Annotated in this window: 57 protein-coding genes and 3 pseudogenes; 41 read left to right on the top strand and 19 right to left on the bottom strand. The window is 54.3% G+C overall.

What is annotated here, in order from left to right:
- The first annotated feature begins 177 nt into the window (after positions 1-177).
- From H4Q31_RS12240 to H4Q31_RS12225, 4 genes are all read left to right on the top strand, one after another.
- On the top strand, positions 178-519 hold the full coding sequence (locus tag H4Q31_RS12240; RefSeq protein ID WP_185179353.1) for a DUF2512 family protein: 342 nt from the start codon (positions 178-180) through the stop codon (positions 517-519).
- 43 nt (positions 520-562) lie between these two features.
- Positions 563-1,351, top strand: coding sequence for a hypothetical protein (locus H4Q31_RS12235; RefSeq protein WP_185179352.1), 789 nt, complete (start codon positions 563-565; stop codon positions 1,349-1,351).
- A complete protein-coding gene (locus H4Q31_RS12230) occupies positions 1,348-1,809 on the top strand; it encodes a hypothetical protein (RefSeq protein WP_185179351.1) in 462 nt (153 codons plus the stop codon). The genes H4Q31_RS12235 and H4Q31_RS12230 overlap by 4 nt, the downstream gene beginning before the upstream one ends.
- Positions 1,810-1,903: 94 nt before the next feature.
- Complete coding sequence (locus H4Q31_RS12225; protein WP_185179350.1) at positions 1,904-2,401, top strand: CBO0543 family protein; 498 nt, start codon at positions 1,904-1,906, stop codon at positions 2,399-2,401.
- A 5-nt stretch (positions 2,402-2,406) separates the two neighbouring features.
- Here H4Q31_RS12225 and H4Q31_RS12220 read toward each other — a convergent pair whose 3' ends face one another.
- From H4Q31_RS12220 to H4Q31_RS12200, 5 genes are all read right to left on the bottom strand, one after another.
- Positions 2,407-3,513, bottom strand: coding sequence for a Ger(x)C family spore germination protein (locus H4Q31_RS12220; RefSeq protein WP_185179349.1), 1,107 nt, complete (start codon positions 3,511-3,513; stop codon positions 2,407-2,409).
- Positions 3,510-4,595: a GerAB/ArcD/ProY family transporter gene (locus H4Q31_RS12215; RefSeq protein WP_185179348.1), complete on the bottom strand. Its 1,086-nt coding sequence runs from the start codon at positions 4,593-4,595 to the stop codon at positions 3,510-3,512. Before H4Q31_RS12215 ends, H4Q31_RS12220 begins: the two co-directional genes overlap by 4 nt.
- Positions 4,596-4,624: 29 nt before the next feature.
- Complete coding sequence (locus tag H4Q31_RS12210; RefSeq protein WP_185179347.1) at positions 4,625-5,965, bottom strand: spore germination protein; 1,341 nt, start codon at positions 5,963-5,965, stop codon at positions 4,625-4,627.
- A gap of 4 nt (positions 5,966-5,969) precedes the next feature.
- The gene (locus H4Q31_RS12205) at positions 5,970-6,149 is read right to left on the bottom strand and encodes an H-type small acid-soluble spore protein (protein ID WP_185179346.1); all 180 of its coding nucleotides are present in this window, start codon (positions 6,147-6,149) and stop codon (positions 5,970-5,972) included.
- 307 nt (positions 6,150-6,456) lie between these two features.
- Positions 6,457-7,461 (bottom strand): permease, encoded by a 1,005-nt coding sequence (locus H4Q31_RS12200; protein WP_245347484.1) that lies wholly within the window; start codon positions 7,459-7,461, stop codon positions 6,457-6,459.
- Between the two features lie 304 nt (positions 7,462-7,765).
- On the opposite strand from H4Q31_RS12200, the gene nirB reads away from it, so the two are divergent.
- The 5 genes from nirB to H4Q31_RS12175 all read left to right on the top strand — a co-directional run bounded on the left by nirB (position 7,766) and on the right by H4Q31_RS12175 (position 14,162).
- Positions 7,766-10,222, top strand: coding sequence for a nitrite reductase large subunit NirB (nirB, locus tag H4Q31_RS12195; protein WP_185179344.1), 2,457 nt, complete (start codon positions 7,766-7,768; stop codon positions 10,220-10,222).
- Positions 10,223-10,244: 22 nt separating this feature from the next.
- Positions 10,245-10,586 (top strand): nitrite reductase (NAD(P)H) small subunit, encoded by a 342-nt coding sequence (locus tag H4Q31_RS12190; protein ID WP_245347483.1) that lies wholly within the window; start codon positions 10,245-10,247, stop codon positions 10,584-10,586.
- A gap of 32 nt (positions 10,587-10,618) precedes the next feature.
- Positions 10,619-11,434, top strand: a complete 816-nt coding sequence (locus H4Q31_RS12185) for a formate/nitrite transporter family protein (protein WP_185179343.1) — start codon at positions 10,619-10,621, stop codon at positions 11,432-11,434.
- A 295-nt stretch (positions 11,435-11,729) separates the two neighbouring features.
- Positions 11,730-13,211 carry an Lsa family ABC-F type ribosomal protection protein gene (locus tag H4Q31_RS12180; RefSeq protein ID WP_185179342.1) on the top strand — a complete coding sequence of 494 codons (1,482 nt, stop codon included), beginning with the start codon at positions 11,730-11,732 and terminating at the stop codon, positions 13,209-13,211.
- 54 nt (positions 13,212-13,265) lie between these two features.
- Positions 13,266-14,162 (top strand): chemotaxis protein, encoded by an 897-nt coding sequence (locus tag H4Q31_RS12175; RefSeq protein WP_185179341.1) that lies wholly within the window; start codon positions 13,266-13,268, stop codon positions 14,160-14,162.
- A 15-nt stretch (positions 14,163-14,177) separates the two neighbouring features.
- Here the strand turns inward: H4Q31_RS12175 and H4Q31_RS12170 are convergent, their stop codons facing one another.
- The gene (locus H4Q31_RS12170; RefSeq protein ID WP_185179340.1) at positions 14,178-15,971 is read right to left on the bottom strand and encodes an ABC transporter substrate-binding protein; all 1,794 of its coding nucleotides are present in this window, start codon (positions 15,969-15,971) and stop codon (positions 14,178-14,180) included.
- Positions 15,972-16,089: 118 nt separating this feature from the next.
- On the opposite strand from H4Q31_RS12170, the gene H4Q31_RS12165 reads away from it, so the two are divergent.
- The 8 genes from H4Q31_RS12165 (at position 16,090) to H4Q31_RS12130 (ending at position 22,742) form a co-directional block, all read left to right on the top strand.
- Entirely contained in the window at positions 16,090-17,325 is a 1,236-nt protein-coding gene (locus H4Q31_RS12165) for an MFS transporter (protein WP_185179339.1), read from the top strand.
- A gap of 80 nt (positions 17,326-17,405) precedes the next feature.
- The gene (locus H4Q31_RS12160) at positions 17,406-18,695 is read left to right on the top strand and encodes an MFS transporter (RefSeq protein ID WP_185179338.1); all 1,290 of its coding nucleotides are present in this window, start codon (positions 17,406-17,408) and stop codon (positions 18,693-18,695) included.
- A 130-nt stretch (positions 18,696-18,825) separates the two neighbouring features.
- Entirely contained in the window at positions 18,826-19,398 is a 573-nt protein-coding gene (locus H4Q31_RS12155; RefSeq protein WP_185179337.1) for a sulfurtransferase TusA family protein, read from the top strand.
- 26 nt (positions 19,399-19,424) lie between these two features.
- On the top strand, positions 19,425-20,573 hold the full coding sequence (locus tag H4Q31_RS12150) for an MBL fold metallo-hydrolase (RefSeq protein WP_185179336.1): 1,149 nt from the start codon (positions 19,425-19,427) through the stop codon (positions 20,571-20,573).
- A 16-nt stretch (positions 20,574-20,589) separates the two neighbouring features.
- Positions 20,590-20,817, top strand: a complete 228-nt coding sequence (locus tag H4Q31_RS12145; protein WP_185179335.1) for a sulfurtransferase TusA family protein — start codon at positions 20,590-20,592, stop codon at positions 20,815-20,817.
- A gap of 326 nt (positions 20,818-21,143) precedes the next feature.
- Positions 21,144-21,941 carry a sulfite exporter TauE/SafE family protein gene (locus H4Q31_RS12140; RefSeq protein ID WP_185179334.1) on the top strand — a complete coding sequence of 266 codons (798 nt, stop codon included), beginning with the start codon at positions 21,144-21,146 and terminating at the stop codon, positions 21,939-21,941.
- 32 nt (positions 21,942-21,973) lie between these two features.
- Entirely contained in the window at positions 21,974-22,447 is a 474-nt protein-coding gene (locus H4Q31_RS12135; protein ID WP_185179333.1) for a DsrE/DsrF/DrsH-like family protein, read from the top strand.
- A 19-nt stretch (positions 22,448-22,466) separates the two neighbouring features.
- Positions 22,467-22,742, top strand: coding sequence for a metal-sensitive transcriptional regulator (locus H4Q31_RS12130; protein ID WP_185179332.1), 276 nt, complete (start codon positions 22,467-22,469; stop codon positions 22,740-22,742).
- Between the two features lie 7 nt (positions 22,743-22,749).
- Here the strand turns inward: H4Q31_RS12130 and H4Q31_RS12125 are convergent, their stop codons facing one another.
- On the bottom strand, positions 22,750-24,027 hold the full coding sequence (locus H4Q31_RS12125; RefSeq protein WP_185179331.1) for an MFS transporter: 1,278 nt from the start codon (positions 24,025-24,027) through the stop codon (positions 22,750-22,752).
- A gap of 274 nt (positions 24,028-24,301) precedes the next feature.
- Between H4Q31_RS12125 and H4Q31_RS12120 the strand changes: the two genes are divergently transcribed.
- Both H4Q31_RS12120 and H4Q31_RS12115 read left to right on the top strand, forming a co-directional pair.
- Positions 24,302-24,904, top strand: coding sequence for a LysE/ArgO family amino acid transporter (locus tag H4Q31_RS12120; protein WP_185179330.1), 603 nt, complete (start codon positions 24,302-24,304; stop codon positions 24,902-24,904).
- A gap of 16 nt (positions 24,905-24,920) precedes the next feature.
- Positions 24,921-25,961, top strand: coding sequence for an SGNH/GDSL hydrolase family protein (locus H4Q31_RS12115; RefSeq protein ID WP_245347482.1), 1,041 nt, complete (start codon positions 24,921-24,923; stop codon positions 25,959-25,961).
- Between the two features lie 2 nt (positions 25,962-25,963).
- Here the strand turns inward: H4Q31_RS12115 and H4Q31_RS12110 are convergent, their stop codons facing one another.
- The gene (locus H4Q31_RS12110) at positions 25,964-27,157 is read right to left on the bottom strand and encodes a NupC/NupG family nucleoside CNT transporter (RefSeq protein WP_185179329.1); all 1,194 of its coding nucleotides are present in this window, start codon (positions 27,155-27,157) and stop codon (positions 25,964-25,966) included.
- Positions 27,158-27,626: 469 nt separating this feature from the next.
- On the opposite strand from H4Q31_RS12110, the gene rsgA reads away from it, so the two are divergent.
- The 3 genes from rsgA (at position 27,627) to H4Q31_RS12095 (ending at position 31,488) form a co-directional block, all read left to right on the top strand.
- Positions 27,627-28,757, top strand: coding sequence for a ribosome small subunit-dependent GTPase A (gene rsgA / locus H4Q31_RS12105; protein WP_245347481.1), 1,131 nt, complete (start codon positions 27,627-27,629; stop codon positions 28,755-28,757).
- Positions 28,758-29,347: 590 nt separating this feature from the next.
- Positions 29,348-30,868 carry a malate:quinone oxidoreductase gene (locus tag H4Q31_RS12100; protein ID WP_185179327.1) on the top strand — a complete coding sequence of 507 codons (1,521 nt, stop codon included), beginning with the start codon at positions 29,348-29,350 and terminating at the stop codon, positions 30,866-30,868.
- A 128-nt stretch (positions 30,869-30,996) separates the two neighbouring features.
- The gene (locus H4Q31_RS12095; protein WP_185179326.1) at positions 30,997-31,488 is read left to right on the top strand and encodes a hypothetical protein; all 492 of its coding nucleotides are present in this window, start codon (positions 30,997-30,999) and stop codon (positions 31,486-31,488) included.
- A 38-nt stretch (positions 31,489-31,526) separates the two neighbouring features.
- On the opposite strand, the gene H4Q31_RS12090 is transcribed toward H4Q31_RS12095, so the two are convergent.
- A complete protein-coding gene (locus H4Q31_RS12090) occupies positions 31,527-32,573 on the bottom strand; it encodes an MFS transporter (RefSeq protein ID WP_185179325.1) in 1,047 nt (348 codons plus the stop codon).
- Positions 32,574-32,899: 326 nt separating this feature from the next.
- On the opposite strand from H4Q31_RS12090, the gene H4Q31_RS12085 reads away from it, so the two are divergent.
- From H4Q31_RS12085 to H4Q31_RS12060, 6 genes and pseudogenes are all read left to right on the top strand, one after another.
- A complete protein-coding gene (locus H4Q31_RS12085; RefSeq protein WP_185179324.1) occupies positions 32,900-33,223 on the top strand; it encodes an SCP2 sterol-binding domain-containing protein in 324 nt (107 codons plus the stop codon).
- A 111-nt stretch (positions 33,224-33,334) separates the two neighbouring features.
- Positions 33,335-34,126 carry a delta-lactam-biosynthetic de-N-acetylase gene (pdaA, locus tag H4Q31_RS12080; RefSeq protein ID WP_185179323.1) on the top strand — a complete coding sequence of 264 codons (792 nt, stop codon included), beginning with the start codon at positions 33,335-33,337 and terminating at the stop codon, positions 34,124-34,126.
- A gap of 288 nt (positions 34,127-34,414) precedes the next feature.
- A complete protein-coding gene (gene katG, locus H4Q31_RS12075) occupies positions 34,415-36,598 on the top strand; it encodes a catalase/peroxidase HPI (protein WP_185179322.1) in 2,184 nt (727 codons plus the stop codon).
- Between the two features lie 151 nt (positions 36,599-36,749).
- Complete coding sequence (locus H4Q31_RS12070) at positions 36,750-37,214, top strand: MarR family winged helix-turn-helix transcriptional regulator (RefSeq protein ID WP_311771727.1); 465 nt, start codon at positions 36,750-36,752, stop codon at positions 37,212-37,214.
- A pseudogene (locus tag H4Q31_RS12065) lies at positions 37,205-37,634 on the top strand (methyltransferase domain-containing protein); the annotation flags it as partial. The gene H4Q31_RS12070 and the pseudogene H4Q31_RS12065, both read left to right, overlap by 10 nt.
- Positions 37,635-37,812: 178 nt before the next feature.
- On the top strand, positions 37,813-38,013 hold the full coding sequence (locus H4Q31_RS12060) for a hypothetical protein (RefSeq protein ID WP_185179320.1): 201 nt from the start codon (positions 37,813-37,815) through the stop codon (positions 38,011-38,013).
- A gap of 119 nt (positions 38,014-38,132) precedes the next feature.
- Here H4Q31_RS12060 and H4Q31_RS12055 read toward each other — a convergent pair.
- Positions 38,133-38,293 (bottom strand): annotated as a pseudogene (locus tag H4Q31_RS12055) (GntR family transcriptional regulator); the annotation flags it as partial.
- A gap of 192 nt (positions 38,294-38,485) precedes the next feature.
- Between H4Q31_RS12055 and H4Q31_RS12050 the strand changes: the two are divergent.
- The 5 genes from H4Q31_RS12050 to cyoD are packed head-to-tail and all read left to right on the top strand — an operon-like array spanning position 38,486 to position 42,701.
- Positions 38,486-38,734 (top strand): hypothetical protein, encoded by a 249-nt coding sequence (locus H4Q31_RS12050; protein WP_185179319.1) that lies wholly within the window; start codon positions 38,486-38,488, stop codon positions 38,732-38,734.
- A 3-nt stretch (positions 38,735-38,737) separates the two neighbouring features.
- Positions 38,738-39,778, top strand: a complete 1,041-nt coding sequence (gene cyoA / locus H4Q31_RS12045) for a ubiquinol oxidase subunit II (RefSeq protein WP_185179318.1) — start codon at positions 38,738-38,740, stop codon at positions 39,776-39,778.
- 10 nt (positions 39,779-39,788) lie between these two features.
- The gene (locus H4Q31_RS12040; RefSeq protein WP_185179317.1) at positions 39,789-41,759 is read left to right on the top strand and encodes a cbb3-type cytochrome c oxidase subunit I; all 1,971 of its coding nucleotides are present in this window, start codon (positions 39,789-39,791) and stop codon (positions 41,757-41,759) included.
- Positions 41,759-42,370: a cytochrome o ubiquinol oxidase subunit III gene (gene cyoC / locus H4Q31_RS12035; RefSeq protein ID WP_185179316.1), complete on the top strand. Its 612-nt coding sequence runs from the start codon at positions 41,759-41,761 to the stop codon at positions 42,368-42,370. Before H4Q31_RS12040 ends, cyoC begins: the two co-directional genes overlap by 1 nt.
- Before the next feature lies 1 nt (position 42,371).
- Complete coding sequence (gene cyoD / locus H4Q31_RS12030) at positions 42,372-42,701, top strand: cytochrome o ubiquinol oxidase subunit IV (RefSeq protein WP_185179315.1); 330 nt, start codon at positions 42,372-42,374, stop codon at positions 42,699-42,701.
- Between the two features lie 91 nt (positions 42,702-42,792).
- Here cyoD and H4Q31_RS12025 read toward each other — a convergent pair whose 3' ends face one another.
- Positions 42,793-44,079: an MFS transporter gene (locus H4Q31_RS12025; RefSeq protein ID WP_185179314.1), complete on the bottom strand. Its 1,287-nt coding sequence runs from the start codon at positions 44,077-44,079 to the stop codon at positions 42,793-42,795.
- Positions 44,080-44,081: 2 nt separating this feature from the next.
- Complete coding sequence (locus H4Q31_RS12020; RefSeq protein WP_185179313.1) at positions 44,082-44,567, bottom strand: ArsR/SmtB family transcription factor; 486 nt, start codon at positions 44,565-44,567, stop codon at positions 44,082-44,084.
- 213 nt (positions 44,568-44,780) lie between these two features.
- Here H4Q31_RS12020 and H4Q31_RS12015 point away from each other — a divergent pair, with 213 nt between their 5' ends.
- Genes H4Q31_RS12015 through H4Q31_RS12005 form a run of 3 tightly spaced genes read left to right on the top strand, consistent with a single transcriptional unit; the run spans position 44,781 to position 46,150 of the window.
- The gene (locus tag H4Q31_RS12015) at positions 44,781-45,110 is read left to right on the top strand and encodes an ArsR/SmtB family transcription factor (protein ID WP_185179312.1); all 330 of its coding nucleotides are present in this window, start codon (positions 44,781-44,783) and stop codon (positions 45,108-45,110) included.
- A complete protein-coding gene (locus H4Q31_RS12010; RefSeq protein ID WP_185179311.1) occupies positions 45,107-45,526 on the top strand; it encodes an SRPBCC family protein in 420 nt (139 codons plus the stop codon). The genes H4Q31_RS12015 and H4Q31_RS12010 overlap by 4 nt, the downstream gene beginning before the upstream one ends.
- A gap of 27 nt (positions 45,527-45,553) precedes the next feature.
- A complete protein-coding gene (locus tag H4Q31_RS12005) occupies positions 45,554-46,150 on the top strand; it encodes a YdeI/OmpD-associated family protein (RefSeq protein WP_185179310.1) in 597 nt (198 codons plus the stop codon).
- Positions 46,151-46,510: 360 nt separating this feature from the next.
- Here the strand turns inward: H4Q31_RS12005 and H4Q31_RS12000 are convergent, their stop codons facing one another.
- Positions 46,511-46,717: a cold-shock protein gene (locus H4Q31_RS12000; protein WP_185179309.1), complete on the bottom strand. Its 207-nt coding sequence runs from the start codon at positions 46,715-46,717 to the stop codon at positions 46,511-46,513.
- A gap of 66 nt (positions 46,718-46,783) precedes the next feature.
- A complete protein-coding gene (locus H4Q31_RS11995; protein WP_162357776.1) occupies positions 46,784-46,984 on the bottom strand; it encodes a cold-shock protein in 201 nt (66 codons plus the stop codon).
- Positions 46,985-47,206: 222 nt separating this feature from the next.
- Here H4Q31_RS11995 and H4Q31_RS11990 point away from each other — a divergent pair, with 222 nt between their 5' ends.
- The 4 genes from H4Q31_RS11990 to H4Q31_RS11980 all read left to right on the top strand — a co-directional run bounded on the left by H4Q31_RS11990 (position 47,207) and on the right by H4Q31_RS11980 (position 50,455).
- The gene (locus H4Q31_RS11990) at positions 47,207-47,650 is read left to right on the top strand and encodes a cell wall hydrolase (protein ID WP_185179308.1); all 444 of its coding nucleotides are present in this window, start codon (positions 47,207-47,209) and stop codon (positions 47,648-47,650) included.
- A gap of 52 nt (positions 47,651-47,702) precedes the next feature.
- Positions 47,703-47,831, top strand: coding sequence for a hypothetical protein (locus H4Q31_RS21645; RefSeq protein ID WP_260440151.1), 129 nt, complete (start codon positions 47,703-47,705; stop codon positions 47,829-47,831).
- Between the two features lie 306 nt (positions 47,832-48,137).
- Positions 48,138-49,586, top strand: coding sequence for an RICIN domain-containing protein (locus H4Q31_RS11985; RefSeq protein WP_245347479.1), 1,449 nt, complete (start codon positions 48,138-48,140; stop codon positions 49,584-49,586).
- A 317-nt stretch (positions 49,587-49,903) separates the two neighbouring features.
- Positions 49,904-50,455, top strand: a complete 552-nt coding sequence (locus H4Q31_RS11980) for an NAD(P)-dependent oxidoreductase (RefSeq protein ID WP_185179307.1) — start codon at positions 49,904-49,906, stop codon at positions 50,453-50,455.
- A 188-nt stretch (positions 50,456-50,643) separates the two neighbouring features.
- On the opposite strand, the gene H4Q31_RS11975 is transcribed toward H4Q31_RS11980, so the two are convergent.
- The 4 genes from H4Q31_RS11975 to H4Q31_RS21365 are packed head-to-tail and all read right to left on the bottom strand — an operon-like array spanning position 50,644 to position 52,681.
- The gene (locus H4Q31_RS11975) at positions 50,644-50,796 is read right to left on the bottom strand and encodes a hypothetical protein (protein ID WP_185179306.1); all 153 of its coding nucleotides are present in this window, start codon (positions 50,794-50,796) and stop codon (positions 50,644-50,646) included.
- A 12-nt stretch (positions 50,797-50,808) separates the two neighbouring features.
- Positions 50,809-51,561: an IS21-like element helper ATPase IstB gene (istB, locus tag H4Q31_RS11970; RefSeq protein ID WP_185179305.1), complete on the bottom strand. Its 753-nt coding sequence runs from the start codon at positions 51,559-51,561 to the stop codon at positions 50,809-50,811.
- On the bottom strand, positions 51,558-52,172 hold the full coding sequence (locus tag H4Q31_RS21370) for a hypothetical protein (RefSeq protein ID WP_209703640.1): 615 nt from the start codon (positions 52,170-52,172) through the stop codon (positions 51,558-51,560). Before H4Q31_RS21370 ends, istB begins: the two co-directional genes overlap by 4 nt.
- A complete protein-coding gene (locus H4Q31_RS21365; protein WP_209703638.1) occupies positions 52,082-52,681 on the bottom strand; it encodes a hypothetical protein in 600 nt (199 codons plus the stop codon). Before H4Q31_RS21365 ends, H4Q31_RS21370 begins: the two co-directional genes overlap by 91 nt.
- Before the next feature lie 328 nt (positions 52,682-53,009).
- Here H4Q31_RS21365 and H4Q31_RS11960 point away from each other — a divergent pair.
- Positions 53,010-53,135, top strand: a pseudogene (locus tag H4Q31_RS11960) (DNA-binding response regulator); the annotation flags it as partial.
- A gap of 335 nt (positions 53,136-53,470) precedes the next feature.
- Here H4Q31_RS11960 and H4Q31_RS11955 read toward each other — a convergent pair.
- Positions 53,471-54,070 (bottom strand): hypothetical protein, encoded by a 600-nt coding sequence (locus H4Q31_RS11955; RefSeq protein WP_185179304.1) that lies wholly within the window; start codon positions 54,068-54,070, stop codon positions 53,471-53,473.
- Positions 54,071-54,366 lie beyond the last annotated feature (296 nt).

Genomic DNA, 54,366 nt, shown 5'->3' with positions numbered 1-54,366 from the left:
GTCCTGGGAGAGTAGGACGTTGCCGGGCCGGCAATATACATAGCAGCACCATGAACCGCGCATTGCGCGGTTTTTTCTTTTTCTACAGAAACAGAATGAGATTTGGAAGCAACGGGGAACTTATGACTGCATGATGAATGTACGAAGTAACCATTCTGACGAAGCAGGTGATTCCCTTTGAAATTCATCTTGAAATGGATTGTCAACGGTGCGGTTGTCGTCTCTCTGCTTATTTATTACGCAAGTGTGTCCTTCACGATGGCCGCGATAACGGCGACTGCGCTAACATTGATCGCTTATGTCATCGGAGATCAGCTTATCCTTCGCAGAACCAATGTGGGGATCGCAACAATAGCTGACGCGGTGCTGGCTTATGTCGTGCTGTGGGCGGCAGGCTCCATGATGAACTGGGATTTAAGCGCTGGCGAGATCCTAGTCATGTCGCTCATACTCGGAGTTGCGGAATGGTTCTTCCACCGTTACGTATTCCAAGTGAAGCTCTCCGTTCAAGGCGGCTGAACCCTTAGATCAATCGATATTATGTGTCAAGGTGGAGAAGCGGTTGGACAACTTTCGTAACCGATATCGCAACAGGCGATACTTAGCCAATGTCAGCGTACTGGGAACAACTCAGATTCACAAGCGCAATCCGTATACGATCGGAGCGTGGTCAATGGCCTTCCCGGGCTTTGGCCACTTGCTCTTGAATAAATATTTGCGCGGATATGCGCTCATCTTGTGGGAGATCTTCATCAATCAGAAGATTCACTTGAATATGGCGATGGTCTATTCGTTTAACGGCCAGTTCGAAGCAGCGAAGGAAGCGCTGGATCCCCGATTCACAGCGCTCTACATCCCCGTCTACCTGTTCGCCATATGGGACAGCTATCGGACTGCAGTAGACATGAACAAGGTGTATCTCCTCGCGCATCGGGAGAACGGCCGCTTCAATCAATTCAGCATAGGAGCGCTTGAGGTCAATTATTTGGACAAACGGAAGCCTTGGATTGCCGTCATATGGTCGATATGCATTCCAAGCTTGGGCCAATTATATTTGCATCGCATCATATTGGCGGTATTTACGCTGGCCAGTACGATCATTCTCGTCTGGCAGTCGAATCTTATTCTGGCCATTCATTATATCTTAATAGGCGAGATCTCATTGTCTACCGCGGTATTGGATCCCCAATGGGTTCTCTACTTCCCGTCTTTCTATTTCTTTAACATCTATGAATCCTATACGAGTACTGTCGAGAATAACAAGCTGTTCGCGAAGGCGTTGAAGCAATATCTAACCCGGCGGTACCAGCTGCCGGGCACGCTTGAGGTTATTGGAGACGAAGCGCAATGACTCAGATCTTCGCCACTTTCGAATACACGACCTTGCTCGAGATTGCGATTACCGAGCTGGAGGTACATGGCATCCGCCGTATCTATGCAGTGCCATTGGATCTAAGGAAGAAGTCCCCGAGGCTGCTGGACAGCATTCATCGAGCGGACGGGCTTTCCTTCATCGATAAGAGCTTTGTATTAGCCTTCATGTTCGCTACCGTCGGGGCGTCCAAGGGATTTGTGTGGGAATGGGGACCGATCCTCTGGGGGCTGATCGGCGCAGGAACGGGATTCGCTGTCGGATTGCTGTGGAGTTGGATCCTATACCTCATTGAACGCCATCGTCTTCAGACCGAGATTAAGAAGGGGAAGAAGGGTGAGGTCATCCTGATCGTGACTTGCGAGGAGGAGCAATCGAGCCTCGTTGAAGATATACTCTGGGATCATCAAGCGCTTGGCTTAGCCAAGTCGCCTTAAAGACAAACGATGAGTCGTAGAAAGGTTAGGAATTATGGCGGGTGATTATCCATCCTTCGGGGAGATAAGGCGAGCCGAACAAGAGCTTGACCGGATGAGCGGCGAGTACTATCTGCATCACGATTTGTTCTCATGGCAATGGTGGCTGCTGCTGATTCTTCTATTCGTCTCCTGGATCGTCTGGTTGAGGCTTGCCGATCGATCCAGGATGAAGGACATCTTGCTGTTCGGATCCATGATAACCTTGGTTATCATCGTATTGGACTATACGGGCAGCGAATTGCAATTATGGTCGTACGCCTACCAGCTGTTACCGTTCACGACGCATCTAAGCTCGGTTGACTTTAGTGTGCTGCCGGTGTGCCATATGCTGGTTTATCAATTTTGCCGAAGCTGGAAAGCCTTCCTCGCTGCGAATACGGTAATGGCGCTGTTATTCGCCTTCGTAGCGGAGCCGTTATTCGTGTATTGGGACATTTACCTTATGGATCATTGGGAGTTTGTTTATTCCTTTCCGATCTATATAGCCAAAGCAGCCTTCCTCAAGTGGCTCCTCGAACGGATCTCGCCTCGTAAACAAGAGTTCGGTTAAGCCGGCTATTCGATCTGCCCGGTGCTCATTAGCTTCACCTTCGACTGAACCTTAAATTCGGCTTCCGGGTACAGCCGGAGCCAGTCTCTCCATACTTGATCGGGATTGCCCGTATGTCTTGCCCGGTAGCGAAGGCCGAACCCGATGGGATCTACTTTGGCTTGCTGTAATTTGTAGAAAAGGCTGAGAACGCGTTTGTTCACCTGTTGTTCTGCCGCTCTCTCGTACATGGACAGCTTCTCCTTGGACAGCGGCACGGTAGACTCCTCCACAATACCATTCACCCGGACGTACAGATGAATGACTGCTTTGCCGTTCCGAGTATTGAGAGTGAACGTGCCTTTGCAATTTTCGGCGGCGATGATGAAGAATCCGTCGTTCAAGTCCACACGAATATCGTATTTGCCTATCCCTTGATAGAAGGAATTGACCACTTTGTTGTCAAGCGCTTGAAGAACGATTCGTTGTCTCTCCTTATCCAATATAATGGATCGGTTAATGCTTACTTGTTGGTTGTCTCTTACCTCGATAATCGGGAGAAGGGGATCCAGCCCGCGCTCCTTCAGTCTGCGATGGAAGTCGAACAAATACTCGGAGACGATGTAGGCGGTCTCTGTGCCGAATTGTCCGAAGGACATGAAGAGCATGTTGGAGGGAAGGCGTTCAGTATGCGGCCTTAGATCCAGCACGGCCTTCCCGGATGGATTGCCAGCGGCAATCCAAGCGATGTTCTGGATGTCGCGGCGCCGGATGAACCAGTCCATCAGCTTGTTCATGTTGCCTTGCTCAACGAGCTTCTGGCCGATGACGATCGCCTTCATATGCCCCAGGTCCAGTTCCTTGTCCACTTCGGACTTGATGACTCGAACCGCTTCCGCGATGGAATCCGTCTCTTCGGAGACAATCGTATAATCGTTAGAGCCGAATCGCTCCGAGGGGCTTGGGATGGCTAATTTGACGGTCACTTTGTACAGCTTATCGGGATTGTCAGCCGGATCGACCGCCATGGCGACAACGAAGAAGCGCTTATCGATATCCTTGAACCCGCAGCCGTTCAAGCTTCCCGCTGCAGCAATGGCCAATAGAACAGTAAGCAGCCTTCTTAGTATCATACTGTTCTTCTCCTCCTTAAGGCTGCGATTAGTACGAGCAGCACGAGAAAGATCTCGCAAGGGAAGCGAAGCCGAATCCAACCGGAGCCCAATTCGCTGATATTCTGTTCGTTGAACAGAAAGGCAAAGATTAGGGTAAAGGCGGCAAAAGTGCCGAAAATTGTCCAAGTGGCCGCGGGCTTGAGTGACCAGGATGACGGCAGCGCCTCCTTGACTAAATATAGCGCCACATGCCAATGGACGATCGTGCTGCCCATGGATATTCCGGCATAGAGCAGCAAGAAGAGCGGAAGCACCCGTTCAATGAAGCCGAGCTCCACCCGCATAGAGTCGGAGGTCGTGATCCAGGGGTAGATGTAGTCCGATACGCCGTCAGCTCCTTGGAATCCGATTGGAACCGCGAACGACGAGATGAGAACGCCAAGCCCAACCGGTCCGAACAGCCATATCCATCTCGGCGAGATCGGCTTAGGGAACGCTTTGTTGAATACAACAAGATTCGTGTACCCGCTGAAAATATAGGTGGCGCCCGATATCGCGGTCCATGACGGGAGATGCGTGTAGCTCATTCCGACAACTGCCACAGAATCCCAATTGATGGAGCGATTCCAGAACGCTTTGACGATAATGAAGAGAATAAGAGGGACATCGAGGATCAGAATCATCTCAATCAAGAAGAGGATTTGCCTCGATCGATGAGCGGCCGCCATACATACGACGATTAGGAACATAAAGACAGCAAGCAGCAACGGCGCCTCCGGACTTATGTACCGAACGCTCGTATCTCCGATAGACAGCATCGTAATACAGCCGGCCATCATGTACATGCTGGCAAAGAGGAAGGCCAGGGGACGGCTCAACCATCCTGGCAATAACGAATCCAGGATCTCCTGGAGGCTTCTCGCAGGATAACGGCGCAATGACTTAATAAAAATAAACATAATGAGCATGCCGATTGGAACCGCGAGCAGAATCGCGTTCACCGCTCCGTCGAACCGTTCGCGGATCAGAATTTGGGGGACATAGACGAAGACGTTGACCACCATATTCAAAAAGACGAGATACCCGTAATATCGATTCAATTGAAGGTCTCCTTCTGTACCCGAGCGTCCTACCTGATGAGGACTTTCCGGTTCTCCTTGAAGAGCCTTAAATAGGGCCTTCCGTAGCTTTCCTTCCTCGTGAAGTGAACTAGCAAGCCGATAAAGGCAATCACAAGGCCCATGACTCCGAACAATGTGGTAATCAGGAGAAATACATACTTCATGACTCGCATCGCGAACATCATCTCGTTAATGGGCAGCACGAAGTTCGAGATCGCCACGCAAGCCACGATAATAATCATGATGTTGCTGACCAGCCCGGCTTCGGTCGCGGCCGTACCGAGGATTAAGCCGCCGACCGTTGTCGCGGTAGAACCGATCGTTCTCGGAAGCCGGATACTCGCTTCTGTCAGCAGCTCCATCATGAGAAGCATGAACACCACTTCAATGTAGGAGGGGTATGGCACCGGCGCGCGGCTGCCGGCAATGGACAATGCCAGCTGCACCCGCAGAAATTCCGGGTTGTAGGAGGTTAAGCCGACATAGAAGGAAGCCAGCGTCAGGTTCAGGAACAGACCGATGTAGCGAAGGACGAGCAGGAAGTGACCGGTCCAGTAGTGGGTGTAAAGATCGTCCATGGCGGACATGAAGTCGTAGAACACCGCGGGGGCGACGATCGCGAACGGGGTTCCGTGGACGAAGACCGCTACTTTGCCTTGGCTTAGATTGAGCACGACACGATCGGGACGCTCCGTGATCATGACTGTTGGAAACAAGGTATGCTTGACATTCGATATCCGACGAGCCAGCTGACCCGCTGCCTGAACGACTAGCTTGCGCCGGAGCTGCTCCAGGTCCTTCTTGATCTTGTCGAGAACCGCATGGTCAACCACCTTCCGATCGTAGACGATGGAATACTCCGTCTTCGGGTAAGATTCCAGCTTGCCCCTCTCGAAGGTTAAGCTCGGTTCGGTGTAGCGGCTTCGGAGAATGTTAATATTGATGTCCATCTCTTCGCTGAATGCCTGCTTCGGCCCAACGACGGAGATCTCCACATCGGCAGGGCCGACCGTCTCTTGGACCGTCTTCTTAATGGCGAAGCTGAACACCTCGTCCCCGGACAGCACAAGGGCTTCTCCCTTAATGATCCGCTCGGAAAGGCTGCTCCCCTTCGAAGACTTCTGGGAGTCCAGGGAACGAAGGTAGTCTTGGAAGCTGCCGATGTGGTCCGCGCGATAGAACGGGAGCACGATATCCTGCTGGATCTTGGCATCGTCGCAGATACTTCGCAAATACAGCAAGACGATGGCCGCTCCGTTATGGTGCAGCTCCTTGCGCACGAAGTCGGATGATCGCGTTATCGGTGAGTCGAGCAGCTCTTGGATGGTGTCTTGATCTAATTGGCTCATTGCGTCATTGCTCCTCTAGATTGTTGAGCGGAACGTCATATTCCTTCTCTCGATCATCGAGCGGGAACACTCTTGCGGTCTCGTTCGCTTCGTCCACATGCTGGATATAGACCGGAACCCCTTCATGCGTCACACTCGCCATTACGGGAGACCCGGCTATCTCTTGAGCGCGTTGTTTGTTCATCAGGCAACCCTCCTTAGGCTTAGCACCCTTAGGTTCGTCGATTCATGCCCAAAATATCCCTAGACTCAGAAGCCTAGAATGACAAGGAGCAGGAGGGCGGCGGTACGGCGGGGAGCAGTTCGATGGAATCGGACATCTGTGAGAACCATGACTTAGCAAATAAAAGGATACATAAAAATAATTATGTAAACATGATATTTTTTTTGAAAGGTCAAACAACGTCAAACCCTGCAAATTCCGAGGAGCAGCGCGTATATCCGTTATAAATGCGGCAAGGCCCCCTCTAGGAAATAGAGGGGGCCTTGTCTTACAGCCACAACGATCCGGTGATGCCGCACAGCACGCCTAATACGATCACCGAGCCCGCTACGAACAGCAGCACCTTGCGCGGGAACGCGCGCGAGACGAGCAGCAGCGAAGGGAGGCTGACACTGGGCAGCGTCAGCAGCAGCGCAGAGGCCGGTCCTGTGCCGAAGGCAAGGAACGACTGCACGATCGGGATCTCGGCAGCGGTCGGGATGACGAACAGCGTTCCGATGACGGCGCAGACCAGAATCGCTATGACGCTGTTGCTAACCCAAGAAGGGTCCAGCACGGCCTGCAGCAGGCCGATCACGTACACGGTAATCAGGTAGGTAGGCACGATGCGGATGAACATACCGGCGAAGCTCTTCGCCCACCGCCAGAGGAAGGGTCCGCGATCAGCGGCTTCGGATGGTTCCGTATCTGCCGTAAGCGGCAGCTCCTCGAGCCGCTTGCGATCCGCGAATCGGTTCGCCAGGTAGCTGATTCCGAAGGTCAGCACTAGCCCGAAGAAGATGCGGAGAGCCGTGAACTTCCAGGACAGGACGAAGGTCATGAAGATCAGCGTTGCAGGATTCAGCGTCGGATTGCCGAGCCAGAACGCCAACGCGGCGCCGATCGATACCTGCTGCTTGCGCATGCTCGAAGCGATCGGCGCGGCGCAGCAGGTGCACATCATGCCGGGAAGCGATGTGACGCCGCCGACGAGCGTGCTCTTGAACGACATCTTGCCCATCGCTCGCTTCAGCCAGTTGGCGGGGAGCAGCACCTGAACCATCGCGCCGACAATCATCCCGAGAAGCGCAGCCTTCCAGACGGAGTTAAAGTAGGCGACGCTGTATTCCCAAGAAGCTTGCCAGATCGAAGAGGAAGCATCGGGCTTGGCGCTCGGGATCATGGAAGAGCCGATGGTATGCTTCTCGATCGCGGCCAATGCTTTGTCATAATAAGGCCACCACTTCACGTAGGTCAGGCCCGCGATGGTGATGAGCAAGAATATGGCTGCCATAATGGCCGCACGTCTTGTGTTTGGAGAGTGGGACATGGAATGGGATTGATAATCGGACGCAGTCATAATACCTCCTAGAATTGCCGAACGAAGTTGCCGTGTTAGACAGACAGAGTAGATTATAGCACATGCCCGACAGAAAGCCGAGACGGTAGAAGATCTGCTGCACCCGCTTGAGAGCTCGCGACTAGGCGGGTTCTTTGCATTGTGAACGAAGGATTCCGAAGCTATGATCTGAATCACTGGCGTACCCCCGCGCATCGGTTACACTGACTGCAGAGTCAAAGCGATGGAGGTATGCAGCATGAGTGGGAACGAGGCACCGAAGCGCCCTAAGCTGATCTTGGCCGGCAACGGCATGGCCGGCGTAGGCACGCTTGAACAGATCCTGAAGCTCACGGGAGCTTACGATATAACGGTTTACGGCGCGGAGCCGCATCCGAACTACAACCGCATTCAACTATCCTATGTGCTGGAAGGAAGCAAGACATTCGACGAGATCGTGTTGAACGACCGCGATTGGTACCGGGAACACGGAATCCGGCTTCATACCGGAACGAAGGTGACCAGGATCGATACGGAGTCCAAAAAAGTTATCACCGAGACCGGCGACGCCGAGTCCTACGACAAGCTCATTATTGCGACCGGCTCGAAGCCGTTCTTCCTGCCGGTTCCGGGCCATGACAAGAACGGCGTCATCGGCTTTCGGGACATCGCGGATTGCGAGACGATGATCGCCGCATCGCGAACGAAGAAGAAGGCCGCTGTGATCGGCGGCGGCTTGCTCGGGCTTGAAGCGGCGAAGGGGCTTGTGCAGCTCGGAATGGAGACGACGGTCGTCCATCTATTCGAGTCGCTGATGGAGCGGCAGTTGGATGAGGTATCGGCCGGCATGCTTAAGGCGGAGCTGGAGCGCCAAGGCATTCAGTTCGCGATGGGCAAGAAGACGGTGGAGCTGACGGGCGGAGCGGAGGTTGAAGGACTGCGGTTCGAGGACGGAACGGAGCTGCCTGCTGATCTGGTCGTAATGGCCGCCGGCATCGTGCCGAATACGGATGTGGCGAAGGCGAGCGGCATTGATTGCCGGCGCGGCATCGTGGTGGACGATTACATGCGCACGAGCGCTCCTGACGTGTACGCGGTCGGGGAATGCTGCGAGCACCGCGGCGTCTGCTATGGATTGGTCGCGCCGCTCTTCGAACAAGGAGGCGTGCTCGCGCATGAGATTGCCGGCCTTGATCCGGCTCCATATATGGGCTCGTCCGTCGCGACGAAGCTGAAGATCTCGGGCGTGGACGTATTCTCGGGCGGTGTATATGCAGAGACAGCGGAACATCGCGTGTTGCGCAATCATGATGATTGGAGGGGCACGTACAAGAAGGTGCTCCTGAAGGACGGCAGAATTGTCGGCGCCGTTCTCTACGGTGATGTGACCGATTCGTCCGTCTTGACCCGGCTCGTTCGCGATCAAGCCGTGATGACCGACGAATTGTACGGGCAGCTCTTCGGAAGGGGAGGCTGCTGCTCCGAAGGGAAGGCTTCGATCGGAGTCGAAGCGATGGCCGACGACGAGATCGTCTGCGGCTGCAACGGCGTGGCCAAAGGTACGATCGTGCAGGGCATTCGCGAGCAGGGCTGGAGCACCGTTGAGCAGATCAAAGTCTGCACCGGCGCGACGCGGTCGTGCGGGGGCTGCAAGCCGATGGTGGAGCAGCTGCTGCAGCTTACGCTCGGCGACAGCTACGATGGCACGGCTGCTGCCAAGGCCGGCATCTGCGGCTGCACGTCCTTGTCCCGAGACGAGATTGTCGCGTCCATTCAAGAGATGGGCTTGGCCAGCGTTCGGGAAGTGATGAACGTGCTCGGCTGGAGCCAGCCGGAGGGCTGCTCGAAGTGCCGGCCCGCCATCAATTATTACCTCGGCATGCTGCGTCCGCTGGAGCACCGGGACGAGAAGGATTCGCGCTTCGTGAATGAGAGGCTGCACGCCAACATTCAGAAGGACAGCACCTTCAGCGTCATTCCGAGAATGTACGGCGGCGTTACTTCGCCGGAGGAGCTTCGCAAGATCGCGGATATTGCCGACAAGTACGCGGTGAAGATGGTCAAGGTGACGGGCGGCCAGCGGCTGGACTTGCTCGGCGTGAAGAAGGAGGATCTGCCAAGCATCTGGGCCGATCTGGGAATGCCGTCCGGCTACGGGTACGCCAAGGCGCTCCGGACGGTCAAGACATGCGTCGGATCCCGCTTCTGCCGCTTCGGCACGCAGGATTCGATCGCGATGGGGATCGATCTCGAGCGCCGCTTCGAGCGGCTCTGGATGCCGGCCAAATTCAAGATGGCCGTGAACGGCTGCCCGCGCAATTGCGCCGAGTCGGGCATCAAGGACTTGGGCATCATCGGCAACGACGGCGGGTGGGAAGTGTTCGTCGGGGGCAACGGCGGCATCAAGCTTAGGGCAGGGGATTCGCTGTGCAAGGTCAAGACGGACGAGGAGCTGGTGCTGATCTGCAGCGGATTCATCCAATATTACCGGGAGACCGCGAACTACGGGGAGCGGACATCGGAATGGGTGGAACGCATAGGACTGGAGACGATCCGTCAAGCCATCGTCGAGGACAAGGACAACTGCGCGGCGCTGGCTGCACGGGTGGAGCAAGCGCTCGCCGCGCTGCATGATCCTTGGCAGGAAGCCGTGGAGAACGGCGAGCTTCGCCGTCAATTGTATGAGCCGGTTCAAGCCGGCGCAACGAATGAGTAGAGAGAAGAAAGGAGGAGCTCGCATGAACGGCACGAATAGCAGCGCGATCATGCTGGATGCCGGGAAGCCGGACGAGTACCCGATTGGCTTAGGAAGAGAGGTGCGGGCCGGCAGCTTAAGCGTCGCCGTGTTCCGCGCAAGCGGAGGCAGATGGTATGCGCTTGAGAACAAGACGCCGCACGCCAAGGGAGGCTCGCTCGCGGAGGCGATCGTCAGCGGCGATTATCTCTACTGCCCGGTTCGCGATCTAAAGATTGCGCTCGGGTCCGGAGAAGTGCAGGCGCCCGATACCGGTCAGGTACGCACATTCGATATCCGCGTGGAGGATAACCGCGTTCGTATCTCTATACCGAAGCAATCGTAAAGCCAAACTTGCGTCCAATCGAGGCGATCCCTATGTATCAAGACACGATTAACGTCATGATTCAGACCGCGCTGAGGAAGAAGAGGCTGCTTGAGGAGAGCCGCTTCCGGTATCTGCTCCACGCAGCGCTTGCCGGAGTCTATGTCGGCATTGGCATCATTCTTATTATCACCATCGGCGCTCCGCTCTTCGCGGCTCATTCGCCCGTCTACATGATGGCTATGGGCGCTTCCTTCGGAATTGCCTTGACGCTCGTGATCATCGCGGGCTCCGACCTGTTCACCGGCAACAATATGTACTTCACGTTAGGCACACTCTCCGGCGCTACGACGTGGAAGGATACGCTCAGGAACTGGATCTATTGCTGGGGAGGTAACCTGCTCGGCGCACTGACGCTGGCGATGCTGGTCTTCGGAGCCGGATTGTTCCGCGGCATCGGGCCGGATCACCTGCTCTTCTCGATCGCGCACAAGAAGATGTCGCTGCCCTACACGGAGATCTTCTTCCGCGGCATCCTCTGCAACTGGCTCGTCTGTATGGCCATATGGTGCTCTGCGAGGGTGAAGAGCGAGAGCGCGAAGCTGATCCTGATCTGGTGGATGCTGTACGCCTTTATCGCCTCCGGCTATGAGCACAGCGTGGCTAATATGACCGTCCTCAGCCTGGCGCTCATTCTCCCGCATCCCGACACAATCACGTGGGCCGGTTGGTTCCATAATATGATTCCCGCCACGCTCGGCAATATCGTCGGAGGCTCCCTGTTCGTCGCTTGCGCATACTGGATCATCTCGCCCGTATCCAAGCGGAGGAACAACCTGACAGAGGAGGAGCAGCGACATTGCGAGTGAGCGCCCGCTGGCTGTGCGGTTGATAATCCTGAATTGGCGTGCTATGATACCTGTAATTTGAAGGATGGGGGCTGAAGAGGATAATGTGATGGATCTTGCTGCGGATAGAACAGCAAAGCGATTCGTTTCGCCTGTTTTATTTGTCATGCAAGGAAGTTACGTTATCCCCTCCATCCATCGGCATATCCTAATTTGACCCTTCTACAGGGCGGATTCGCTGGATCTATTGGAGCTGCGAGAGAGGTAACTTTCTTGCGGCTCTTTTTGATTTTGGATCAGCGGGAGGAATTTGTTTATGTCGTTAATTAATGTTTCGAACCTTACCTTTGCTTATGAGGGCAGTTACGATAACATTTTCGAAAAGGTAAGCTTCCAGCTTGATACCGATTGGAAATTGGGATTCACGGGGCGCAACGGCAGGGGGAAGACGACCTTCCTGAACCTGCTGCTCGGCAAGCATGAATACAGCGGGAAGATCTCCGCAAGCGTCGGCTTTGACTACTTCCCGTTCACCGTCCTGAACAAGGAAGAGAACACGCTGGATGTCGTCAGCGGCATTGTGCCGGACTATGCTCATTGGGAGCTGATGCGCGAGCTGAACCTGCTGAGGGTATCCGACGACGTGCTGTACCGGCCGTTCGAATCGCTGTCGAATGGCGAGCAGACGAAGGTGCTGCTGGCGGCGCTCTTCCTGAAGGAGAATAACTTCCTCCTCATCGACGAGCCGACGAACCATCTCGACATGGGCGCCAGACAGCTCGTCAGCGATTATCTTCGCTCGAAGCGAGGCTTCATTCTCGTGTCGCACGACCGGGCGTTCCTGGACAACTGCGTCGATCACATTCTGTCCATTAACCGAACGAACATCGAAGTGCAGAAGGGCAACTTCTCCGACTGGCGGGAGAACAAGCGGAGGCAGGACAGCTTCGAGCAAGCCGAGAATGAGAAGCTGAAGAAGGATATCAAGCGGCTGTCGGAAGCGGCGAAGCGAACGAGCCAATGGTCCGATGAGGTGGAGAAGACGAAGAACGGCGGGAAGCTCGATTCCGGCTTGAAGCCGGAGAAGGGGCACGTCGGCCGCATGGCGGCGAAGATGATGAAGCGCTCGAAAGCGATTGAGCACCGGCAGCAATCGGCGATCGAGGAGAAGTCGAAGCTGCTGAAGAACATCGAGAGTGCGGACAGCTTGAAGATTGGGCAGCTCGTCTATCACAAGAGCCGGCTGGCGGAGCTGGATCGCGTGTCGATCTATTACGGCGGCAAGGCGGCGTGCCAGGATGTCAGCTTCACGATTGAGCAAGGGGACCGGATCGCCCTGTCGGGTCCGAACGGTTCGGGCAAATCGAGCATTATCAAGCTGATCTGCGGCGAGGACTTGCGCTATACCGGCACGGTTCGGATCGGAAGCCAGCTGCGGATCTCCTATGTCTCTCAGGATACTTCGTATCTGCAGGGCAATCTAACGGATTATGCCAGACGCGCCGGGATCGACGAGAGCTTGTTCAAAGCGATTCTGCGCAAGCTGGACTTCGCCCGCGTGCAATTCGAGAAGGACATGTCCTCCTTCAGCGGCGGACAGAAGAAGAAGGTGCTCATCGCCCGCAGCTTGTGCGAGAAGGCGCATCTGTACATTTGGGACGAGCCGCTGAACTTCATCGACGTCATCTCGCGCATGCAGATTGAAGAGCTGCTGCTGGAGCACGAGCCGACGATGCTGTTCGTGGAGCATGACCGGGAATTCTGCGGCAACATCGCAACGAAGGCTGTAGAGCTCTAATATAATAGGGATAAGCATGAGAGCTTCCATCTAGAGAGGGGAGAGTTCTCGAGGATGAACATCGCGGTCGGATTCGTACATGGTATCGGCAGACAGAAGGAAGGCTTCCACTTGGAGATGGCGGCGAAGCTGGAGGCGCGATTGGCGAAGGCTTGTCCGGGGATCCGGCTGTTCGCCGAAGGCATCTATTGGGCGGATATTACGGATCGGCTGGAAGAGAAGTTCAAAGCGAGGATGGCTCCATACGAACTGCGTTGGGACAATTGGGTGGACGTTCGCGGCTATATGATCAGCTTTCTCGGCGATGCCATTGCCTATCAGCCTTTGGCGAGCAAGGAAGAGACCAAGCTGCATGGCAACATCTACGCGGACATTCACGAGCGATTCTGCGAGAAGCTGCAGGAGCTGTCGGAGAGAGCCGGACCGGATGCGCCGTTGTGCTTGATCTCGCATAGCCTCGGAACCGTCATTGCGAGCAATTATATTTATGATCTGCAGCGAGGCAAGCTGCCCGAATGCATTCGCGACCGGATTCGCAGGAGCGATTCGCCGTTGGTGCAGGGCCATACGCTGACGCATCTGTTCACGATGGGAAGCCCGATTGCGCTGTGGACGATGCGGTACGAGGACTTCGGTCAGCCGATCGCGTTCCCTCCGCCGCTCCTCCGCGAGCAAGGACTTCCGTATGGCGAATGGGTGAACTTCTATGACAAAGACGATATCGTCGCGTATCCGCTTAAGGCGTTAAGCCCATTGTACGATGACGCGGTGACGGAAGATCTCGAAGTGAACAATCCGGGCTTGCTGGCGAATACGCCCCTCGGCTCGCACGGCGGGTATTATCGTTCCGAGGCCGTGATGAATCGGATCGTCAGCTCGTTGGCCGACTTCTACAACCGGACGGCAGGCGGAGAAGAGACAGCCGCGTCGCGAGAACCCGAGGAGCCTTGAGGTCACGGGTTGATCTTATCTTCTGATCCATATATCCTTGAAGTCCACCCACCCGCGCACGTTGACGTTCGCCCCCTGCAGCGAAGGGTGGAAGACGGTGCTCTGCCCCTCGTGGTAGAGAAAAAGAAGGCTCCGCTCCGCGCGGAGTCTGTCCTCTATCTCTTGATAGATCTGATGACGACGTTCTTGATCAGGCTGCTGCTTGGCTGCTCGCAATCGCTCGTCCACGAATTGGGCAATGGCCGGCTCGAGCAGGCTGCGGATGTAGCCTGATTCCAAATTCTCTATAAGTGATAACTCCACGTCCTCGTCGTATACATATCCCGCGAATATCATATCTGCTTCGCGTTGGCGCTCCGGGCAGCTCAATTCGGACAGAGGGAGAGAATGGTTCTCTATGCGAATGCCGATGGAGGATAGCTGCAGTCGGATCCAACTCGTGTTCCTCTCGTTGAAGTCCGAAGAAGCATAGCTGAACAGCCTCAATTCCTCCCCGCTATAACCGGATTCGGCAACGAGCGCCGCTGCTTGCGCAAGGCTTGTCTTGCGTATTCGGCTCTCCTGTTCTCGACGCACGAATCCGAAGGCTTCTTCCCGGTCAGGCGCGCCTAGATCTCGAATCATCTGCTGCCTATCCAGGGCTAAGTCGATTGCCTGTCTCAGTCGCGGATCGACTAACGGACCTTCTCTCCACAGGTTCATAGCTAAGAAGACGACACCGCTCTCCGTCTGCGTCACTTGGTTCCAATCCGGGTTGTGAGGCGTCTTCTGAAATGGATAATAATAGACCTCTTCGTCAGGAATGATGCCCAGAGCATTCTCTTGATCAGCCTCCGGGATGATCAGAATCTCGACGCGATCCAGATGCGGACGTCCGAAATAATAAGCGCGATGGGCCTCCAGAACGACCAGTGATTCATCGTTCCGGCTGATCTTCCATGGGCCGGTTCCGATAGGCAGACGTGAGAAGTTCGGTTCATCAGCCTGATCAAGCGGAAGAATGGAGGCGCAAGCCAAACATAAGTAACGGGGGAAAAGCGCATTGGGTCTGCGCAGCTCGAACTGCACAGCCGTGTCGCTCAGAACGATCACTTCCTGCAGCTCCAGAAATAGCGATCGATAGCCGGAGCCCGTCTTCGGATTCGTCAGCCGGTCTAACGTATATTTCACATCCGCTGCCGTCATCACGCGCCCGTGATGGAACGGCACATCTCTGCGCAGATAGAAGATCCAAGCCGCTCCATCGAGCTTCATCTCCCAATGATGGGCTAAGTGGGGAAGCGGACGCTGGGCTATGGGATCGAACCGAAGCAGCGTTTCCATTGTTTGACGGACGAGATGCGCTTCGGATCGGCGATAGACAGATGCCGGATCCAGGTGGAGCAGAGGCCGGTAGAACGGTACGCGAAGCGTGTCGGCCGCTATGGGCTTAGTCCTATCCGTTACTAGGCCGAAATGCTTCTGGAGCAATTGAAGGAATCGTGCGCTTACAGACTCGTCCCGGACTTCGTCTCGCATCCACTGGATCGCTTCGGCAACTCGTCCTTGGGCCAGCAGTTCAGTTGCTTCAAGGCCAATCAGTTGATCGCGGCTGATCCGGAATGTCAGGCTCGAGAGATGGCCTCTCCCGCGGCCCGGGACCCAATCGATCCACCGGCGCTCGGATAACTTCCTTAGAATCAGCGGAACATGCCGGAGCGTGCAGCCCAATATATCGACTAGCTGTTCTCGGCTTACTGGGAACGGCTCTCCGACTCCGGCTTCCCCCAAGCGTGAATATAATCGAAGGAAGTGCTCCAGATCTCTCATTTCGATGCATCTCCCTTAAAAGGTGATATTGCGATGATTCAAAGATACACTTTTTAATCACCTTTATCTAGCTATACTTAATTTTAGCTTTATTCGCGATATCGATAGGGAGGCCATCATGAACATCATTGCCGATGCGAAGCGAGAGAGCGGCGTCCGCGCAGCTTCTGCATGGAGGAATCGCAATTTCACGCTGCTGTATCTATCCGGCGCCGCGATCACGCTTGGCAGCAAGGTTTATGAATTGGCGCTGCCGCTCATCCTCTACGACCTTACCCGGTCGGAAGTGGCCATGACGACGATGCGGGCTATTGAGTTCCTGCCGAACCTGCTGCTGGCGATCTTCATCGGAGTTTGGGTTGATCGGGCGAACAAGAAGCGATGGATTCAGACGACGAATCTGCTGCAGGCTGTCTTTCTCTTGCTGTTGTTCTTCCTTCTGGAAGCCGGGCATCACAGCCTATGGATTTTTTATTCGATCGGATTTTTGTTAATGACATTAAATTATAGCTATGGGAACGGCCGCATCTCGCTGGCGAAGCAGGCGCTTCCGCGCGAGCTGTTGACGACTGCGAATGCCAAATTCTCCGCGGTATCGACCTTCGCCGACATCATGGGTCCGGCATTGTCGGGGTTTATTCTGCTGCTAGCCAATTTGAACTTCGGGCTGCTGTTTACAGCCATAGCCTTCGCCGTTGCCTTCGGGATTACGGCGATGCTGCCAGCCGATCAAGAAGCTGCGAAGCAAGCTCGCAGCTCCTTCTGGAGCGATCTTCGCGAGGGCTGGGTGGAACTGCGCCGGAATCGACCGCTATGGATGCTCACTTGGCTCGTGGTCTTCTTGAATTCGGCTTCCGGGCTCTACGACGCCGTGCTGATCTTCTACGCCAAAGACACGCTTGGACTAAGCGACCTTGAGGTAGGGCTTCTTCTATGCGCAGGAGGAGCAGGGGGATTGATCGGCTCCCAGTGGGTGACGTCATTGCGCAGCCGGCTCGGCACGGGCAAGCTGCTCGGGTTAACTCTCTTCATGTCGGCGGTGGCATCCATCCTTCTGTATTTTGCGCATAACGCCACCTTAATGGCTGTCTCGCTCTTCGTGTCGGGGCTGTTCGGCCTGATGCAGAGTGTGTGTATTTGGTCATTCCGTCAGGAATCGACACCCACCCATCTGATCGGGCGAATAAGCGGGGTGACGGGATCGATGTTCAAGCTGGGGCTTCCGTTCGTCCTCTTTGGCTCGGGCTTCGCCGCTCATGCCTTTGGAGCTTCGTTGATCTTCCTATTGGCGGTTGTCTTCTACTTGGCTATTCTGGTCGTTTACCGGTTCTTGCCCCTGTGGAGGCTGCCATGAAGCGTCTTCCAATTTAAGATTGACATTGACGATCATTTGTTCTATTATCCGGTGTATATCATGACAACGAAGGAGATATCATGAGTTTCTGGCAACTGCATCCAAATGTGAAGCTTCGAATTGTAATGAATTTCATCTTGAATGCCTTGACGAACATGTTCACGCCGTTCATGGCCGTCTACTTCGCGAAGACGCTCGGAACGACGGTTGCCGGAGTCGCAGCCATTCTCAGCGTTGTCGTCGGCTTGTTATCTGGCGTTATAAGCGGTCATTATGCGGACCGGATCGGCCGGAAGAAGCTGATGATCGTTGGCGAGACGACCGCCGGGGTTGCCTTGCTCGTCATGGCGCTCGTGAATTCGCCCTGGATGGAATCCGCGCCGCTGACGCTGATCATGGTGCTGCTAATGAGCGCCGGCACCGGCTTGATGAGGCCGGCGTTCGACGCGATGCTGATCGACGTCTCGACGCCGGAATCGCGTCCGGTCATGTACCGTATCATGTATTGGTCGAATAATCTGTCGTTTTCGATTGCGGGGATGCTGGGAGCGTATTTCTTCAGCCATTATTTGTTCGAGCTGTTCCTGTTCGTTGCGGTTGTGACCCTCATTGCGGTTGCAGTGACGCAGCTGTTCATCTTGGAGACGCTGCCGAAGGCGCTGGAAACGGAGAACGCCGCGGGGAAGAGAACGGGGCGATCGCTTAAGAGCACCAGTTTGCTGTTGAGCTATGGCAAGGTATTCAAAGATAAGACCTTCCTGATGTTCGTCATCGGGATGTGCTTGGTTAACTCCGTCGAGAAGAATTTGTATGAGTATATGGGCATTCGCCTCGAAGCTCAAATGCACGGCGCCGCTTGGCTGCCATGGTTGGACGCGCGCGTGGACGGACTTGCCATGCAAGGCTATCTGCGGACGGAGAATACGCTGCTGGTCGTTGTGCTGTCGCTCTTCATCGGCAAGCTGTTCCGCCGATCCGATGGCAGAATGATGCTGTTCGCGATCTTCCTGAATGTGATCGGCTACGCCTACTTGGCGTACGGCAATCTGCCGGCCGTTCTGCTCTTGTTCATGCTTATTGCGACGATAGGCGAATTGCTGTATGTGCCCATTATGCAGTCGCTGGAAGCCGATATTATCCCGGAAGATTCGCGCAGCGCTTACTTGGCGATAGGCGGAATGGGGTACCAGCTCGGGATTATCATCGCCGGCCTGAATGTCATTCTTGGCGGGTTTATCCCTTCAGGAGGAATGGCGCTGATGATCTTTCTGACCGGTATAGCGGCCATCTTCATTCTAATGTCCGTTATTCAGAGAGTGGCTGGACAGAAGGCGCCGGTTCAGACGACAGCGGGCCAGAGCACCACCTGATGCGCAATCGAAAGACCGTTCTCCAGCCGGAGAACGGTCTTTCGCATTTGATTGACAGCACCTAATATTCAATCTATAATCTATACCCATGGGGGTATGGGTAATGAATTATCAGAAGGGGGAAGCAGAGATGGCTGCGATTAAAGCGGATCAAACACTGGATTGCAAAGGATTGGCTTGTCCGATGCCGATCGTGAAGACGAAGAAGGCGATGGACCTGCTCGAAGCCGGCAAGGTCATTGAGGTGCTGGCTACGGATAAAGGTTCGCTTGCAGATATACAGGCATGGGCCAAGAATACGGGGCATCAGTATTTGGGCACTGTCATGGAAGGGGAGGTGCTCCAGCACTATCTTCGCAAAGCGAGCTCCGACGAAGCGATAGAGTCCAAGCGATACTCCGACACAATAGCTAATGAAGAGTTGAAGCAGAAGCTGGAACGAGGCGACCGAATGACGATCCTGGACGTTCGCGAGCCGGCGGAATACGCGTTCAACCGCATTCCCGGCGCGATATCGATCCCGCTGGGCGAATTGGAAGCTCGTCTAAGCGAGCTTCATCCGGAAGACGAGATCCAGGTCGTCTGCCGCACGGGAACGCGCAGCGACATGGCTTGTCAGCTGCTAGCTGAGAAAGGCTTTGCACGAGTGAACAATGTGGTGCCCGGCATGTCGGAGTGGACCGGTCCGACCGAGAACAATTAACCCTGAACGACAAGGAGGGACTACTTATGAACGCTTCGGCGGGAATCAAAGGGATGACATCCAAGGAATTGACGCGGCGGATCCTGGCGAAGGAAGACTTGTTTATTCTGGACGTACGCAATGAGAACGATTATAACGATTGGCGAATTGAAGGGGAGCGCATTGTTTCTCTTAACATTCCATATTTTGAACTGCTGGACGGTGTGGACAATGCGCTCGAACAGATTCCGGCGAACATGAAGCTTCTCGTCGTGTGTGCCAAGGAAGGCTCTTCGATGTTCGTGGCGGAACAGATTGCCGACGCCGGAAGGACGAATGTGCATTATCTTGAAGGCGGCATGAAGTCCTGGAGCGAGCACCTGGAACCAGTGTTCATTGGCGAGCTTCAAGACGGCGGCGCCGTCTATCAATTCCTCCGGTTGGGGAAGGGCTGCTTGTCCTACATGATCGTATCCGGAGGGGAAGCCGCCGTCATCGACGCCGCGCGGATGACGGATCGATACATGGCGTTCGCCCAAGCTCGCGGCATAACGATCAAGCATGTGCTTGATACGCATCTTCATGCGGATCATATCTCCGGCGGCCGCCAGCTGGCGGAGCGCACGGGAGCCGCTTATTGGCTGCCGCCAAAGGACGCCGAGGAAGTGACGTTTGCATACGAGAAGCTTGAAGACGGACGGGACATAACGGTCGGCAGAGCCGTGATTCGGATTCAACCAGTCTATTCGCCGGGGCATACGATCGGAAGCACGTCGTTCGTCGTGGACGCTCAGTATCTTCTCACCGGAGATATTCTCTTTATCGAATCCATCGGACGTCCCGATCTAGCTGGCCGCGCGGAAGATTGGGTTGGCGATCTTCGAGATACGCTGTACGATAAGTACAAAGAGCTATCCCCGGAGCTTCTCGTCCTTCCAGCCCATTATGGCAAGATGTCCGAACTTGGCGAAGGCGGCAAGGTCATGGCACGCTTGTCCGACTTGTATCGGCACAATCCTGGGCTGAACTTGCAAGAGGAAGAGGCATTCCGGCGCGCTGTAACCGAGAATCTGCCTCCGCAGCCGAACGCATACGAAGAGATTCGACAGGCGAATATGGGGAAGATAAAGCCAACCGAAGAAGAGCAGCGCGAGATGGAGACGGGTCCGAACCGGTGCGCCGTTCATGATCAATAACAGGAGGATGATTAGGATGCAAGCAGATATTATTGTCGATACCAAAGGGATGGCATGCCCGATGCCGATCGTACGGGCGAAGAAAGCGCTGGATACGATGACACCCGGCCAAGTGATGGAAGTGCTGTCGACGGACAAAGGCTCCGTGAACGACTTACAAGCATGGGTGAAGCAGATCAAGCAAGAACTCATCCAGCATGAAGTAGAAGACGGCGTCTACAAGTTCTATGTGCGGAAGTTGTAGACGGGGGCTAACGGATCAATCGGTTATATTCGGAGTTCCCGAAGGGTTTGACGGGTCATATACAATTTGAACGCCGAGGGCACCATAGTTCTCAACTTTGTAATGGCCGTCCGGGCAGGCTTTGGCGCTCCAGTCGGAGTCATGGCAGGCGATCAATCGCTTGCTGCAGACCGGGCATTTATCCTCGAACAGCCGTTTGAGTGAAGCGAACATGGTCAAACCCCCATTTCTGATGAACTTACTTGGTTATATTATACGCAATTAACTTCCATAGGTATACGGCAAAATGGCCGGACAAGCAGAATTTTCTCGGAAGGAGCCTCATCTTGGATATTGTGTTAATCATCATCATGCTGGCATTGGGGCTGGTCGGCTCCTTCTTCTCCGGTCTGCTCGGGATCGGCGGCGCCATTATTAACTATCCACTGCTCCTGTACATTCCGCCTTTGTTCGGAGAAGCTTCGTTCACCACACATGAAGTCTCTTCGATCAGCATGTTCCAAGTGTTCTTCTCGTCGCTCGCCGGCGTGATCGCCTTCCGCAGACGGAGCAAGAGAGGCAAAGCTAGCGGTGCCGTTAACAAAGGGCTGGTCATTTATATGGGAGCCAGCATTCTGGTCGGAAGCCTGATCGGCGGCTTCGTCTCCGGCCATCTGCATGGGAACATCATCAATCTAATCTACGGGATTCTAGCAGTTCTGGCTGTTATTCTGATGCTCATACCGACCAGAGGCAGGGAGGAGCAGCCGCCGGGCCAGCTTCAGTATCACCGAGGCATTGCGGTCACGGCCGCATTCCTCGTCGGCTGCGTGTCCGGTGTCGTCGGCGCGGGAGGCGCCTTCATTCTGATCCCGATCATGCTGACGGTTCTCATGATACCGACCCGAACGACCATTGCGTCCTCGCTGGCCATCGTGTTCATATCGGCGATTGGCGGTGTGATCGGCAAGCTCACAGGCGGAGACATCCCCTTGTGGCCGACAGTCGTCGCCGTCGTCGGCAGTGTCATCGGGGCGCCGATCGGTTCGATGATTAGCTCGAGAATCAATGTGAAGCTGCTTCGGTACGCTCTTGTCGTGCTTATAGCCGCAACGGCGGTTAAGGTTTGGTTATCCATTATATGAAAATCATTGAAGAAAGCGGGTCTAAACGGATCATGAGAGAGAAGACGACGATTGTCCTATTCAGCGGGGATTTGGACAAAGCGATAGCAGCCTTCATTATCGCTAACGGAGCTGCAGCTTACGACCATGATGTCACGATCTTCTTCACCTTCTGGGGCTTGAACGCCTTGCGGAAGGACGAAGCGGTGAAGACGAAGAAGGGGATTCTGGAGAGAGCGTTCGCTTGGATGATGCCGCGCGGACCGAAGAAGCTCGGATTGTCGAAAATGAATTTTGCCGGCATGGGGCCCCAGATGATTAAACACGTCATGAAGAAGCACAATGCGCTCTCGCTGCCGCAGCTCATCGAGCTCGCGCAAGAGCAAGGCGTCAAGCTCGTCGCCTGCACGATGACGATGGATCTGCTCGGTCTGCAGTCGGAAGAGCTGATCGACGGTATCGAGTACGCAGGCGTAGCCGGATACCTTGGAGATGCGTCTAATGCGAAGGTGAATCTCTTTATCTAATGAAAGTGGGGGACGAACGATGGAACACCACTACAACTATACGGAAGAAATGAAGATGCGCCTGCGCCGAATTGAAGGCCAAATACGCGGCGTGCTTCGGCTGATGGAAGAGGAGAAGTCTTGCAAGGAAGTGGTGGCGCAGCTGTCGGCGGTGCGCAACGCTTCGGATAAGGCAATTGCCCAGATTGTCGCCGAGAATCTTCAGCAGTGCATTATGGCCGAGCAGCAGAGCGGCGGTCAGGACACCGGCAAGCTGGTGAAGGAGGCGATCGAGCTGCTGGTGAAGAGCCGCTGACGCCAGGCTACAATGATCGACCAGGCGCAGCTTGCAGCGGCAATCTTCTGCCTTCCAGCTTCGGCAAGATCGACATCATGATGAACATGGCGATCAGTCCAGTCACGAGAATGAGCGCCGACATGCCCCAGGCGGAGAAGAATCCGCCAAGAATGACATTCAAGCCGGCAATCATGGTGCTCACTTGATAGCTCATTCCGTTGACCGCCATATAAGCGCTGCGGGAGCCGTCCGGCACCAGATTAGCCAGCAGCGCCTGCATGATCGGGAGATACAGCACCTCGCCGACTGTTGCGATGAACATGAACAGGATGAGCAGAGACGGCTGGCTGCCGAGCGCGATGTAGGTATACCCGATCACATTCAAGGCTATCGCGATCAGCATCATGCGGCCGTCCGAGCGCCTGAACAGCCTGCCGATGAAGAGGGACAGCACGACGACGAGCAGCGTGTTCTCCGTGCGAAGGAAGCCCAGCATCTCAAGTCCGCTCACATGCCCGCTTAGCCACGGGAGCCAAGCGGCTTCCTGCATCTGATCCTCCAACCGAATGCTCATATAATTCGAGAGGTTCCGTTCGATGGATACCGTCAGCAGCCCGGCGAGCAGGTACAGCATGAAGGTCGAATCGCGGACGACCAACCGATAGCTTGCCCACAGGGACGTTCTCTTCGAGAGAGAGGCGTCCTTGTTCGCGTTAGCGTTCCTCAAGTCCGGCATCGTCTCCGAGATGAACAGCTGCATCACGAGGACGGTGATCAGCGACATAGCCGCGACGAAGATAAAGATCTCGAACAGATAGTCGCTGAACAAATAAGCTCCAACGACACCCGCGATGGACAATGACAAGTTCTTCGCCCAATAATTGACGCGATAGATGCTCTTGCGCGTCTCCGGCGCCGAGACGTCGATGAGCATCGCGTCGATGGCCGGCCTGCCAAAGCCCGCTCCCGCATTCATGACCAGAGTCATCCCGAACGTGAGAATGGCGGAATGCAGCCAGGGCGAATTCGCCAGCGCCATCGTGCAGAATGCGGCGGTGCAGAGCATCTCGGAATAAACCATTATTCGCTTCCGGCCGAATCGGTCTGCGTAATAGCCTCCTAACGCGGCGAATACAAGGCTGACCACGACCGCGAGAATGGCTGCCGCTCCCGCAGCCGTCGTTCCGAGAGACTTCGCGAAGTAGACCGCCATGAACGGCGTGAACATGTTGGTCAGCAGATTATTCGTGAAGTTCAAGATTAGGCGAAGCTTAACGTTCGGATGGAATTGAAGAAAGCCCATGCTGTCACCTGATTTCGTGAGTGGATCGGGAAATGCTCGTTGAATTGTTTGCTTGATTGTTTACTCGATTGGCTGCTTGATTACTTGCTCGATCGCTTGCTTGATTGCTTATTCAACTGTCATTAGTTTCATTGAGTGCAACATAATGTCACTTAATGAAACTTCGTTTCGATATCATATAATCATTATACCGATCTGTCAAGATCCTCCAACTACATGCTATAATTAGGGGCAAGTACCGTTGCTAGACTGCGTACCAGAAGGGGAACATCGGATGACAGCAGCGTTAGTGCACGGATTTCTTCTGTCCCTGGGGCTCATATTGCCGCTGGGGGTTCAGAATGTTTATGTCTTCAATCAAGGAGCGTTGCAGCCTCGCTGGATCAAGGCGCTGCCGGTCGTCATTACAGCCGCCGTATGCGATACGCTCTTGATCTTGGCTTCCGTATTAGGCGTATCCTTGCTCATCTTAAGCTCAGTATGGGTGAAGAACATTCTCGTATGGGGAGGCTGTCTCTTCTTAATTTATATGGGGTGGAGCACATGGAACAGCAAGCCGAGCCAGACGAATGAGACGGCGAACAACTTCTCGTTCAAGAAGCAGGTGCTGTTCGCGGCGTCTGTCTCCTTGCTCAATCCTCATGCTATTCTGGATACGGTTGGGGTCATCGGGACCAGCTCATTAAGCTACCATGGCTCTGCGAAAATGTTCTTTACGATCTCGTGCATGTTCGTCTCGTGGATCTGGTTCATCGGCTTGTCATTGGCCGGCCGCATCATCGGGAGCATGGACCGCAACGGCACCTTCATCCTGGTCTTGAATAAGATCTCAGCCGTCGTCATGTGGGGATCGGCTGTGTATTTGATCTTACGCTGAATAGGGAGTGATCGAGTTGCTGCAATGGCATTCGCCGATGGAGAAGCCGTTCTCCATCAATGGCTTTCCCTGGTTTGACGAGGATAAGCGGTATCGCCGGCTGCCGGCCGCGCCAGCCGTCCCGCTGCCGCTGTCTGTCGATAAGCTGGCAGACTGCACGGCAGGAGGGCAAATCCGCTTCCGGACGAATTCCTCCCGGTTAACGATCCGCGTGAAGCTCGCCGGCCGCGCCGACATGGATCATATGCCCGCCACCGGACAGTGCGGGTTCGATTGCTACTTAGGCGCGCCTGGGGAACAGCGGTATGTGAGCACGGCCCGTGTCGACCTTACGGCAGAGGAATACGAAGCGACTCTCTATGATTGGAAGCGGAAGCAGGATCAGTTGATAACGTTGCACTTTCCGCTCTATCAAGGCGTGAAGGAAGTCTGGATCGGCGTCGATGCGGACGCCGTCATCGACGCTGCGCCTGCTCTCGCAAGCGACAAGCCGGTTGTCCTATACGGTACGTCCATCACCCAGGGAGGGTGCGCGACGCGGCCCGGAATGGCTTACCCGAACATCCTCAGCCGCCGTATCCCGCTGCCCTTCGTCAACCTCGGCTTCTCCGGCAGCGGCAAAGGCGAACCGGAGGTAGCCCGCACGATCGCCGATATCGCGAACCCGGCATTGTTCGTGCTCGATTACGAGGCGAATGCGGGAACCCCGAGCGATATGGCGGCTACGCTTCCTCCGTTCATCCGTATCTTGCGTGAACGCCATCCGGATACGCCCATTCTAGTGCTCTCCAAGATCCGCTTCGCAGGCGAACTCTTCTATGAGGAACAGCGGCAGTTAAGCGAAGAACGCAGGAAGATTCAATCCGATACCGTCACCCGGCTTCGAGAGGAAGGGGACCTTAACGTTCGCTTCTTCGACGGTTCTACGCTGCTCGGCGATGAGGATGCGGAGGAATGCACGGTGGACGGCGTTCATCCGACCGACCTCGGATTCCTGCGCATGGCGCGAACGCTCGAGCCCGTCATTCGGGAGCTCGTGAACCGGGAGCTCGTCTAGGGTCACCACACGAACAATCCGACTACCATCGCCGTGAGGAACGAGACCAGCAGCCCCGATGCCAGCAGACGCCAAGTTTGAGCGGCGACGAAGGACGTCTTCTCCTGATCGAAGAGCGCCTTCACGCTGCCGAGGATGATCCCGACAGTGGAGAAGTTGCAGAAGGAGACGAGGAACGAGGAGATGACCGCCTCGGTGTGCTTGTCCAGCGTCGGCAGAATCGGACTTAGATGGCCCATGGCGACGAACTCGTTCGTGGCCAGCTTCTCTCCCATGAACTGCGCGACCGTGAACACCTTCACAGGCGGCACGCCCATGAGGTAGGCGAAGGGGGAGAAGACGACGGCAAATACATTTTCGAGCGTCAGACGGTCGTGAAATAGGCCCAGAATGCTGTTGATGCAGGCGATCAGCGCGGTGAAGCCCATCAAGGCAGCGGCAATAATGAGCGCTAATTTGCCGCCGGTCAGCATGCTCGCGGTAATGACGTCGAAGAAGTTCCGCCTCTCCGCCGCAGTTCGCTTATACACAACGTTCTCTTCCTTGCTCACTTTGTACGGATTCATAATGGACGTCATGATGAGCGCCCCGATCGCATTTAAGGGGATCGCCATGAGGACATAGGTCGGGTTGATGAGCTGCATGTAACCGCCCAGCACGCTTACGCTGATGCAGGACATTCCGAGCATGCAGCAGGTGAGAAGACGTTGGTTGCTCATCCGCGCCAGCTGTTCTCGCGTGATGGCCAGAACTTCATTGTTGCCGAGGAACATGACTTGTGTCGCGAAGAAGCTCTCGAACCGCGGCGTCCGCGTTAGCTTGGACAGAATCCATCCGATGGTGTTGATGATGGCGGGTAGAATCCCGAAGAAGGTTAAGATATCGAAGAACACGACGATGAAGATGATCGGCATCAAGACGGAGATGAAGAACGGAATATCGGCGCCGCCGGCCAGATTGCCGAATACGAACTGAATGCCGGACATCGAGCAATCGAGCAGCCAGAGGAAGAAGTCGGAGACGGCTTGAATGATGCGCTGGCCGATCGCGGTCGAGAGCATGATCCACGTCGCGATCAGTTGCAGCACGAACATGATGAGGAGCGACAACGCGTCGATTCTCTTGCGATCCATGGATCCAAGATAGGCTAACCCGAATACGACCACAATCCCGATACAATTGAGCACGAAGGGCATGATGGGTTTCCTCCCGCCTGAGATCACTGCGCGTAGGATGTCCTCAAATGGCAGGCGGTATCCAAATAGCCCGGTTTATAGGTTGTCTGCCGCGGAACGCGGGGCGCAAGGGTGGATATCAATGACGGATGATGGGCGGACCGTATTGGCTGTAGTTGACAAACGAGGAACAAACTCCATATAATAAGCACATCTCAAACAAGGAGGCTGATGATTATGAGCAAAGCGCTGTCGATTGTATCGTTTGAATCTGTCGTGTCGTTTGCTGCTGTTCTTCATATGTCTCGGCCTCAACGGACCGCTTTCTAACGTTTACATGTTGGAAGCCGTTACCGCATGGGACCGAGAATGGTTCCGTGCGGTTTTTTCGTTTGTGCTTGCGCCGCGGGAGCTTACGTTCCTTGCGGCTTTTTTTTGTTGTGAATTGTGTATGTCCATTCTAAACCTTCAATTTAAAGGAGATCACCATTTGAATCTTAATACAATTGCACACGAATTACTGAAGACTTATGGCTGGAATGACCACTGGGAAAATGCGGCAAGCCAGCTGTCCGAGAAATACCGCCAGCTGACGCCAGCTCGAGTGATGGCCCAGCACTCCCACTCTTATCAGATCATGACGCCGGACGGCGAGCAGACGGCTGTCGTGTCCGGCAAGTATGAATTCCAGGCGCAGCTGCGCAGCGATTTCCCTGCGGTCGGCGACTGGGTAATGACCGAGCCGATGCCCGGCGAGCAGCGTTCGATCATCCACGCGATGGTACCCCGCCGCAGCGCGATGATCCGCCGGGCGGCAGGCGGCGTCATGGATGACCAAGTCGTCGGCGCCAATATGGATTATCTGTTCATTACATCCGCGTTGAACGAGGACTTTAATGTCCGGCGGATCGAACGCTATATGATCACAGCGTGGGAGAGCGGCGCGACACCGGTTATTCTGTTGACCAAGGCCGATCTGTGCGACGAGCCTGTGGTGTACAAGAATGAGGTGGAAGCTGTAGCGCCCGGCGTTCCTGTCCACTTCGTGAGCGCATTGCGCGATCAAGGCAAGGAGCAGCTCGCGCCGTACATGCGGCCAGGCGCAACGATTGCCGTTACCGGATCCTCCGGCGTCGGCAAGTCCACGCTGCTCAATTGGCTGGCCGGCGAAGAGAAGCAGCATACGTCCGGCATCCGCGAGAGCGACGCGCGCGGCCGGCATACGACCACGCATCGCGAGCTGTTCCTGCTGCCCGGCGGCGCGCTCGTCTTGGATACGCCGGGCATGCGCGAGCTGCAGCTGTGGGATGCGCAGGACGGCTGGGAGCAGGCGTTCTCCGATATTGAGGAGCTCGCCGCGCAGTGCCGTTACCGCGATTGCAAGCATAACGGCACCGAGCCGGGATGCGCTGTGACAGCGGCAATCGCCGAAGGCACGCTGGATGCGCGCCGGTTCTCGAATTACAAGAAGACGGAGCGCGAGCTCGCTCATCTGGCGCGCAAGGAGAGGGCGACCGCCAAGAAGCACTCGAAGCAAGCCGGAGGCAAGTCGGCTGGAGGCAAGCCTGCCGTCGCCAAAGCGCGCAAGTCGAGCCGCGATTATGCGGAAGAGCTCGATTGAGCTCTCTCCCGCTGCATGAAGGAGGGGTTGTCCCGCACGAAATCACCGATAGTGACGAAGGGTAAGGGACAGCCTTAACTGACTGGCCCAAGATGTGAGCGCAACCCGAGAGATTCGGGCAAGAGCATCGCAAAGTCCCGCAAGCGCCCCTGCAGCCCGAGTTCGAGAGGCATGGGTGCCGCCGATTCTATGAAGACGGCCGCTCACTAGAGAAGCTGCAGAATAAAGAGGCAACTGTCGAGCAACGGACAGTTTTATAGGGATAAGTTTTTTTTGTTGGGATGCAAAAGAATTTGTATCATTCTCCCAGAGAATGGCCAGAATGATCTAGCCGGGAGCGATTGCGGGGGAGAAATGGCGGTCTGACGCGCATGTTGGCGGACGGAACCGCCTTTTTTGACGCCTGCAGTTCCCTTCAGTTGAAGAACGAAGGAAATTTATCGCGAATATAGTAAATAAATAATAGCGATACACTGTGATATAATGTAGCCATATTAGCTGTGACATTAGGCCGGGCTAGGCTTGCTGCAGCGCATAAGCAGGAGAGCTTGCATCCAATCAGCAAATCTTAGGGTACGAGGATGGTAAAGATGAGCAACGGACAAACGAAAACTGACGTGATCTTGATCGGCGCCGGCATCATGAGCGCGACGTTAGGGTCGCTGCTGAAGGAATTGAAGCCGGACTGGGATATTACCTTGTTCGAGAGACGCGCAATCCCGGGAGAAGAGAGCTCTAACGAATGGAACAACGCCGGAACCGGGCATTCCGCGCTGTGCGAGCTCAACTACACTGTCGAGAAGCCCGACGGTTCCATCGATATCGGCAAAGCGATCAAAGTGAATGAAGAGTTCCAAGTATCCAGGCAGTTCTGGTCTTATCTGGTGAGAAGCAGCTTGATCCGCAATCCGCGCGAATTTATCTATCCGGTCCCTCACATGAGCTTCGTGCAAGGGGAGAAGGATGTCGCCTTCCTGAAGAAACGCTATGAAGCTCTCGCGAGCAATCCTCTGTTCCAAGGAATGGAGTTCTCCGACGATCCAGCGAAGCTGGAAGAGTGGATACCGCTCATGATGCGAGACCGCCAAGGGAATCAGCCGATCGCGGCTACGAGAAGCGAGGCGGGCACGGACGTCAACTTCGGCGCGCTCACCCGGACCCTAATTACCCATCTCAAAAATAAGAACGTCGACATCAACTACAGCCATCAGGTAGAGGATATCAAGCGGACAAGCGACGGTTCGTGGGAGTTGAAGGTGCGGAATCTGGCCGGCGGCACCATCGAACGCATCGCCGCTAAGTTCGTCTTTATCGGCGGGGGCGGCGGAAGCCTGCATCTGCTGCAGAAGTCCGGCATTCCGGAAGGCAAGGGCGTCGGCGGCTTCCCGGTCAGCGGCCTGTTCATGGTATGCCAGAACCCCGAGGTCGTGGCGCAGCATCACGCCAAAGTATATGGCCAAGCTCCTGTCGGCGCGCCGCCGATGTCGGTTCCGCATCTGGATACCCGCTTCATCGACGGCAAGGAATCGCTGCTCTTCGGACCGTTCGCCGGCTTCTCGCCGAAGTTCTTGAAGTTCGGCTCCATGTTCGACCTGATCACTTCGGTCAAACCGCATAACCTCGTCACGATGCTGGCTGCAGGCGTGAAGAACGCTTCGCTAACGACTTATCTCATCAAGCAAGTGATGTTGTCGAAGGAGAAGCGGATGGAAGCGCTGCGCGAATTCGTCCCGAACGCCCGGAGCGAGGATTGGGACTTGATCGTCGCAGGCCAGCGCGTGCAGATTATTAAGGACACGGCTTCCGGCGGCAAGGGCACGCTTCAATTCGGCACGGAAGTCATCAGCGCCGCAGACGGTTCGATCGCCGCGCTGCTTGGTGCGTCCCCTGGCGCTTCGACCGCGGTATCCGTCATGCTCGAGGTCATTCAGAAGTGCTTCCCGCAGCAGATCAAATCGTGGGAGCCGAAGCTCAAAGAGATGATCCCGTCCTATGGCTTGAAGCTGCTGGATCACCCGGAGCTCATTCAACATATTCAATCGACAACCGCGCAGACGCTGGGACTAAGCGAGCATGTGCCAGCGAAGGAAGCAAGCTTGACCGTATCGTAATATCGCAAGACGCCTAACGGCTCCAAGCAGGGAAGTCTCTTCCCGCGTGGAGCCGTTGTTGCCGTGAAGATGCAATTTGCGGAGGAAGGGCATATACATAAGGAAAAACTAAAGGGGCGAATGCTCTCATGAGATATACGGTGCAATATATCCCCCTTAGCAAGATTAAGCCCGGATTGTCTGTCCAGCTCACGAAGCGAATGAAGGAGCTTCGAAGAACCGCACGGGATTGCATGCATCTGATGGTCGTGCGCAAGAGCCGCAAACAAGGCGGCTACGTCCTGGTAAGCGGCAGCAGCCACTACGAGTTCCTGAAGAAGCATTCGAGGAAGGCAGCCGCTCCTTGTCTGATAGACGAGAGCAAAGCTTCGGCTCATTTCGCCTCATTGGTGCATCGCGTGCGCAAGCGCAAGCTGCCCTATGAGGTGCCGTATTTGAAGCGGGAACACACGCCGGCTAGCAGCTGGGCGATTATCCGCAGGTTCTTGAAGCAGGAGCCCCGCTTCCAGCATCTATCCCGCAGACAGCAATTGCGGGTGCTCCGGCTAGGGCTGCAATATAAGAGAACAACCGTCTCGTCCATGAAGGCGATGGTTTACGAGCTGCTGAGCAACAAATAGCTATACACAAAGATTCAGGTCATTAATCATTAAAGTTGTTAAGCATTTGCATTAGCGGATCGAATTGCTGCGCTCGCTGCCTGAAGCTTCGTCTGGCGGCTGCGCAGCTGCTGTCCCCTGTGGAAGAACGGGAAGGCGGCGAACGCGAGCAGCATCAGGATGCCGAAGATCAGCATGCCTTGGTCAAAGCCGAGCTCCTTCAGCAGGTAGCCTCCGAACCAGGCGCAGACGCTCTGGCCAATATAGGCGAAGCCGCTGGCGCCGTAGTAGGTGCCGCGCAGATGCTCCGGCGCAATCTCGCCAATCAGTACATCTCCGATGACGAAGCACAGAATCTCCCCGCTAGTGAATACTGCCATCGCAAGCACCAGCAGGACGACATGGTCGAAAGCGCCGAGTCCGAACAGTCCCAGCCCGAACAGCAAGCAGCCGAGCTTCAGCGCCGTCATGGCGGGGAAGCGCTTCATGAACCGGCTTAACGGATATTGCAGCGCCAAGACGACGCCGAAGTAGACAAGCAGCACGGCATAGACTCCATAGATTGAAGCGCTGAGCAGAAATGGCGCGGCAGAGGTCGTTCCGCCCGCTCCGAGCTTCAGTCCGATCAGCGGTCCGATCGCGCCGCCTAGATTGATCGCGAAGTATCGGGCGTTAAACGCATCGGTGCGCTTCTCCGCCGGCGTGACATCCGCCAGCAGCGCTCTAGCCGCCGGCTCGAAGATACTGCGGCACAGCCCGTTCATCGCGCTGAGCGCGAAGAACAGCCAAGTCGCTTCGGCGAAGGCGAACCCGACGAAGACGAATCCCCAGACGGCCATAGACGCGATCATGACCGGATAGCGTCCCAGCCGATCGGACAAAGCCCCTCCGACGAAGCTGCTCCACGTGCCAATGAACAAGCTGATGCCCAGAATGGCCCCGACCGTGGCCGGATCGATACCCTTGACTTTCCCCAAGTATATTCCGAGGAACGGAATGGTCATGAAGAACCCGGTGCGAGCCAGCAAAGTCCCCACAATGACTCCCCATGCCACCGGATGGAAGCCGTTAAACGTCTGCGCTAATCGATTCGCCTTTTTAATCATGATGCCGCTCTCCCTTCCTATCTTCTGGTTCTGATTATAGCTGCCCTATAGATGGGTAAAAGTGTATACTAATTTGGAATATGTTCCCCTTTTACCATGGCTCGGAGGTATGACAGCACGCCCGTCATGAGCAAGTGGACCAAAACACAGTGGCTGTTGGACGATCCCGGGTTGGAGCGCTTGATCCTAGAAGTGAGTTAGATCGCTGCGTGTGCGTGTGAACGTTGCTTTTTTCTCAATAAATATATGATAAACTAGTAATAATTCCAAAATATGATGGTGATGTGCATTTTCCTATTACCTATAACGGCTGAGGAGGATGTGGCATGAGTGTGCTTGAAGAATTGCGCCGAATGGCGGAGCGCATGAACGAGAATCCGGAGGCGATCCAATCGTTCGACAACGTATTCCAATTCAATCTTAACGACGGCGGCACCTATCAAGCGGCCATTCGAGACGGTGCCGTGTCGATCTCGGAAGGCGCTCCGGAGCCGTCCGACTGTACGCTTACCCTGACATCTGCTTCTTTGAAGAAGCTGCTGCGAGACGACTTAAACGCTATGATGGCGTTCATGACGGGAGCGCTCAAAGTGGAAGGGAAGCTGGGACTGGCAATGAAGCTTCAGCAAGCCATTAAGCAGTATGTTTGAGTGCGAATAGCAGGACAAGGAGTTTGTGCTAAGAATTGATTTCCAACCTGTGCATAGCCAGCCTGATTTCGACTAAGGTTAACCTGTAAGTCTTAATCAGGGGTGATGACGATGAGAAGGAATGCAGCGGTCGTATTGGCGGTGGCGATATTCGCTTGTATGTTATGGACGGTGATGCCGTCAACGGCGAACGGCAGCGGCGGACCTTATCATTTCGGCTTTAAGAAGAGCAAGGGTGGACAGCTCCCCTCCATAGCAGAGGAAGGCTTCATGCCGATCTTGCGGAAGCATGGAGCCATCTTCTTGGGCAACACGGAGAAGAAGGAGCTGTATTTGACGTTCGACAACGGCTACGAGAATGGCTACACCGGGCAGATTCTCGATGTTCTAAAGGAGAAGAAGGTGCCAGCCATCTTCTTCGTTACAGGGCATTACGTCAAGGATCAGCCTGATCTGCTGGTGCGTATGGCGGCGGAGGGCCATCTGATCGGCAACCATTCATGGAGCCATCCCGATCTGACGCAGGAGCCTCCTGCGCGAGTTAAGGAGGAGCTGGAGAAGGTAAGCCGTGAAGTGGCGCGAATTACGGGTCAGGGTGCGATGCAGTTCGTCCGGCCGCCGCGCGGCATCTTCAGCGACCGGCTGCTCGGCGTATGCCGGGGGCTCGGCTACACCAACGTCTTCTGGTCTATTGCCTACCGGGATTGGGAGACGAATCGGCAGATGGGCTGGAACTATGCGTACACGAGCGTGGTCGATCAGCTTCATCCGGGAGCGGTCATTCTGCTTCATGCCGTCTCGCGGGACAACGCCGAGGCATTGGGGAGAATCATCGACGAGGCTAGAGCCCGCGGCTATGAGTTCAAACGCATCGATTCGTTGCAAGTGAAGGGATACCGATAAGACAACCATTACGGAAGAGACGAGAAGCGATTCGCTTCTCGTCTCTTCGTGTGGTGCGCCGCATTCAGAGGGAGGACTGCCTAAGGCCGCAGAATAACCCGGTCGCGCAGTGATCTACTTCCCATACTAAGTCTATTTGATGTTCAACATTCCGATACAATCTTCAGAATCGGATGGTGATAAAATAAAAATGCAATCTTATGGTTGCTTTTTCCTGTAAATTGCTTTAATAAATAAGTTAGAGGAAATCTTTTTTTATCATTATTACAATCTAAAGGAGATGTGCTCATGGACCCGAAGGTAACGACTAGTACCGGAAAGTGCCCAGTATTCCATGGAAGCGCTACCAGCCCCAAAGTCAGCGGTACGACGAACCAAGACTGGTGGCCGAATCTGCTGAACTTGAACATTCTCCATCAACATGACCGCAAATCCAATCCGATGGGAGAAGAATTTGATTATGCAGAGGAATTTAAGAAGTTAGACTACGCTGCTCTCAAACAGGATCTTCGCGATCTGATGACGAACAGCCAAGAATGGTGGCCAGCGGACTATGGCCATTATGGTCCGGCCTTCATCCGCATGGCTTGGCATTCCGCGGGAACCTACCGTACGGGCGACGGACGCGGCGGCGGCGGAACTGGCTCGCAGCGCTTCGCTCCGCTGAACAGCTGGCCTGACAATGTCCTTATTGATAAATATCGTCGTCTGCTGTGGCCGATTAAGAAGAAGTACGGCAATAAGATCTCCTGGGCCGATCTGTTGATTCTGACAGGGAATGTCGCTATTGAATCTATGGGGGGCAAAACGGTTGGCTTCGGCGGAGGACGCGCCGATATCTGGCATCCGGAAGAAGACGTCTATTGGGGCAGCGAGAAGGAATGGCTAGGCGATAATCGTTACACGGGCGATCGCGAGCTGGAGAATCCGCTTGCAGCCGTACAGATGGGTCTTATCTATGTCAATCCGGAAGGCCCTAACGGCAATCCGGATCCGCTTGCGAGCGCTCGCGACATCCGCGAGACTTTCGCGCGCATGGGCATGAACGATGAAGAGACGGTTGCGCTTGTGGCTGGCGGCCACACGTTCGGCAAGGCGCACGGCGCGGGAGATCCTGCTAAAGTGGGGCCGAACCCGGAAGCTGCTCCTATCGAAGCGCAAGGCTTAGGGTGGTTTAGCACGCATGGCTCAGGCAAAGGGCGCGACGCGATCGGCAGCGGTATCGAAGGAGCCTGGACCCCGAACCCTACACAGTGGGATAACGGTTACTTCGAGATGCTGTTCGGATATGAATGGGAGCTAACCAAGAGCCCGGCAGGCGCGCATCAATGGAAGGCTGTTAATCCGGCCGAACAACATCTTGCGCCGGATGCGGAAGATTCGTCCGTTCGCGTTCCGACCATGATGACCACCGCGGATTTGGCCATGCGTTATGATCCGGTATACGAGAAGATTGCTCGCCGATTCTACGAGAATCCGGAGGAATTCGCGGATGCATTCGCTCGCGCTTGGTTCAAGCTGACGCACCGCGATATGGGGCCTCGCGCAAGATATCTCGGTCCGGAAGTTCCTCAAGAAGAATATATCTGGCAAGATCCGATTCCGGCGGTTAATTATAAATTGACGGACACGGAAGTAGAAGAGATCAAGGCCAAGATTCTGGATTCGGGGCTTACGGTCAGCGAGCTGGTAACGACGGCTTGGGCTTCGGCCAGCACCTTCCGCGGCTCGGATATGCGCGGCGGCGCGAATGGTGCCCGCATCCGCCTCGCTCCGCAGAAGGATTGGGAAGTGAACCAACCGGAGCAATTGGCGAAGGTGCTTAAGATTCTGGAAGGCATTCAATTCGATCTGGACAAGAAGGTTAGCTTGGCCGATCTGATCGTGCTGGGCGGCAGCGCCGCTGTCGAGAAGGCTGCGCGCGATGCAGGCTTTGACGTCACAGTTCCATTCGCTCCAGGTCGCGGCGATGCGACGCAAGAGCAAACGGATCCGGACAGCTTCGCCGTGCTGGAGCCTGTCGCCGACGGGTTCCGCAACTATCAAAAGCAGGAGTATAGCGTTACCTCGGAAGAACTTCTGGTAGACAAGGCGCAGCTGCTCGGCCTCACAGCGCCGGAGATGACGGTTCTGATCGGCGGCATGCGCGTTCTCGGCACGAACTTCGGCGGCACGAAGCATGGCGTCTTCACGGATCGTGTAGGCACGCTGACGAGTGATTTCTTCGTGAACCTGCTCGACATGGGCGTCGTGTGGGAGCCGACAGAAGCTGGCGTCTATAATGGACGCGATCGGAAGACCGGCGAAGTCGTGCGCACCGCAACGCGAGTGGATCTTGTGTTCGGATCGAACTCGATTCTCCGCGCCGTAGCGGAAGTATATGCGCAGGATGATAACCAAGAGAAGTTCGTACGCGACTTCATCGCTGCTTGGGTCAAGGTCATGAATGCCGACCGCTTCGATCTTCGATAATGGCTAATGAATGACGCATAATCATGTAGAAGATGCTCTGTCCTTCGCGGACAGAGCATTTTGACCATAAGCTGTGCAACGCGCAATCCTATTATTTTGCGAATGAAATAGTTGTGATTTGGGATTAATCATGGTATAACCGCACTAGGTGATGAGAATGAGAACTTTAACGGCAAAAGCAAACGTTAGAGAGCTGCTTCAACTGTTGGTCCGACGATTCGGCCTTCTTCAGAAGGACGGTGCGCAGTGCTGCGGGATATCCGTCATCCAGAGCCATGTGCTATATGAGCTTGGACGCAGGGCGAACATGTCGCTGAATGACCTGTCTGCGGTTCTATCCGTTGATAACAGCACCCTAAGCCGTCAGGTCCAGCAACTGGTCGAAGGAGATTATGTCAGCCGCTCTCCTGATCCTAAAGACCGCCGCTATGTCGTTCTGAATTTGACGCCAGCGGGAGAGGAACAGTCTCAAGTGATAGCGGCAGCGATGGAGGATTACATTGAAGAGTTATTCCAGCATATTCCAGTTGACAAACGCGATCAAGTTCTAGAGAGCCTTCGTATTCTCACCGCAGCGATGAACCAAAGCTCCGATTGCTGCACTCCTCCAATGTAATCGGAGGGGTCTCGATCATTGCGTCGCTTAAGCTTGGCGAGATCGAGTATCTGCCTATACCAGATAGCGCTATCGATGTCATTCTATCCAATTGCGTCATCAATTTGTCACCGGACAAACAACAGGTGTTCCATGAAGCGTACCGGGTATTGAAGTGGCGGCCGGTTAGCCGTCTCCGACGTTGTGATGACGGCGGAGATGCCTGCAGAAGTCAGTCAAGACCGTGATTCGTTGGCAGCATGCGTATCTGGGGCTTCCACCGTTGAAGAGGTTCGCGAGATGATCCAGAGAAGCGGATTTGTCGATATTGTCGTCGAACCCAAAGACGAGTCCCGCGAATTCATTAAAGATTGGGTGCCTGGGGCTCGAATGGACGACTATATCCGTTCGGCGGTTATCATGGCGAGGAATGCCGGATAACCGTTCGGCAGGAGGGCTTACTGGTGCGATTCGTGAATGAACGGTTCTTAATGGCACTAGCCTGAGGGCCGTTCTTTGCTGTTTAATAAAGAGGATGGGACAGTTCGAGCCAAAATGGATGGTTACGAAGCATAGAAATATTGCTATATTGCGTATGAACGAGGGGGAGGGACACCTGATGGATTATTTAATCGGACTAGTGATCATCGTCATGCTTGCCGGCGCAATTGCCACGATCGCGATCGGGCAGTCGAAGGAGAATCAGACGGAGAATACAGGCTATGGCAGCGGCACAACGAGGAAATGGGGCCGCCTTCTTGTCATTTATGTCTTGTGCATCATCGTTATTCTCGTCATATTCCTAGCGTTCCTGCGTTAATAGATTCATAAAATTTGGGCCCCTGAGCGATTGGCTCAGGGGCCGTGGCTTGATAGATCTCGTTATCCCGTTAAATGCCGCAGCGCTTCAGCGAATTCACCATTCCTGATCGACTCATCAAGCAGCTTCGTACTGCGATTGACGCCCAGCTGTTCCGCCAGCTTCCTCTCGGATGGAAGCTGGCTGCCCGGAGGGAATTCCCCGTAGGCATCCTCTGCTCGATATGATCTGCGATTTGTTCGTAGAGCGGTCTCTTGCTCTGCCGGTCGAGCGTCCACATGCCATCCATTCCTCCATTAGTCCATCTTCGCACCTCATGCTATCCCAATCATCATAGCACAGATCGTAAGCGGCATCTCAGGCGGTATCTCATACGGGAATGCATAGTTTTCATCCTGAGGCAAAGCCTAGAAGAGGATCGGATTGGGGATAATGCTCAAGATCATGATGCAACGAAGGAAGTGAAGATTGCATGGCAGAGGACTTGGCGAAAGGTCCGGAGCGGGAAGGCAGATCCTTATTCTTGGTGATGCAGATCGCCGCGTGGGCTGGATTTCTCGTGGGAGTGGCGCTTTGCTTAGTGCGCCTCAGTCATTTTAGCGATAACAATACCTCCTTGATGGCAGGTATCGGATTTCTAGTTGGCAGCGTGTTCGTCTACATCATCGGTACGGCGATGAATCTGGTGCACAAGCGCAAATCCGAATCAGGGAGAGAGTGACCTATGACATTCGTGTCGGTAATCCGGCGGATCGCCGCATGCTTGGCGCTATCGGGTCTTGCCCTTGGGTCTTCCGGCTGCCAATCGATGATCGTCTTCGATCCGAAGGGGCCGGTAGGCGCGCAAGAGCGGGACCTGATCTACTTTACGATCGGCCTGTGTCTCATTGTGATCGTACCGGTGCTGCTGCTCACGGTATGGATTCTATGGCGATATCGCGAGAAGAGAAGCGGCAGCGTCCCTTACCAGCCTGAATGGTCCCACAACACGAAGCTTGAGGTCATCTGGTGGGGAGTCCCCATCGTGATCATTCTGATCTTGGCGATCGTGACGGGGAGATACACCCACGCCCTGGACCCCGCCAAGCCGCTTAAATCCGATGTCAAGCCAGTCACCATCCAAGTCACGTCGCTGAATTGGAAGTGGCTGTTCCAATATCCGGAGCAAGGCATTGCGACCGTCAACTATGTGGTCATTCCGGAGAAGACCCCCATCCGGTTCGAGCTGACTTCCGACGGACCGATGAACGGCTTCTGGGTCCCACAGCTTGGCGGCATGATCTATACAATGTCCGGAATGGCGACGACATTGTACCTGCAGGCCGACGAGCCGGGCTCCTACTTGGGGACCGGGGGCAACTTCACCGGACGCGAGTTCGCGAAGATGGCCTTCCCGGCAGAAGCGGTTAAGAAAGCCGACTTCGACCAATGGGTGTCGGAAGCGAAGTCCAGCGGCAACGTGCTTACGGAGGATAACTATCAACTGCTGGCTCAGCCCGGGGTTGCGGATAAGCTGACGTTCGCGTCCATTCCCCAAGGGTTATTCCACAAGATCGTACACGAGTATTCCATGAGCCGCGGAGCTCCGGCGGGCATTGATCAGAAGGCGATCACGCTAAGCGGCGAGCTTGCGAAGGAGCATACCGAAGGGGGACAGCTCGCTCCGGACTCGGAGCCTAGCGTCCATGCCGGCCAGGCAGGCCGCTCCGGCCGTCACGGTCATCTGATCGACGGCTCAGGCACGACCCAAGACCAACGAAAGTAGGGAAGTATCCGTGCTGGATAACCTCAAAGACTTCGCTTCTTGGTTCTTCGTCACAGGCGATCCATTGATCTACGGGGCGGACGTCTCCATCGTGATGACGGTAATCGCCATCCTATTCGTCTTGACGTTCTTCAAGAAGTGGGGCTGGCTGTGGCGCGAGTGGTTAACGACCGTCGATCACAAGCGGGTCGGCATCATGTACATTATCTCCGCCCTGCTCATGCTGTTCCGCGGCGGCTTTGATGCTTTGATGCTTCGGACACAGCTTGCTTATCCCGATATGAAGTTCCTCTCGCCCGAGCATTACAATCAAGTGTTCACGACGCACGGCACCATCATGATTCTGTTCATGGCGATGCCGCTTATGTTCGGCTTGTTCAATATCGCCGTTCCGCTCCAATTGGGAGCTCGCGACGTTGCGTTCCCGTTCCTGAATGCGCTGAGCTTCTGGCTGTTCTTCTTCGGCGCGATGCTGTTCAACATGTCCTTCGTCATCGGAGGATCGGCCGACGCAGGCTGGCTGTCGTACCCGCCGCTCTCGGAGATGACAGGAAGTCCCGGCGTAGGGGAGGACTTCTACATATGGGGCGTGCAGATCTCCGGCATTGGTTCGCTCATGACCGGGATCAACTTCATCGCCACGATCGTCAAGATGCGCGCCCCCGGCATGACTTGGTCCAAGATGCCGATGTTCACCTGGTCGGTGCTGGCAAGCTGCATCGCGATCATCATCGCGTTCCCCGTCTTGACGGTGACGCTGGCGCTGCTGTTCGTGGACCGGTATCTGGGCGCGCACTTCTTCACGATGGACGGCGGCGGTAATTCGATGATGTACGTCAACCTGATCTGGATGTGGGGGCACCCCGAAGTGTATATCGTCGTTCTGCCCGCCTTCGGCATCTATTCGGAGGTCGTCGCGACCTTCTCGAAGAAGCGGTTGTTCGGCTATGCGTCGATGGTATTCGCGATGATGGCCATCAGCGTGGTGTCGTATTACACGTGGCTGCACCACTTTTTCACCATGGGCTCCGGGGCTGACGTCAATACGTTCTTCGCGATCTCGACGATGATCATTGCCATCCCGACAGGTGTGAAAATCTTCAATTGGCTCTTTACGATGTACCGTGGCCGAATATCCTTCCCGACACCGATGATGTGGACGATCGCGTTCATTCCTTGCTTCGTCCTCGGCGGGATGACGGGGGTAATGCTGTCGGTCGCGCCGGCGGACTTCCAGTTCCACAACAATTACTTCCTGATCGCGCACTTCCACCAGGTGTTGATCGGGGGCGTCGCGTTCGGGTACTTCGCGGGACTGTTCTACTGGTGGCCCAAGATGTTCGGGTTTAAGCTCAATGAGACGATCGGCAAGTGGGCGTTCTGGATCTGGAACATCGGCTTCTATGTCTGCTTCATGCCGCAATACGTCGTCGGATTGGACGGCATGACCCGCCGGATCAGCACGTACGGATGGGATACCGGATGGTGGGGGCTGAACTTCACATCGACGATCGGCGGCTTCCTCATGGGGCTAGGCTTCTTGTTCACGGTATGGCAGATCGCCCATAGCATTCGATTCATGGAGAAGGATACGACCGGAGACCCGTGGGGCGGCCGTACGCTGGAATGGTCGATTCCGTCGCCGGCTCCGATCTACAACTTCGCGATCACGCCTGTTGTGACGGAGCGCGACGAATGGTGGGAAGAGAAGCAGCGCAATGCCGCGGGCAAAGCCTCGAAGAAGCAGCAGCCGCTGAGTCCCATCCATATGCCGAAGAACTCCGCGCTACCGTTCATCCAAGCGGTCTGCTGGTTCACGGCCGGATTCGGCCTCGTGTTCCATTGGCTATGGCTCGCGATCCCGGGCTTGCTGGGCGTCGCGGCGACTTTGCTCGCACATTCGTTCAATTACGATACCGACTATTACATACCCGTGGATGAGATCCAACGCACGGAAGCTGAGGCGAGGAGGACGGTCTGATGACGCATTCCGCCAACCACACGAATGAACTTGTCCATGAGGACGGGCATCACGATCTGGAGGAGCTTCGCAAGTTCGGCTTCTGGCTCTTCCTGATCACGGACTGCATCCTGTTCTCCGTCTTGTTCGCGACCTTCGTCGTCTTGAGAGAAGGCACAGCCGGCGGACCGGGGCCGAAGGATATCATCGAGATGCCCGGCGTTATCGCCGAGACCTTCATCCTGCTGACAAGCAGCTTCACGAGCGGGTTAGCCGTGCTGTCCCTGAACAAGGGGAGCCGACAAGGATTGATTGGCTGGCTGGCCGTGACGATTCTGCTCGGCGCTTGCTTCATCGGACTTGAGATGTCCGAATTATTGGCGCTTATCTCGGAAGGACACACGATCCGCACCAGCGCCTTCTTGTCCGGCTTCTTCACGCTTGTAGCCACGCATGGCTTGCACGTGTCGGTCGGCTTCTTCTGGATTCTCGCGATCATCCTGCAGCTGAGCCGTCACGGCATAACTCCGGTAACGACGCGCAAGGTGCAGATCACGAGCTTGTATTGGCATTTTCTAGACGCGGTGTGGATCTTCGTGTTCTCCGTCGTATATCTGATGGGGGTGATGTGAGATGGCTACGCAAGGCAGGCACGCTCATGAGGCGAATGAAGGCGGGCATGGGTCGTTACCAGAATATGCGATCGGCTTCGCGCTATCCATCATCTTAACGCTCATTCCGCTGCTGGTCGTCTTGAACGGATGGATGACGGGAATGCCGGCTCTGCTCGTCATCCTCATCACGGCGGTGCTGCAATTCGCCGTCCAGCTGCTGTTCTTCATGCACTTGCGCGAAGAGAAAGGGCCCCGCTACAATTTAATGGCGTTAATCCTTGGCATCGTCGTTGTCGTGACCGTGGTCGCCGGCTCAATCTGGATCATGGTCCACAACAAGATGTATTAAGAGGCGAATCGCCTAGTGAAGATAGCGATCCCCTAAGCAGAAGAGGGTATTCTGTTGGCCGGTGCGCCTCTAGAATACCCTCTTGGCTTCCTTATTGATATCGGCGGATAGACGGCATGCATAAGACGGCAGCCACGATGCCCATTCCGACGAGTCCGAACAGTTGAATCGTCAGTAACCCTCCAATTCGGTCTGCAAGCGCGCCGACGGCCATATAACCAACGGGAAGCAGCGCGAAGGAGCCGAGCATATCCAGGCTTGCTACCCTTCCGAAGGCCTCAGTCGGCACGAGCTCTTGAAGGCTGGTCTCCCATATCATCGCGAACAGGATGATGCCGAAGCCTTCAAGAACCATGATCAGGATTAGGCCGGGTGTCCAAGTGATTACTGATAGCAGAACGAGAGCAAGACCGCTGAGGAACGCTCCGCCGTAGGCGATCAGGCCGCGTCGCTTCCAGTTCTGCCTCGAACCGTACACGATCGCCCCGAGGATCGCACCAGCACCGGTACCGGCCATCGCAAGCCCATAGACAAAGGGACTGTAGCCATGATGGATCTTGAACAGCCATGGGACGAGTACGGCAATAACCCCGGTATAACAAATGTTAATGAAGCAGAAGGCCAATATGGTGATCCAGAGCCAGGGTATTCTCCGCAGAACCGCGAAGCCTTCGATGAAGTCCGCCAGAAATCCGGATTGCTCTTGAACATTGGCACGCTGAATAGAAGACAATCGGCCCAATGCGATCGATAGCATCCAGAAGCAGGCGAAGGAGATCAGATAGGTCACGGAGTCGACGCCGAAGCCGACGCCGGCCGAAGTGAAGGATACGATGATTCCGCCAAGCGGAGGGCCTAGAAGCCGAACAGCCTGAACGCAGATCTGGGACAAGGCGTTGCCGGCATTGCGAATATCCGGAGTGAGCACCTGGGCCCGAAGAGCCGAATAGGCAGGATTAAAGATGCCGTCCATCAATCCGTATAAGGCAAGTCCCGCGAATAGAAGCGGAAGATTCATATTCCCTGTCAGTGTTGTCACGCATGCTGCCGACATTAGGACAAATCGGGTTCCATTCGTAATGAGGAGGAGACGTATCCGGCTAACCCGATCGACCAGCCAACCGGAGAACGGAAGGACGAGCACATTCGGCAGCATATAGATGGTCATCGCAAGTCCCATAACGGTAGTAGAACCCGTTATGGAATAGATGAGAAGCGGCAGTATGACCGTCGTGACGGTACTGCCTAGTATCGCAACCCACTGTCCGAGCCACAGGAGGGTGAATTCTCTCGACTGCCTGAGCGGCTTTAGGAAGTTGCTCAATCCCGGAGATGTATGTAGAGCTTCATCGGTAACGGCTGCTGTCTGCGTGTCCATGCTCAGGCTCCTCCAATTCGTCCGACGCGGATGTTAACGGCATATTCGTCTCCGTCTCCGGTGCGCTGCTCCCACTTCTCGAGCAGACGAATCACATCCTGCGTGAAGGCTTGAACGTCATCCGGCGACAAGCTAAGCCTGCTAAGCCAGTCCATGACGGTGTCCGCTTCCCGGTGGCTGTCCTCCTTCGGGCCGGGGTAGTGGAACCGTGTGCCTCTGGCTCTGTAATATTTCTCGACGATGCCCCCGTTCATCCGCGTGTCGACCATCTCAAGCAGACCGCCGTCGTACAGCTTCTGAATATGGTAATGAATATTGCCGGGAGTCTTGTGGAGCTGATCCGCTACTTGCTTGGCTGTCTTCGGCTCATCTCCAAGCGCATGCATGATCGTGATGCGAAGAGCGCTCTGAAGCAGACGCTGCTGATGATCGTCTATGACGAGTGGAGGCTTGCCATTGAAGGGGGCGCGGGGTGCTTCGTGCTTCATCCATATCAACACCTTATCTGCAAAATATAATGATCTGGATTACAGAATGATTTGATTACCAGTATAGCGGCTAATATGGATTCTGTCGATTGTCGATTGTCAGCTGCCTTCTATCCACAGGCGATTGACAAGACACCAAACGGTGTCTTATAATAAAAGCGACACCAAATGGTGGCTAGTTCGGGAGTTGACAGAACAATAGGAGAGGGTGTTGTGAGCGAGAACAATCCGTTGCGGGATGTATTTGACGCGATTGCAGACCCGACCAGACGCCGGCTCATTCAATTGTTATCGGAGGCCGATGAAGTACCGCTTCACGAATTGACGGCGCAGTTCCCGATGGGCCGAACCGCGGTATCCAAGCATCTAGCCATTCTGAGAGAGGCAGGATTGGTGACGGACCGCAAGGTCGGCCGAGAGACGCGATATCGGCTTCATGCCTCTCCGCTCCGAGAGATTGAAGACTGGGCGGCGTACTACCGCAAGTTCTGGCAGAAGAATCTGCTGCGTTTGAACCAACTATTAGAGGAGGAAGAAGAATGAGTTTAACGTTAACCTTGGATTATCAGTACAAGACGTCGATCGAGAAGCTGTGGTCCGCTTTGACCGATTCCAGCAAGCTGGCGAAGTGGGTGGCGAACATTCATACCGGGAAGCCGATGGAGAATGATTTTCAACCTATCGTCGGTCATCGGTTCCAATTCCGTACGGAGCCTAATGAATATTGGAACGGCATCATTGAAGGCGAAGTGTTGATCGTGGAGGAGCCTCATCGGTTGTCCTATACGTGGTCAAGCGGGGAGACGCACACGGTTACCTGGACGCTGCAGGACCTGGGAGACGGCAAGGTCAACCTTCATCTCGAGCAATCCGGACTCTCGAGCGAGCAAGCGCTCAACGGCGCTAAGTATGGCTGGGGCAAATGGTGCGGCGAATTGGCCAAAGTGTTGGAACTATAATCGCTTGAAGCATAGAGGTGAATCGATATGACAAGAGGGATCAGGAATCCGAAGATTGATCCGTTCTTCCGCAAGGCGGACAAATGGAAGGAAGAATTCGCGAAGCTGCGGGAGATCGTTCTGGACTGCGAGCTGGTCGAGGACTTCAAGTGGATGCATCCTTGTTACACGTACGAGGGGAAGAACGTCGTCTTAATCCATGGATTTAAGGAATATTGCGCGCTTCTGTTCCACAAGGGCGCGTTGTTAAAGGATCCTCACGGCATCCTCATTCAGCAGACGGAGAATGTGCAAGCAGCCCGCCAGATTCGATTCGCCAACGCCGAAGAGATCGATGAGATGCAGCTGATCATCAAGTCTTATATCGACGAAGCGATTGAAGTCGAGAAAGCCGGCCTGCAAGTCGAGATGAAGAAGCATTCCGATTACGCCATTCCTGAAGAATTGGATAATAAATTCGCCGAGATCCCGGAGTTGAGGTCAGCCTTTGAAGCCTTAACGCCGGGAAGGCAGCGTGCGTATATCTTCTATATATCGCAAGCCAAGCAATCCAAGACTCGCGAGTCAAGAATCGAGAAGTATATCCCGCACATTCTGGCCGGCAAAGGGATGGACGATGAATAATGAATCATCGGATGAAGAAGAAGCTTGAGCCATCAAGCACTCAGAACATTATTATAGCCGCACTTACCGAATCGGCTCCGCCGAATCCGACTATAATTGTATCATCGCGAAGTGCACATGTTTGAGCGGATTGTCGTCGAACGAACGAATGTCGTAGACGGCAGCATCTGGTTCCGGGGAAGCGGGACCGATGAACAAGGAACGATTTTCGAAGCCAAATTAAGTTTATGTGCAACCGAGACGGACTAGAAGAGAGCTGCGCGAGGTCGCGCTTGGGAATAACGAACAAGGCATCCGCTTCTGAAGAAGAGAGGATGCCTTGTCTTTATGGCTAAACAGCTTAACTGTATAACGAAGTATTCAACTCCGTCTTTTGTTCGTATTGATAATGGTCGGAAGCATCTTCACGCTTCTCACCATTGGCGACTGGCAAATCGAGCACACAGGCACACTCTCAAATGAGAAATCATCACGGATCCATCCTTTGCAATCCTTAAGCGTGCAGCTCCAGATTACCGTCTCTTCATGTGGGAGATCTTCTACCGGTTTACCACGATAAGCCAACATGAATCCCCTCCTTTAATTTAAAAGCTGCCCTTAACACAGGGTTAGGGGCAGCTTCATTAACATGGATTACAGCTTGACTACATTCTCAGCTTGAGGCCCGCGATTGCCTTGAGTCACGTTAAACTGAACGCGCTGGCCTTCGTCGAGCGTCTTGAATCCATCGCCTTGAATTGCGGAGAAGTGTACGAATACGTCACTGCCGCCTTCAACTTCGATAAAACCAAAGCCTTTGTCCGCGTTAAACCATTTTACTGTTCCTGTCTGCATTTGTTAAATTATCCTCCTAATGAGAAACCGTTCATTATGTGAATTTAGGGTCTCTATTTCTGATCTAATTATGATACCACAACGCGACGCGATACACAAATCAACATTTTTGGTTGGTGATGACAAGAGTGCGGGAAGGAGGAATATGTTTGGCATAGGCCAGAGTCACACATCGGCTTCTCTCGCAATATGATGGGTCTAGAAATCCGAAGAGGTGAGCCGATGGCAGTCGTGAAAGCCAGGAAACAGGATATCGATATGTTGGCCAGGTTACTTCGAGCTGAAGCTGAAGCTGAAGGCGAGATGGGGATGCTCCTTGTTGGCAATGTCGGCATTAACCGAATAAGAGCGAATTGCTCCGACTTTAAAGGACTCCGGACCATTCCGCAGATGATTAACCAGCCGCATGCATTCGAAGCGCTGCAGCATGGCATGTTCTATCAGAGCGCGAGGGATCGGGAACGCCGGCTGGCGCAGCGGGCTGTGAATGGGGAGAGGAATTGGCCGGCCGAATTCTCCCTATGGTACTTCCGTCCAGGAACGTACGATAATCCTGGACCATGCCCGCAGAATTGGTACGATCAGCCGCTCGTAGGACGATGGAAGAAGCACTGTTTTTATCAACCGACCGTAGAAGAATGTGAGAATGTATTTAATACGTTTTAATCATTTCCGCGCCTAGCGCGGTATTTTATTTTGTAGGAGCAAGTTCTCGGCGATGGCGATGTCAAGAACAGGCTGTCTGCCGAATTGGAAGGATTGTCCAAATGGAGCGGAGAATACCTGCCATGACATCGCCGTGTTCCACGAGGGCCGGCTGATTCAGCGCGGCTCCCATGACGTTTAATCTGTCAAAGAATTTTATCTCATGAAGAGCCGCGTCTATCGCGGCTTGTTTGTCATTCAATGCTATACAGTATTGCCTATCGGTCAAGATGGTTCAGAAATGTCAGCATCTTTCAGTAATAAATCACAGAAATGTTCAGTAATCTGTTCATTGTGAACTTTAAGTTTTGACGACAATTCCTGTAAATTGGGACTCAAGAAAGGAGGCGTGAGATGGATCGGGCCCGCTTCTCAATAGAATATCGAGCCCTCAGAATGATGCACGCGCTTACTTGATTTCAAAATTCCATGAATCAGGAGGGACATTATGAATCGAATCGTTCTTCGGCCGCGTCGCAACGTATTCACGTTCCTGATGGCCGCGCTTCTGCTCTTCGGCTTCACCTGCTCCACTGTCTCTTATCCAAATTTAGCTCATGCGGCAAGCGTCAGCGTCACGAACGGCATCCAATTCACGGACACGGACGGCCACATCGTTCACGCACATGGCGGAGGCATGATCAAGGTCGGCAGCTACTACTACTGGTTAGGCGAGAATCGGGACGGTACGAATCTCGTCTCCCTCTATCGTTCGACGGATTTGAAGAACTGGCAATTCCGCGCGAACTTGCTGAGCAAGAGCATGGGCGGCGAACTCGCCACCGCCAATATCGAGCGTCCGAAGCTGCTGTACAACAGCTCAACGGGCAAATACGTCATGTGGATGCATAAGGAGAACGGCTCGGACTACACGGAAGGGCGCGTTGCCGTCGCTACCGCCTCGAATATTGAGGGACCGTATACGTATCTTGGCAGCTTCCGGCCGCTCGGATACGAGTCGCGGGACATGACGGTGTTCAACGACAACGGAACGGCCTATCTGTTCTCATCCACCAAGGGGAGCGGTACCAACTCCGACATGAACGTATTCCGTCTAACTCCGGACTTCCTCAATGCGGAGGAACTGGTGACTACCCTGTGGGAAGGCGCATACCGTGAGGCTCCGGCCGTCTTCAAGCGCGGCTCCACCTACTTCGCCATTACGTCCGCGGCGACGGGCTGGAGTCCGAACCAGGCGAAGTACGCGACGGCGTCCAGCATCGAAGGGACTTGGTCGGGACTGTCTAACCTCGGCGATTCCACGACTTACGGCTCGCAGTCCGCATTCGTCATTCCGGTCGTCGGCAGTTCGACGACGTCTTACTTGTACATGGGCGACCGTTGGGCCGGAGCGTGGGGGGACAGCGTGAACAATTCGCGTTACGTGTGGCTGCCGCTAACATTCCCAACGAATACATCGCTCTCAATGAACTATTATCCAAGTCTCGACATCGACACAGGGACGGGTACGGTGACCGGCAGCAGCAGCGTCCAATACCGCATCGTCAGCGTCGATAATGATCTGGCATTGGACGTCTACCAGCAATCTACGAGCAATAACGCCAACGTGGACGTGTGGAGTTACTGGGGCGGCAACAACCAGAAGTGGAGGATCGAGGCTGTGGGCAACTACTTCCGCATCGTGAACGTGAACAGCGGCAAGGCGCTGGATGCCGGAGGCACAGGTAATAACGCCAACGTACTGCAATATGATTACTGGGGCGGCGACAATCAACAATGGAGCATCGTCTACACCGGCAACGGCGATCAATACCGGATCGTGAATCGCGCCAGCGGCAGGGCATTGGATGTATCAGGCTCCGCGAACGGCGACAACGTTCAGATATACGACTGGTGGGGCGGCGACAATCAGAAGTGGCGGATCATTCAAGTGTAATCGTGCCAATTCATCGTCTCATCCGATGAACGGCAAGCCCTCTTCGCAACAGCAGCGAAGGGGGCTTGTTTTCCGTTAATAACACAGTATAAAGAAGAAGCTTCCAGTGGATAAGCAAATATGTTACGCAATATCAGAGTCGAATAGAGCGAATAAAAATCTTTGTCGGGTGACAAGAACATAGGCCGAATGAAGTCCGCGTCTGGCGCGGGCTTTTTATTTTATCGGCTCAAGTTCTTGTCATTTGGCGATGTCAAGAACATGGGCCGATTACCGATTGCTGACAAGAACATAGACCGATTGCCGAATTGTGGACGTTGAAGAACTGGCAACGGTTAGAGGTTCACGCTACATATTTCGGATTTGCTTTAGATATTTTTGGGATGCGTGTTGTGGGATATCGCCACAGTGTAACCGAATTGCCTCCTGGTGTAGACACGTTATATTGCGCGGAGCGCGGAGATACAATAGATGATCTGCTGCGGGAAAGCGATGTGGTCGTGTTGTCTGTCCGATTGACCGACGATACGCATCATTTGATCGGGGAAAGAGAATTTCGTTTAATGAAGCCGACCGCCTTCTTGATCAATTTGGCGCGCGGTCCTATTGTCGACGAAAATGCTTTAATTTCAGCTCTATATGAGAAAAGGATCGGCGGCGCCGAATTGGACACCTTTGACCAAGAACCATTGTCGTCAGACTCCCGGCTTTGGGATGCGCCCAATTTGCTGATTACACCTCATAGTACGCCGAAGATGTCGGATGTGGTTGCTCGATCATTGGATATCATTTGCGAAAATATAAGACGGTATCAAGCAGGTAAACCGCTGCTGCACATGTTAACGCCAAAGGATGTGTATACCAGGTAGCGCCAATGGATGTTGAATATGAACTCGACGGATGGGGACAGGGTTACAGCACCGAGTGCAAAGGATTTTTTGCTTTAATTTCCTATCTAATGTACCGACCAGCATCCAAATGTATTTCGTCAAGTGAAATTACCCAAAAAAATCGTGCATTTTTACCCATCATTCTCATGGGTATTTTTCTTTCGGCGTCAGAAATCAGGTGTTGTGAGCTTGCGGTACAGTTCTAGATTTTCTTGTTCAAGTGCATAGCGTTCCTCTTGTAGCTTTCGGATTTCTTCTCGTAAACGCTCAATGGCAGCTTCCATTTCAGCCAAGTCCATGGCCTCAATTTGTCGGTTCATTGCAGTCGCCTCCTAACGCTCTTTCATCAGAGCATGTTTCATTCGGTAGCTCTCGCCTTCAAATACGAGCAGATGGCCGTAGTGCGCCAGCCGGTCAATCATGGCAGCGGCCATCTGGTCGTCGGTGAAGACGGAGCCCCATTTGGAAAACTCGAGATTAGTGGTAATAACGAGGCTGCGGCTCTCGTAACTGTCGGCAATGACACGAAACAGCAACTGCGAGCCTTCCTTGTCGACAGGTATGTATCCCCACTCGTCCAGAATGAGAAGCTGGGTCCGCTGGATCTCGGTCATGAGCCTCTCGAGTGTGCCGGCTCTTTTAGCTTCGGCCAGACGCATAACGAGCTCTGCCACGGTGTAGAACTTCACGGTCATGCCAAGCTCGCAAGCTCGAAGCCTCGTCGCAATCGCGAGGTGAGTCTTGCCGGTGCCGACCGGACCGTAAAGCACGAGATTGCGGCGGCCTTGAATGAAAGTGCCCTCCGTCAAATCGCTCCATTGCAGCGACAACGGCAGCTTCACGCCATGCCGGTCGTAGCCGTCTAGCGTTTTGTATACCGGAAACCCCGCACGGCTCATGAGCCGGCTCCGGCGGCTGCGTTCCCGGCTCTCCATCTCTTCGGCGAGCACGCGGTGCAGAAACTCCTCTTGCTTGGGCGTTGCTTCTGTCTCGCATAGCGTCACCGCGCGCTGGCTGAGCACGAGCTTCTTGCAGAATGCGGAGATTTCACTCCGGAGCGTCTCGCGTTCGCGGGTCAGGCTCATTGGACAACACCTCCCACAGACTCGAGCAACTTGTCGTAGATGTCGAGATTCACGCTGCTGCTCTCTTCAGGCTCGAATGTAGCCAGCCTGGCTGCCAGCACCACACTGTTCGCACTCGTCAGTCTTCCGAGTTCCGCCGCTTGCTCCATGGCCCCAATGGCCGTGTCGAAGTCGTAACGTCCGGACAAATCGTTCATCGTGCTTAGGGCTTCTTTCAGCCCAGCGCGGTCGAGCAGATCCATTTCATCACGCAGGCGGTCAGGAAGAGCTTTCCGAATGAGGCTGTTCCGCCAGGCTCCCGGACTCTGCAGCAGTCGGCTAAGCGTCGTTCGCACATCGACGTTGTCGGTACGCTGCTTGCCGAACATGCGAATGTGCGTGCTAATCGGGTCGCCACTAGGCGCCAGCGGCTCGACCGTGTGAGCACCGATCCGGACAACCAGTTCCCGGCCAGCCCACTCCGGGGAGGATGAGTAGAAGTGCTTGCCGTCAATCAGAAACTTACCGTAGCCGTCGGTCTTCACACGCGTGTAGCGGCAGGCGGCAAAGGACGATTTGGGCAGGTAAAGGAAATGCGGTGGAACAAGTCTTGGAGACCATGCGCAACGCATTCCGCCGTCTCTCCTCCGAAGAGCTGCACGTATCCGGCATTGCTATATGAGAAGCTGACGCAGAGGAACTTGTACATCCGTTTCTCGCCGCTGGCGTCGTAGAAGTCGGCTTCACCGAAGTCCACCTGTGCTTCGCCTGGCCGCCAGTCCAGCTCGAGCGTACCTTCCTGGTAGCGGTGCTCCCGAAGGCTTTTCACATAGCGCTGTACGAGCGGATATGAAGCGTCATAACCTGCACATTCTGCAGTTAGCCGCTTATGAATACGCATCGCGGTATGGCGCTGCTTATACCGGTTCTTTCGATCTTCTTCCAGCCATTGCTGGATCAGCGGCTTGAATGGATCCAGTTTTGAGGGCAACTCTGCGTTCGGAGCTTTGGGCTTCTCTTGGAATCCATCTTCCGCCATGTATTTACTAACCGTCTTTCGTGTGATATTCAGGCGTTCGGCGATCGCTACTGGCCCCAGCCCTTTCGCCTGTAAATCTTTTATCGTCTCGACTTGACTCATCTTCAGCATCTCCCGTCTCCGCCCTTCGCGTCGTCACTACGAAGGGTATCGGAATCTTTCAAATCATACGTTTTACCCTAGCGATCATGATGGGTAATTTTGCACGATTTTTTTGGGTAATGCACGATGATCATTCGGGGTAATTTCATATTATCTTAGACAAAAAGCGACAATGTCCGTCGCGAGGGCGGCTGAGGATGCGCGATGACGTCCGCAGCCGCCCTCGCATGTCTCCGGCTGCGCTCCGGATCATTGCCTAAACGCCGAAATCGCCGTATGATGGAGACAAAATACGGGCCTGAAGCCAGGATAGATACGGAGCGTGGCGATGCAGGGCAACACCATTCTGATTGTTGAAGACGAACCGATACTTAGAGAGATTTTGAAAGATTACTTCCATAACGAAGGGTATGAGGTGCAGGAGGCCGGGGATTTGTGCGTGGCGCTGGGTATTGGATGAGCCTGTGAAAATGGTGGAAAAGGGCGCGATAGAGATATATCTAAATATCAAATGGGAGAGTTTAGAATTGAAACTAAAGAGAAAAATAATAGGTCTTACGAGTATTCTGTCAGTTACATTAATAATCTGAGGGCTCAAGCTCGCATTCGATATTATATTGAAGTATCATTTCGTGACCCAGTACAATGATAGACCTGGGGTTATTGACGTTTACGTGGGAATCAAGACATCTGGCGTCGATACCCTGCGCGCAGATCGGAAAAAGAAGTAGCCCGAGGGCTTAGGCTCTCGGGTTTCCGTTGTCTTCTTGCTTATGACTCTGTTAGCGGTCATAACGTAAGGATTGTATTGAGCTTATCATTTACAAGTTCCGTTTTGTTTTTACTAACTAACTGGCTAATTGGAATTATCACAAAGTTCTCGCCTTTGTGAGGCAAATGATACGGAATATCATCGAATACCGTTTGAAGGGATATGTTTTTGCTAAGTGGACGATTAAGTTTAACCTCTGTAATAATTTCATTTGAAATATTGTTTAGCTGGCTGAAAATACCGCAATGAGGATACCAGAACCAACTGATAAATATGCTCCACGCTTGATTCAATGTTCTTGTTCCGCTCTCATCATGCCTAAATAACACACTGGTATTATTCAAGATGCTTTGATAATTTGATTCTATAATATTGTACTGCATGCTGTTATTTTCCTTAATACTTTCATACAACTCGATATACTTTTCCCACACAGTTGAAAGTCGAGATACAAATACATCTGTTACCAGCAGTCCTTGAGCGAATTTTGCATCTAAGCTAACAGTTTTTAATTCATCTATGGGTTCATACTTATAGAATCGATTAATGAACAGTAAAAAGTTGAATGATACCGGGCAATGGTTTACTAAATAAAAATCGTTCATTAAACCATCCATAAATAACTATCTCCACAAATAACTAACGGAACATCCGCCACCTGCCACAACCCATTTTCTACCATCGATGTCTTGTGCAATACCTGTAAGTGTTGCAATATATGTTACGTTTTTGTCTAGGGAAAAATAAACTTCGCCGCCGCAAGAAGACCCGAGTGCGCCAGAGCAACTCACTATTTCCGAATCTATCACTTGTAAAGTTGAAGCGTTTTGTACTGTAATACTTCCAGTGAAATCATAAAGAATTGTGAAACTCGGATCGACACTCCATGTATAGCCTCCCTCAATAAATTAAT

Origin of the sequence: Cohnella lubricantis, assembly GCF_014212015.1 — a bacterium.
Taxonomy (GTDB): Bacteria; Bacillota; Bacilli; order Paenibacillales; family Paenibacillaceae; genus Cohnella; species Cohnella lubricantis.
The sequence above is the reverse complement of the archived record's forward strand: the minus strand, read 5'-3'. Positions and strand labels throughout refer to the sequence as shown.

Excerpts from the sequence above, each read along its gene's own strand:
- H4Q31_RS12230 (WP_185179351.1), top strand. The coding sequence starts at position 1,348 with ATGACTCAGATCTTCGCCACTTTCGAATACACGACCTTGCTCGAGATT.
- H4Q31_RS12225 (WP_185179350.1), top strand. The coding sequence starts at position 1,904 with ATGAGCGGCGAGTACTATCTGCATCACGATTTGTTCTCATGGCAATGG.
- H4Q31_RS12220 (WP_185179349.1), bottom strand. The coding sequence starts at position 3,513 with ATGATACTAAGAAGGCTGCTTACTGTTCTATTGGCCATTGCTGCAGCG.
- H4Q31_RS12210 (WP_185179347.1), bottom strand. The coding sequence starts at position 5,965 with ATGAGCCAATTAGATCAAGACACCATCCAAGAGCTGCTCGACTCACCG.
- H4Q31_RS12205 (WP_185179346.1), bottom strand. The coding sequence starts at position 6,149 with ATGAACAAACAACGCGCTCAAGAGATAGCCGGGTCTCCCGTAATGGCG.
- H4Q31_RS12200 (WP_245347484.1), bottom strand. The coding sequence starts at position 7,461 with ATGGCAGCCATATTCTTGCTCATCACCATCGCGGGCCTGACCTACGTG.
- nirB (WP_185179344.1), top strand. The coding sequence starts at position 7,766 with ATGAGTGGGAACGAGGCACCGAAGCGCCCTAAGCTGATCTTGGCCGGC.
- H4Q31_RS12190 (WP_245347483.1), top strand. The coding sequence starts at position 10,245 with ATGAACGGCACGAATAGCAGCGCGATCATGCTGGATGCCGGGAAGCCG.
- H4Q31_RS12185 (WP_185179343.1), top strand. The coding sequence starts at position 10,619 with ATGTATCAAGACACGATTAACGTCATGATTCAGACCGCGCTGAGGAAG.
- H4Q31_RS12180 (WP_185179342.1), top strand. The coding sequence starts at position 11,730 with ATGTCGTTAATTAATGTTTCGAACCTTACCTTTGCTTATGAGGGCAGT.
- H4Q31_RS12175 (WP_185179341.1), top strand. The coding sequence starts at position 13,266 with ATGAACATCGCGGTCGGATTCGTACATGGTATCGGCAGACAGAAGGAA.
- H4Q31_RS12170 (WP_185179340.1), bottom strand. The coding sequence starts at position 15,971 with ATGAGAGATCTGGAGCACTTCCTTCGATTATATTCACGCTTGGGGGAA.
- H4Q31_RS12165 (WP_185179339.1), top strand. The coding sequence starts at position 16,090 with ATGAACATCATTGCCGATGCGAAGCGAGAGAGCGGCGTCCGCGCAGCT.
- H4Q31_RS12160 (WP_185179338.1), top strand. The coding sequence starts at position 17,406 with ATGAGTTTCTGGCAACTGCATCCAAATGTGAAGCTTCGAATTGTAATG.
- H4Q31_RS12155 (WP_185179337.1), top strand. The coding sequence starts at position 18,826 with ATGGCTGCGATTAAAGCGGATCAAACACTGGATTGCAAAGGATTGGCT.
- H4Q31_RS12150 (WP_185179336.1), top strand. The coding sequence starts at position 19,425 with ATGAACGCTTCGGCGGGAATCAAAGGGATGACATCCAAGGAATTGACG.
- H4Q31_RS12145 (WP_185179335.1), top strand. The coding sequence starts at position 20,590 with ATGCAAGCAGATATTATTGTCGATACCAAAGGGATGGCATGCCCGATG.
- H4Q31_RS12135 (WP_185179333.1), top strand. The coding sequence starts at position 21,974 with ATGAGAGAGAAGACGACGATTGTCCTATTCAGCGGGGATTTGGACAAA.
- H4Q31_RS12130 (WP_185179332.1), top strand. The coding sequence starts at position 22,467 with ATGGAACACCACTACAACTATACGGAAGAAATGAAGATGCGCCTGCGC.
- H4Q31_RS12125 (WP_185179331.1), bottom strand. The coding sequence starts at position 24,027 with ATGGGCTTTCTTCAATTCCATCCGAACGTTAAGCTTCGCCTAATCTTG.
- H4Q31_RS12120 (WP_185179330.1), top strand. The coding sequence starts at position 24,302 with ATGACAGCAGCGTTAGTGCACGGATTTCTTCTGTCCCTGGGGCTCATA.
- H4Q31_RS12110 (WP_185179329.1), bottom strand. The coding sequence starts at position 27,157 with ATGCCCTTCGTGCTCAATTGTATCGGGATTGTGGTCGTATTCGGGTTA.
- H4Q31_RS12100 (WP_185179327.1), top strand. The coding sequence starts at position 29,348 with ATGAGCAACGGACAAACGAAAACTGACGTGATCTTGATCGGCGCCGGC.
- H4Q31_RS12095 (WP_185179326.1), top strand. The coding sequence starts at position 30,997 with ATGAGATATACGGTGCAATATATCCCCCTTAGCAAGATTAAGCCCGGA.
- H4Q31_RS12090 (WP_185179325.1), bottom strand. The coding sequence starts at position 32,573 with ATGATTAAAAAGGCGAATCGATTAGCGCAGACGTTTAACGGCTTCCAT.
- H4Q31_RS12085 (WP_185179324.1), top strand. The coding sequence starts at position 32,900 with ATGAGTGTGCTTGAAGAATTGCGCCGAATGGCGGAGCGCATGAACGAG.
- pdaA (WP_185179323.1), top strand. The coding sequence starts at position 33,335 with ATGAGAAGGAATGCAGCGGTCGTATTGGCGGTGGCGATATTCGCTTGT.
- katG (WP_185179322.1), top strand. The coding sequence starts at position 34,415 with ATGGACCCGAAGGTAACGACTAGTACCGGAAAGTGCCCAGTATTCCAT.
- H4Q31_RS12070 (WP_311771727.1), top strand. The coding sequence starts at position 36,750 with ATGAGAATGAGAACTTTAACGGCAAAAGCAAACGTTAGAGAGCTGCTT.
- H4Q31_RS12060 (WP_185179320.1), top strand. The coding sequence starts at position 37,813 with ATGGATTATTTAATCGGACTAGTGATCATCGTCATGCTTGCCGGCGCA.
- H4Q31_RS12050 (WP_185179319.1), top strand. The coding sequence starts at position 38,486 with ATGGCAGAGGACTTGGCGAAAGGTCCGGAGCGGGAAGGCAGATCCTTA.
- cyoA (WP_185179318.1), top strand. The coding sequence starts at position 38,738 with ATGACATTCGTGTCGGTAATCCGGCGGATCGCCGCATGCTTGGCGCTA.
- cyoC (WP_185179316.1), top strand. The coding sequence starts at position 41,759 with ATGACGCATTCCGCCAACCACACGAATGAACTTGTCCATGAGGACGGG.
- cyoD (WP_185179315.1), top strand. The coding sequence starts at position 42,372 with ATGGCTACGCAAGGCAGGCACGCTCATGAGGCGAATGAAGGCGGGCAT.
- H4Q31_RS12025 (WP_185179314.1), bottom strand. The coding sequence starts at position 44,079 with ATGGACACGCAGACAGCAGCCGTTACCGATGAAGCTCTACATACATCT.
- H4Q31_RS12020 (WP_185179313.1), bottom strand. The coding sequence starts at position 44,567 with ATGAAGCACGAAGCACCCCGCGCCCCCTTCAATGGCAAGCCTCCACTC.
- H4Q31_RS12010 (WP_185179311.1), top strand. The coding sequence starts at position 45,107 with ATGAGTTTAACGTTAACCTTGGATTATCAGTACAAGACGTCGATCGAG.
- H4Q31_RS12005 (WP_185179310.1), top strand. The coding sequence starts at position 45,554 with ATGACAAGAGGGATCAGGAATCCGAAGATTGATCCGTTCTTCCGCAAG.
- H4Q31_RS12000 (WP_185179309.1), bottom strand. The coding sequence starts at position 46,717 with ATGTTGGCTTATCGTGGTAAACCGGTAGAAGATCTCCCACATGAAGAG.
- H4Q31_RS11995 (WP_162357776.1), bottom strand. The coding sequence starts at position 46,984 with ATGCAGACAGGAACAGTAAAATGGTTTAACGCGGACAAAGGCTTTGGT.
- H4Q31_RS11990 (WP_185179308.1), top strand. The coding sequence starts at position 47,207 with ATGGCAGTCGTGAAAGCCAGGAAACAGGATATCGATATGTTGGCCAGG.
- H4Q31_RS21645 (WP_260440151.1), top strand. The coding sequence starts at position 47,703 with ATGGCGATGTCAAGAACAGGCTGTCTGCCGAATTGGAAGGATTGTCCA.
- H4Q31_RS11985 (WP_245347479.1), top strand. The coding sequence starts at position 48,138 with ATGAATCGAATCGTTCTTCGGCCGCGTCGCAACGTATTCACGTTCCTG.
- H4Q31_RS11975 (WP_185179306.1), bottom strand. The coding sequence starts at position 50,796 with ATGAACCGACAAATTGAGGCCATGGACTTGGCTGAAATGGAAGCTGCC.
- istB (WP_185179305.1), bottom strand. The coding sequence starts at position 51,561 with ATGAGCCTGACCCGCGAACGCGAGACGCTCCGGAGTGAAATCTCCGCA.
- H4Q31_RS21370 (WP_209703640.1), bottom strand. The coding sequence starts at position 52,172 with ATGCGTTGCGCATGGTCTCCAAGACTTGTTCCACCGCATTTCCTTTAC.
- H4Q31_RS21365 (WP_209703638.1), bottom strand. The coding sequence starts at position 52,681 with ATGAGTCAAGTCGAGACGATAAAAGATTTACAGGCGAAAGGGCTGGGG.
- H4Q31_RS11955 (WP_185179304.1), bottom strand. The coding sequence starts at position 54,070 with ATGGATGGTTTAATGAACGATTTTTATTTAGTAAACCATTGCCCGGTA.